Source organism: Kitasatospora sp. NBC_00070 (assembly GCF_045041205.1).
Lineage (GTDB): Bacteria > Actinomycetota > Actinomycetes > Streptomycetales > Streptomycetaceae > Kitasatospora.
In genome coordinates, this window is the sequence record NZ_CP108248.1 from 576715 (window position 1) to 634385 (window position 57671).

General features: G+C 69.2%; 55 protein-coding genes and 5 pseudogenes. 40 read left to right on the forward strand and 20 right to left on the reverse strand.

The window, feature by feature from the left end; all coding sequences use genetic code 11:
* Positions 1-509: 509 nt before the first annotated feature.
* The 3 genes from OHV05_RS37490 to OHV05_RS37500 all read left to right on the forward strand — a co-directional run bounded on the left by OHV05_RS37490 (position 510) and on the right by OHV05_RS37500 (position 1652).
* On the forward strand, positions 510-671 hold the full coding sequence (locus OHV05_RS37490) for a helix-turn-helix domain-containing protein (protein WP_331730834.1): 162 nt from the start codon (positions 510-512) through the stop codon (positions 669-671).
* A gap of 239 nt (positions 672-910) precedes the next feature.
* A complete protein-coding gene (locus OHV05_RS37495) occupies positions 911-1237 on the forward strand; it encodes a transposase (RefSeq protein ID WP_331730837.1) in 327 nt (108 codons plus the stop codon).
* A gap of 43 nt (positions 1238-1280) precedes the next feature.
* Positions 1281-1652 (forward strand): IS3 family transposase, encoded by a 372-nt coding sequence (locus OHV05_RS37500; protein WP_405021705.1) that lies wholly within the window; start codon positions 1281-1283, stop codon positions 1650-1652.
* Between the two features lie 251 nt (positions 1653-1903).
* Here the strand turns inward: OHV05_RS37500 and OHV05_RS37505 are convergent.
* A pseudogene (locus OHV05_RS37505) lies at positions 1904-4072 on the reverse strand (RNA degradosome polyphosphate kinase); the annotation flags it as partial.
* A gap of 993 nt (positions 4073-5065) precedes the next feature.
* Between OHV05_RS37505 and OHV05_RS37510 the strand changes: the two are divergent.
* The gene (locus OHV05_RS37510; RefSeq protein ID WP_331730840.1) at positions 5066-6676 is read left to right on the forward strand and encodes an FMN-binding glutamate synthase family protein; all 1611 of its coding nucleotides are present in this window, start codon (positions 5066-5068) and stop codon (positions 6674-6676) included.
* Positions 6677-7143: 467 nt separating this feature from the next.
* Here the strand turns inward: OHV05_RS37510 and OHV05_RS37515 are convergent, their stop codons facing one another.
* Entirely contained in the window at positions 7144-8412 is a 1269-nt protein-coding gene (locus tag OHV05_RS37515) for a bifunctional 3,4-dihydroxy-2-butanone-4-phosphate synthase/GTP cyclohydrolase II (RefSeq protein WP_331730843.1), read from the reverse strand.
* A 425-nt stretch (positions 8413-8837) separates the two neighbouring features.
* Between OHV05_RS37515 and OHV05_RS37520 the strand changes: the two genes are divergently transcribed.
* Complete coding sequence (locus OHV05_RS37520; protein ID WP_331730846.1) at positions 8838-10361, forward strand: MFS transporter; 1524 nt, start codon at positions 8838-8840, stop codon at positions 10359-10361.
* A gap of 246 nt (positions 10362-10607) precedes the next feature.
* On the opposite strand, the pseudogene OHV05_RS37525 reads toward OHV05_RS37520, so the two are convergent.
* Positions 10608-10877 (reverse strand): annotated as a pseudogene (locus OHV05_RS37525) (IS5/IS1182 family transposase); the annotation flags it as partial.
* Positions 10878-11187: 310 nt separating this feature from the next.
* Between OHV05_RS37525 and OHV05_RS37530 the strand changes: the two are divergent.
* The 7 genes and pseudogenes from OHV05_RS37530 to OHV05_RS37560 form a co-directional block, all read left to right on the forward strand.
* Positions 11188-12564: an IS1380 family transposase gene (locus OHV05_RS37530; protein WP_331730156.1), complete on the forward strand. Its 1377-nt coding sequence runs from the start codon at positions 11188-11190 to the stop codon at positions 12562-12564.
* Between the two features lie 264 nt (positions 12565-12828).
* A complete protein-coding gene (locus OHV05_RS37535; RefSeq protein ID WP_331730644.1) occupies positions 12829-13368 on the forward strand; it encodes a winged helix-turn-helix domain-containing protein in 540 nt (179 codons plus the stop codon).
* Positions 13365-13892, forward strand: a complete 528-nt coding sequence (locus OHV05_RS37540) for a transposase (RefSeq protein WP_405021680.1) — start codon at positions 13365-13367, stop codon at positions 13890-13892. The genes OHV05_RS37535 and OHV05_RS37540 overlap by 4 nt, the downstream gene beginning before the upstream one ends.
* 478 nt (positions 13893-14370) lie before the next feature.
* On the forward strand, positions 14371-15633 hold the full coding sequence (locus OHV05_RS37545; protein WP_331730849.1) for an ice-binding family protein: 1263 nt from the start codon (positions 14371-14373) through the stop codon (positions 15631-15633).
* 111 nt (positions 15634-15744) lie between these two features.
* Positions 15745-16458 (forward strand): DUF5819 family protein, encoded by a 714-nt coding sequence (locus OHV05_RS37550; RefSeq protein ID WP_331730852.1) that lies wholly within the window; start codon positions 15745-15747, stop codon positions 16456-16458.
* A complete protein-coding gene (locus OHV05_RS37555) occupies positions 16448-17632 on the forward strand; it encodes an HTTM domain-containing protein (RefSeq protein ID WP_405021706.1) in 1185 nt (394 codons plus the stop codon). Before OHV05_RS37550 ends, OHV05_RS37555 begins: the two co-directional genes overlap by 11 nt.
* A gap of 545 nt (positions 17633-18177) precedes the next feature.
* Positions 18178-18326: pseudogene (locus OHV05_RS37560) on the forward strand (transcriptional regulator); the annotation flags it as partial.
* A gap of 453 nt (positions 18327-18779) precedes the next feature.
* Here the strand turns inward: OHV05_RS37560 and OHV05_RS37565 are convergent.
* The 6 genes from OHV05_RS37565 to OHV05_RS37590 form a co-directional block, all read right to left on the reverse strand.
* Positions 18780-19049, reverse strand: coding sequence for a hypothetical protein (locus tag OHV05_RS37565; protein WP_331731194.1), 270 nt, complete (start codon positions 19047-19049; stop codon positions 18780-18782).
* A complete protein-coding gene (locus tag OHV05_RS37570; RefSeq protein WP_331731197.1) occupies positions 19046-19285 on the reverse strand; it encodes a hypothetical protein in 240 nt (79 codons plus the stop codon). Before OHV05_RS37570 ends, OHV05_RS37565 begins: the two co-directional genes overlap by 4 nt.
* A gap of 88 nt (positions 19286-19373) precedes the next feature.
* The gene (locus tag OHV05_RS37575; RefSeq protein WP_405021707.1) at positions 19374-19496 is read right to left on the reverse strand and encodes a hypothetical protein; all 123 of its coding nucleotides are present in this window, start codon (positions 19494-19496) and stop codon (positions 19374-19376) included.
* Positions 19497-19681: 185 nt separating this feature from the next.
* Entirely contained in the window at positions 19682-20026 is a 345-nt protein-coding gene (locus tag OHV05_RS37580) for a fic family toxin-antitoxin system, toxin component (protein WP_405021708.1), read from the reverse strand.
* 23 nt (positions 20027-20049) lie between these two features.
* Entirely contained in the window at positions 20050-20301 is a 252-nt protein-coding gene (locus OHV05_RS37585) for a plasmid mobilization protein (RefSeq protein ID WP_405021709.1), read from the reverse strand.
* Positions 20302-20577: 276 nt separating this feature from the next.
* A complete protein-coding gene (locus tag OHV05_RS37590) occupies positions 20578-21219 on the reverse strand; it encodes a restriction endonuclease (RefSeq protein WP_331730861.1) in 642 nt (213 codons plus the stop codon).
* A gap of 229 nt (positions 21220-21448) precedes the next feature.
* On the opposite strand from OHV05_RS37590, the gene OHV05_RS37595 reads away from it, so the two are divergent.
* Positions 21449-21649 (forward strand): hypothetical protein, encoded by a 201-nt coding sequence (locus tag OHV05_RS37595; protein ID WP_331730864.1) that lies wholly within the window; start codon positions 21449-21451, stop codon positions 21647-21649.
* A 430-nt stretch (positions 21650-22079) separates the two neighbouring features.
* Here OHV05_RS37595 and OHV05_RS37600 read toward each other — a convergent pair whose 3' ends face one another.
* From OHV05_RS37600 to OHV05_RS37615, 4 genes are all read right to left on the reverse strand, one after another.
* The gene (locus OHV05_RS37600) at positions 22080-22298 is read right to left on the reverse strand and encodes a hypothetical protein (protein WP_331730866.1); all 219 of its coding nucleotides are present in this window, start codon (positions 22296-22298) and stop codon (positions 22080-22082) included.
* Positions 22299-23173: 875 nt separating this feature from the next.
* Complete coding sequence (locus OHV05_RS37605; RefSeq protein ID WP_331730869.1) at positions 23174-23395, reverse strand: hypothetical protein; 222 nt, start codon at positions 23393-23395, stop codon at positions 23174-23176.
* Positions 23392-23727 carry a hypothetical protein gene (locus OHV05_RS37610; protein ID WP_331730870.1) on the reverse strand — a complete coding sequence of 112 codons (336 nt, stop codon included), beginning with the start codon at positions 23725-23727 and terminating at the stop codon, positions 23392-23394. The genes OHV05_RS37605 and OHV05_RS37610 overlap by 4 nt, the downstream gene beginning before the upstream one ends.
* Positions 23724-24185: a hypothetical protein gene (locus OHV05_RS37615; protein WP_331730872.1), complete on the reverse strand. Its 462-nt coding sequence runs from the start codon at positions 24183-24185 to the stop codon at positions 23724-23726. Before OHV05_RS37615 ends, OHV05_RS37610 begins: the two co-directional genes overlap by 4 nt.
* A gap of 262 nt (positions 24186-24447) precedes the next feature.
* Between OHV05_RS37615 and OHV05_RS37620 the strand changes: the two genes are divergently transcribed.
* The 4 genes and pseudogenes from OHV05_RS37620 to OHV05_RS37635 all read left to right on the forward strand — a co-directional run.
* Entirely contained in the window at positions 24448-25305 is an 858-nt protein-coding gene (locus OHV05_RS37620) for a helix-turn-helix transcriptional regulator (RefSeq protein ID WP_331730874.1), read from the forward strand.
* A gap of 5 nt (positions 25306-25310) precedes the next feature.
* Positions 25311-25682 carry a DUF397 domain-containing protein gene (locus OHV05_RS37625; RefSeq protein WP_331730876.1) on the forward strand — a complete coding sequence of 124 codons (372 nt, stop codon included), beginning with the start codon at positions 25311-25313 and terminating at the stop codon, positions 25680-25682.
* Positions 25683-25704: 22 nt separating this feature from the next.
* The gene (locus tag OHV05_RS37630) at positions 25705-26127 is read left to right on the forward strand and encodes a GNAT family N-acetyltransferase (RefSeq protein ID WP_331731174.1); all 423 of its coding nucleotides are present in this window, start codon (positions 25705-25707) and stop codon (positions 26125-26127) included.
* Positions 26128-26222: 95 nt separating this feature from the next.
* Positions 26223-26345, forward strand: a pseudogene (locus OHV05_RS37635) (NUDIX hydrolase); the annotation flags it as partial.
* A 259-nt stretch (positions 26346-26604) separates the two neighbouring features.
* Here OHV05_RS37635 and OHV05_RS37640 read toward each other — a convergent pair.
* From OHV05_RS37640 to OHV05_RS37655, 4 genes are all read right to left on the reverse strand, one after another.
* Complete coding sequence (locus OHV05_RS37640) at positions 26605-27846, reverse strand: MarR family winged helix-turn-helix transcriptional regulator (protein WP_331730878.1); 1242 nt, start codon at positions 27844-27846, stop codon at positions 26605-26607.
* Positions 27847-28952: 1106 nt separating this feature from the next.
* Complete coding sequence (locus OHV05_RS37645) at positions 28953-30107, reverse strand: damage-control phosphatase ARMT1 family protein (RefSeq protein ID WP_331730880.1); 1155 nt, start codon at positions 30105-30107, stop codon at positions 28953-28955.
* Between the two features lie 15 nt (positions 30108-30122).
* Entirely contained in the window at positions 30123-33635 is a 3513-nt protein-coding gene (locus OHV05_RS37650; RefSeq protein WP_405021710.1) for an NB-ARC domain-containing protein, read from the reverse strand.
* Positions 33636-33904: 269 nt separating this feature from the next.
* Positions 33905-34261, reverse strand: coding sequence for a GntR family transcriptional regulator (locus OHV05_RS37655; protein WP_405021711.1), 357 nt, complete (start codon positions 34259-34261; stop codon positions 33905-33907).
* A 359-nt stretch (positions 34262-34620) separates the two neighbouring features.
* On the opposite strand from OHV05_RS37655, the gene OHV05_RS37660 reads away from it, so the two are divergent.
* The 21 genes from OHV05_RS37660 (at position 34621) to OHV05_RS37760 (ending at position 50955) form a co-directional block, all read left to right on the forward strand.
* On the forward strand, positions 34621-35172 hold the full coding sequence (locus OHV05_RS37660) for a hypothetical protein (protein ID WP_331730886.1): 552 nt from the start codon (positions 34621-34623) through the stop codon (positions 35170-35172).
* Between the two features lie 164 nt (positions 35173-35336).
* A complete protein-coding gene (locus OHV05_RS37665; protein WP_331730888.1) occupies positions 35337-35732 on the forward strand; it encodes a hypothetical protein in 396 nt (131 codons plus the stop codon).
* Between the two features lie 5 nt (positions 35733-35737).
* Positions 35738-36067, forward strand: coding sequence for a WhiB family transcriptional regulator (locus OHV05_RS37670; protein WP_331730890.1), 330 nt, complete (start codon positions 35738-35740; stop codon positions 36065-36067).
* A 658-nt stretch (positions 36068-36725) separates the two neighbouring features.
* Positions 36726-36848 (forward strand): hypothetical protein, encoded by a 123-nt coding sequence (locus OHV05_RS37675; protein ID WP_331730896.1) that lies wholly within the window; start codon positions 36726-36728, stop codon positions 36846-36848.
* A gap of 110 nt (positions 36849-36958) precedes the next feature.
* Positions 36959-37486, forward strand: a complete 528-nt coding sequence (locus OHV05_RS37680) for a peptidoglycan-binding domain-containing protein (protein ID WP_331730898.1) — start codon at positions 36959-36961, stop codon at positions 37484-37486.
* A gap of 66 nt (positions 37487-37552) precedes the next feature.
* On the forward strand, positions 37553-37687 hold the full coding sequence (locus OHV05_RS37685; RefSeq protein ID WP_331730901.1) for a hypothetical protein: 135 nt from the start codon (positions 37553-37555) through the stop codon (positions 37685-37687).
* 304 nt (positions 37688-37991) lie between these two features.
* On the forward strand, positions 37992-38324 hold the full coding sequence (locus tag OHV05_RS37690) for a hypothetical protein (protein WP_405021712.1): 333 nt from the start codon (positions 37992-37994) through the stop codon (positions 38322-38324).
* Entirely contained in the window at positions 38321-38812 is a 492-nt protein-coding gene (locus OHV05_RS37695; protein ID WP_331730906.1) for a hypothetical protein, read from the forward strand. The genes OHV05_RS37690 and OHV05_RS37695 overlap by 4 nt, the downstream gene beginning before the upstream one ends.
* 17 nt (positions 38813-38829) lie before the next feature.
* Complete coding sequence (locus OHV05_RS37700; protein ID WP_331730909.1) at positions 38830-39021, forward strand: hypothetical protein; 192 nt, start codon at positions 38830-38832, stop codon at positions 39019-39021.
* 112 nt (positions 39022-39133) lie between these two features.
* On the forward strand, positions 39134-39463 hold the full coding sequence (locus OHV05_RS37705) for a hypothetical protein (RefSeq protein ID WP_405021713.1): 330 nt from the start codon (positions 39134-39136) through the stop codon (positions 39461-39463).
* A 14-nt stretch (positions 39464-39477) separates the two neighbouring features.
* Entirely contained in the window at positions 39478-39996 is a 519-nt protein-coding gene (locus OHV05_RS37710; protein WP_331730914.1) for a hypothetical protein, read from the forward strand.
* A 221-nt stretch (positions 39997-40217) separates the two neighbouring features.
* Positions 40218-42485 (forward strand): hypothetical protein, encoded by a 2268-nt coding sequence (locus OHV05_RS37715; RefSeq protein ID WP_331730916.1) that lies wholly within the window; start codon positions 40218-40220, stop codon positions 42483-42485.
* A 300-nt stretch (positions 42486-42785) separates the two neighbouring features.
* Positions 42786-45128 carry a hypothetical protein gene (locus tag OHV05_RS37720; RefSeq protein WP_331730919.1) on the forward strand — a complete coding sequence of 781 codons (2343 nt, stop codon included), beginning with the start codon at positions 42786-42788 and terminating at the stop codon, positions 45126-45128.
* A gap of 293 nt (positions 45129-45421) precedes the next feature.
* Positions 45422-45658 (forward strand): hypothetical protein, encoded by a 237-nt coding sequence (locus OHV05_RS37725; protein WP_405021714.1) that lies wholly within the window; start codon positions 45422-45424, stop codon positions 45656-45658.
* Between the two features lie 725 nt (positions 45659-46383).
* Positions 46384-46509, forward strand: coding sequence for a hypothetical protein (locus OHV05_RS37730; protein WP_405021715.1), 126 nt, complete (start codon positions 46384-46386; stop codon positions 46507-46509).
* Positions 46510-46725: a hypothetical protein gene (locus tag OHV05_RS37735; RefSeq protein WP_331730927.1), complete on the forward strand. Its 216-nt coding sequence runs from the start codon at positions 46510-46512 to the stop codon at positions 46723-46725.
* Between the two features lie 253 nt (positions 46726-46978).
* Complete coding sequence (locus OHV05_RS37740; RefSeq protein WP_331730930.1) at positions 46979-47692, forward strand: hypothetical protein; 714 nt, start codon at positions 46979-46981, stop codon at positions 47690-47692.
* A gap of 258 nt (positions 47693-47950) precedes the next feature.
* Positions 47951-48502 carry a hypothetical protein gene (locus OHV05_RS37745; RefSeq protein ID WP_331730933.1) on the forward strand — a complete coding sequence of 184 codons (552 nt, stop codon included), beginning with the start codon at positions 47951-47953 and terminating at the stop codon, positions 48500-48502.
* A 38-nt stretch (positions 48503-48540) separates the two neighbouring features.
* The gene (locus OHV05_RS37750) at positions 48541-48849 is read left to right on the forward strand and encodes a transposase (RefSeq protein ID WP_331730085.1); all 309 of its coding nucleotides are present in this window, start codon (positions 48541-48543) and stop codon (positions 48847-48849) included.
* Complete coding sequence (locus OHV05_RS37755) at positions 48846-49763, forward strand: IS3 family transposase (RefSeq protein WP_331730083.1); 918 nt, start codon at positions 48846-48848, stop codon at positions 49761-49763. The genes OHV05_RS37750 and OHV05_RS37755 overlap by 4 nt, the downstream gene beginning before the upstream one ends.
* A 256-nt stretch (positions 49764-50019) precedes the next feature.
* Positions 50020-50955: an aminoglycoside phosphotransferase family protein gene (locus tag OHV05_RS37760; protein ID WP_331730936.1), complete on the forward strand. Its 936-nt coding sequence runs from the start codon at positions 50020-50022 to the stop codon at positions 50953-50955.
* A 326-nt stretch (positions 50956-51281) separates the two neighbouring features.
* Here OHV05_RS37760 and OHV05_RS37765 read toward each other — a convergent pair whose 3' ends face one another.
* Positions 51282-53351, reverse strand: coding sequence for a hypothetical protein (locus OHV05_RS37765; RefSeq protein ID WP_405021716.1), 2070 nt, complete (start codon positions 53349-53351; stop codon positions 51282-51284).
* Positions 53352-53687: 336 nt separating this feature from the next.
* Here OHV05_RS37765 and OHV05_RS37770 point away from each other — a divergent pair.
* Positions 53688-54251: pseudogene (locus OHV05_RS37770) on the forward strand (transposase); the annotation flags it as partial.
* A gap of 408 nt (positions 54252-54659) precedes the next feature.
* Positions 54660-55151, forward strand: coding sequence for a hypothetical protein (locus OHV05_RS37775; protein WP_331730943.1), 492 nt, complete (start codon positions 54660-54662; stop codon positions 55149-55151).
* A gap of 698 nt (positions 55152-55849) precedes the next feature.
* Here the strand turns inward: OHV05_RS37775 and OHV05_RS37780 are convergent.
* Both OHV05_RS37780 and OHV05_RS37785 read right to left on the reverse strand, forming a co-directional pair.
* Positions 55850-56899: a BMP family ABC transporter substrate-binding protein gene (locus OHV05_RS37780; RefSeq protein ID WP_331730946.1), complete on the reverse strand. Its 1050-nt coding sequence runs from the start codon at positions 56897-56899 to the stop codon at positions 55850-55852.
* A 489-nt stretch (positions 56900-57388) separates the two neighbouring features.
* Positions 57389-57559, reverse strand: a complete 171-nt coding sequence (locus OHV05_RS37785; protein ID WP_405021752.1) for a transposase — start codon at positions 57557-57559, stop codon at positions 57389-57391.
* Between the last annotated feature and the right edge of the window lie 112 nt (positions 57560-57671).

Consider the following 57671-nt stretch of genomic DNA (forward strand, 5'->3'; position numbering starts at 1 on the left):
CCTTTGAGGTAGGCATGGGTGCCCGTCCGGGCATGTGGAGGACACCGTCGTCGTCCTTGACGGTGTCCTCCACATGCCCGGAGCGGGCCCGAAAGCGCGTCACGCGACCGGATGTGTCCTCCGCCTGGGCAGACGGTGTGACGGGCCGCGCCACACGGGTCGCAGCGTGCACAGGAGCTATCGGTCATCGCCTCGGTCTCCCGGGTGCGATCAGGGGCAGAACGCGGCATGGGAACTCCAGGAACGTGTGTCGACGCGCGGAGCAGGGCCTGGACACGTGCCGGCCCGGACAGTTCCCCTTCAGTCTCACCACGGCATCGCCACCTGGTCAGGGCCCTCTGGTCCCACCGGACAGGCACACAACCCTGCACTGAGCGTTTCGAGCGGCTGCCGATCGGTCGAGACGGGCTCGGGTGGAGCTGCTGAAGTTGAATTCGTGATGTCGCTCGGATGGGTGAAGCAGTAGCGTTCGCCGGCCGGCGGAGGGCCGACGCCGGTAGTCGTGTGCTGTGAGGTATGCACAGGGCGGCGGTTTGACCGACGCGGAGAGAGCCGCGCGGGAGCGTATCCGGCAGCAGGCCGTGGAATGCTTCGAGGCGGGAGAGAAGAGCCGGGACATCGCGGCCGCGCTGCGAGTGAGCGTGCGTTCGGTGGAGCGCGGTTCAGTGTGACCGACCACGCTCTCGCTGGTCCGGGTAGCTGCCAACGTCAGACGACGCCTCACCCTGCCGAGCAAGTGCTGAAAAGGCTCACTGAGGCATGGCCAGTCGGGGGTCCTGCGACGCCGACACGAGTCTGGGCGACACCTGGCGCTCCTCAGGCCACGCCGGCCGGGTCCGCTGGCCAGGAGCTCCAAGATCATCTCAATGGGCCGTTCCGGTTCTCGTGGAGTCCCTGATGTCTGGGTTTGTTGCGATCCAGGCGTAAGGAGAACCACGCACAATGCCCGCACCCCGATGAACCCCGCGAGCGCGCGGTACGCGGGGTCCGCTCGACCGGCCGCCCCGTCGCCTATGTGGCCCGCGACCTGGGCATTCACAAGGAAGCCCTTCGCTCCTGGGTCCGTCAGGTGGAGGCCCACGCCGGTGAGCGAGACGACCGGCGCACCACCGTCGAGTGCGACGAGCTGAAGGAACTCCGCAAGGAGAACGCCGAGTTGAGGCGGGCCAACGAGATCCTCAAGGCCGCTTCGGTGTCTTTGCCCAGGAAATCCCCCCGGACGAGCCCGAGCAGGTGATCGACCTCCTGTGAGACGGCTCGGGGTCGATCCCGTAAGCCGGGTGCTGGACCTGTCTCCCTCAACGCACTCCGCACGCAAGACGCGTCCGAAGCCGCCCCGGCAACTCCGGGACGAGGAGCTGATTGCGCTGGTCACCGCGGTCTGGGAGGAATCCGGCCGCACCTACGGCGCCCGCCGCATCACCCGCGCCCTGGTCCGCGACGGCCGCGCGGTGGCACGCTGCACGGTCGAGCGGCTGATGCACGAGCTCGGCATCGAAGGTACCGGGCGAGCCCGGAGCCAGTCCCGCAGGCCGCTTGATCACACGATCGCGGACTCCACGAAACCCGGAAGGGTTCAGGGTGCTCAGCCACTACAGCGGCGGGGTCCGAAGAGGTCCAGGTCGGTGAACGCACTCCATCAGCTGCCATGAAGGTCTCCGGGGCCGGTTCCTGGGCGCAGTCATCACGTCTGGTCAGGAGTGGCGTGCGGGCCGGCCGGCTCGGACAGAGCTCGGCTGCGTACCTCGCTGCCGCTTGGCCGTGGGTGCTTCGGACCCATGGCGGTTTCGGCGATGATGGTCATCTTCACTCCTCAAGCCCGTTACGCAGGCGGCTACCTGCGGGCGTCCCCGGGTGCGGCTACGAGAGGCGGGGCCGGGGTACGCGGCGTGCAGCCAGGACCAGGCAGCTTGCGTCGGCGCTGCCTGGAGTCGATCAGCAGGTCCTGCACGTGCCGACGCGGCCGCCCTTCGGCGTCCTGCGCGTGCCTGGTCCAGCGGCCGTCCGGCCCCAGGTGCCAGGACTCGGTCTCGTCCGACATCCCGAGGTCGATCAGGCCCGACAGCTCCGCACGGGCCGCCGGGTCGGTCACCTTCACCAGCGCCTCGATCCGGCGGTCCAGGTTCCGGTGCATCATGTCGGCGCTGCCGAACCACACCTCGGGCTCACCGCCGTTGCCGAACACGAAGATCCGGGAGTGCTCCAGGAACCGGCCCAGGATGCTGCGCACCCGGATGTTGTCGCTCAGCCCGGCCACCCCGGGGCGGACCGCGCAGATCCCGCGCACCCAGACGTCGACCGGCACGCCGGCCTGCGAGGCGCGGTACAGCGCGTCGATCACGGACTCGTCCACGATCGAGTTGACCTTGATCTTCACGAAGGCCGGCCGCCCCGCCCGGTGGTGCGCGATCTCCTGCTGGATCCGCGCCACCAACCCGTCCCGCAGCCCGCGCGGCGCGGTCAGCAGCCGGCGGTAGGACTCCCGGCGCGAGTAGCCCGACAGCCGGTTGAACAGGTCCGACAGGTCCGCACCGACCTGCGGGTCCGCGGTGAGCAGCCCCAGGTCCTCGTACAGCCGCGCGGTCTTCGGGTGGTAGTTGCCCGTCCCGACGTGGGCGTACCGCCGCAGCGTGTCGCCCTCCTGACGGACCACCAGCGAGAGCTTGCAGTGCGTCTTCAGCCCGACCAGGCCGTAGACCACGTGGCAGCCCGCCTCCTCCAGCTTGCGGGCCCACTTGATGTTGGCCTGCTCGTCGAAGCGCGCCTTGATCTCGACCAGCACCAGCACCTGCTTGCCGGACTCGGCCGCGTCGATCAGCGCGTCCACGATCGGCGAGTCGCCCGAGGTGCGGTACAGCGTCTGCTTGATCGCCAGCACGTCCGGGTCGCCTGCCGCCTGCTCCAGGAAGGCCAGCACCGAGGTGGAGAAGCTGTCGTACGGGTGGTGCAGCAACACGTCCCGCTCGCGCATCGCGGCGAAGATGTCCGGCTGCGAGGCCGACTCCACCTCGATCAGCCCACGGGCCGTGCCCGCCACGAACTTCGGGTAGCGCAGCTCCGGCCGGTCCAGGTCGGCGATGCCGAACAGCCCGGTCAGGTCCAGCGGGCCCGGCAGCGGGAAGACCTCGGCGTCGGTGATGTTCAGCTCGCGCACCAGCAGGTCGAGGATGTAGGGGTCGATCGACTCCTCCACCTCCAGCCGCACCGGCGGGCCGAACCGACGCCGCATCAGCTCCTTCTCCAGCGCCTTGAGGATGTTCTCGGTGTCGTCCTCCTCCACCTCGAGATCCTCGTTCCGGGTCACCCGGAACGCGTGGTGGGCCAACACCTCCATCCCCGGGAAGAGCTCCTCCAGGTGCGCCCCCATCACGTCCTCCAGCGGGACGTAACGCTGGTCACCCGCCGCCAGGAAGCGCGCCAGCGACTGCGGCACCTTCACCCGGGCGAAGTGCTTGTGCCCGGAGACCGGGTTGCGCACCACCACGGCCAGGTTCAGGCTCAGACCCGATATGTACGGGAACGGGTGCGCCGGGTCGACCGCCAGCGGGGTCAGCACCGGGAAGATCTTCTGCCGGAACAGCGTGTGCAGGCGGGCCTGCTCCTTCTCCGCCAGCTCGGCCCAGCGGACCAGCTCGATGCCCTCCGTCGCGAGGTCCGGCAGCACCTCCTGCTGGAAGGTCGCGGCATGACGGGCCATCAACTCGCGGGACCTGGTCCAGATCTGGTCCAGCACCTCGCGCGGCTGCAGCCCGGAGGCCGACCGCTGGGCCACCCCGGTGGCGATCCGGCGCTTCAGCCCGGCCACCCGGACCATGAAGAACTCGTCCAGGTTGCTGGCGAAGATAGCCAGGAACTTGGCCCGCTCCAGCAACGGGATCTGCGGGTCCTCGGCGAGCTCGAGCACCCGCTCGTTGAACGCCAGCCAACTGCGCTCACGGTCAAGGAACCGGCCCTGCGGCAGCTCGGGCTCGGCAGTTCCGGCCAGGGAAGGCGTGAGGTCTCCGGGTGCAACAAGGGTGAGTCTTCCGCCGGGGTGTCCGTCTCTGGCCGCCTCCTGCCCGGTCAGGCTCATCCGGTCGCTGTCCTATTCTTCACCGACACCCAGTAACATCCGCCACGGCGATCATAATCAGGCGCGGGGGCGTCGTTGCGCGCCCGAAGTTCGAGGGCGGGTTACGAATGCGGGGGGAAATTCTTGCCGTCGGCGGTATGCGTCATCCACCGGCACTGGGCGCACATCACGGTGACGTGCGGTGAAGCGGCGAGAGGCGCCCGGCCACGGTCACCAGCGGCGGCGATTCGCGCTTTCCCCAGATCAGTGGCCTGCACAGCGAATTGGCCGAATAGCGCGGACTGTAACGGCTGTGACTGCAAGAAGGATGCTCACACGCCTGAGCGATGGCGCCGGTGCCCTGCCCTGCGCCCGGGCGCTGGTCATGGACCCGCAAGGGTGCCGAAGCCCAGGTGACGACAGGTCAGCTCTGTTCGCGATGAGGCCGCCGCTGTCATGGGCGTCGGGCTGGTCGTGCCGGCCGCCGGAGGGCCGGTCGCGGCGACGACCGTCGGCGGGGTCGATGACGTGGGTCTCGGCGAGCCCGGTCCGGGCGCAGATGCGCTGACCGGGCGTCAGGAAGTGCGGCTCTGGCGGGCAGCGGCGAGTTCGGCCACGCAGGGGCTCGGATGATCTCCCAGGGGTGCAGTCCTCTGCCCCGGGCAGGCCGTTCGCCGCGATGCCCTCCAGCCGCGGTCCTGCTCGCCGGCTCACAGGGTGGAGCTTTGTGGTGAGTGGTTGTCAGGCTCCTGCGGCTGCCGCGTAGGGCTGTGCGCGGTGCTCGGCCTGCTCGAGCGTCGCCGTGCCGGACGGCGGGGCGGCTCCTGCTGGTGCGAGGCCGAATCCCTGGCCGACCCCCTGGCCGCATGCCCGTCCACGTGGCCTCCTAATATCGTTTCACATTCTTCGACGGACGCTGATGCCCATTTGGCTGTGTGCCTGCCGTCCAGCGCCCAACGCGACACAACGGCTCCACCGCATGGCGGTGGAGCCGTTCACCGAGGAGGAACGTTCATGCACGCCCGGAAGATCGGTGCGGCCGCCGCAACAGCGGTGGCGCTCCTGGCCGCCCGTGATCTCATCCAGAAGAGGCACGCATTGCTCCGGAACTTCCCGGTGATCGGGCACGCCCGGTACCTGTTGGAGGCGATCGGGCCGGAGCTGCGCCAGTACATCGTGACCTCCAATGAGGAGGAGCGCCCGTTCAGCCGTGACCAGCGCAGCTGGATCTATGCGTCGGCGAAGGAGGAGAACAACTATTTCGGGTTCGGAACCGAAGTCGACGTCGAGCACGTGCAGGGGCACGCTTACCTGAAGCAGCGCACGTTCGCCGGCACTCTGTCCGACAGGCACGACCCGCAGGCCCTGCTGCCTTCGGCCAAGGTGCTGGGCGGACCGCGGGGGCGCGCCAGGGCGTTCCGGCCGGCGAGCGTGGTGAACATCTCCGCGATGAGCTTCGGGTCCCTGTCCGGCGCGGCCATCACGGCGCTCAACAAGGGGGCGGCGCTGGCGGGCACGATGCACAACACGGGTGAGGGCGGCCTGTCGCCGTACCACCGCAACGGCGGTGACCTCGTCCTCCAGATCGGTACGGCATATTTCGGCTGCCGCAACAAGGACGGCAGCTTCAGCCTCGACAAGCTCAAGGAGGTGGTGGCCGGCGCCCCGGTCAAGGCGATAGAGATCAAGCTCTCTCAGGGAGCCAAGCCGGGGCTGGGCGGGATGCTGCCGGGTGCGAAGGTGACTGAGGAGATCGCCGCGATCCGGGGCATCCCGGTCGGCGAGGACTGCGCTTCCCCCTCGCGGCATACCGCGTTCAGTGACGTCGATTCGATGCTCGACTTCGTCGAGCTGCTGGCCGCCGAGACCGGTCTGCCGGTCGGGGTCAAGAGCGCGGTGGGAGAGCTGGGCTTCTGGCAGGAGCTGGCCACGCTGATGGCGGGTGGCGACCGTGGTGTCGACTTCGTGACGGTTGACGGCGGTGAGGGCGGCACCGGGGCGGCACCACGGATGTTCGCCGACTCGGTGTCGCTGCCGTTCCGGATGGGTTTCTCCCGGGTCTACGGCACCTTCGCCGAGCTGGGGCTGACCGACGACCTGACTTTCATCGCCTCGGGCAAACTCGGCTTGCCCGAGAACGCCGCGGTCGCGTTCGCCCTGGGCGCCGACATGATCAACGTGGCACGTGAGGCGATGCTGTCGATCGGCTGCATCCAGGCGCAGAAGTGCCATACCGACAAGTGCCCCACGGGTATCGCCACACAGAACCCGTGGCTGGCCCGCGGCCTTGACCCGGCCTCGAAGTCCACCCGGGCCGCGGTCTACCTGCGCACTCTGCGCGCGGAGCTGATCAAGGTCTCCTCCGCCCTCGGGGTTGCCCACCCGGCACTCATCACGGCCAACGACATCGAGATCATGAACGGTGATTACGAGGCCCGCACCCTGGCCGGCGTGTACGGCTACAAGGAAGGCTGGGGTGAGCTCGGCCCGCACCTCGCCGATGAGATCACGCTGCTCGTCGCCGGCAACCCGGCCCAGGCCAGAAACCGGTCCGCTGACGCATCGGCAGCGGCAGGCATTGTGCTCCCTCTTCGCAGAGCGCGGGAACGGGATGACGTCTCATAGAGCGGTAGCAGGGATATTGGAGTGACCCCGGGTCACGGGGCCGGCATCGCGCAACTCTCTTTATGAGATGGCAAGTTCACCAGGAGTGTGCGTGATGGCATTGTCCGGGCCTGCGCCCCTCGTGGAGTCGCTGCGTTCAGGGGGTTGAGTCCCCCGCTGCCTCTGTAGGCGACGGGGGCGGCCCTCGGTGATCCCGTCTGGATGGCGCTGACGATGCCGTGTTGGGCCCGGCCGACGATGTCGGACAGCACAGCGTGCTGCAGCTCAGTCGTCTCGCCGGATATGAGGCCGCAGGGAGGCCCGAGAGAGAACGTAGCGGGCCAAGTGGCGGCTGAGCAGGGCATATCCGTCCACCCAAGGACTTCCTGCGGAGCTCTGCGATAGAAGCGGCCCGGCCTCGTCAACGCCGTGGGGAACCGGCCTGACCTTCCCTCACGGCGTGGAGTCGAGGTCAGAGCCGTTTCCTTTCACAGAACCTCGGGCCCCTCCAGCCAGGGCAGCTCGTGTCCCATGCGGTCGCGCTTGGTGCGCAGGTAGGTGAGGTTGTGCTCGGAGGCCTTGACGGCCACCGGCATGCGGTGGCTCACCTTGAGCCCGTACTCGGTGACGGCGGAGACCTTCTCCGGGTTGTTGGTGAGCAGGATGAGGGAACGCACTCCCAGGTCGGCGAGCATCTGCGCGCCGATCGAGTAGTCGCGCGCGTCGGCGGGCAGGCCGAGGTCGAGGTTGGCGTCGACGGTGTCGCGCCCCTGTTCCTGGAGTTGGTAGGCGCGCAGCTTGTGGGACAGCCCGATGCCGCGGCCCTCGTGGCCGCGCATGTAGAGGACGATGCCGTTGCCCGATTCGGCAACCTGCCGCATCGAGGCCTGGAGTTGGGGCCCGCAGTCGCAGCGCAGTGAGCCGAAGGCGTCGCCGGTGAGGCACTCGGAGTGGAGGCGGACGAGCACGTCCTCGCCGTCGGTCAGCCGGCCGGCCGTGTCGAGGTGCCCTGCGAGCAGGGCGATGTGCTCGACCTTGTCGATGGTGCCGGTGTAGCCGACTGCGGTGAAGTCCCCGAACTCGGTCGGCAGGCTGGTGACTGCGGCCCGTTCCACGTGCAGCTCGGTGCGCCGCCGGAAGGCGATGAGGTCGGCGATCGAGACAGCGGCGAGGCCGTGCCGACGGGCGAAGGCCAGCAGGTCGGGCAGGCGTGCGATCTCACCGTCCTCGTCGAGGATCTGGGCGATGGCACCGGCGGGGGTGAGTGCGGCGAGGCGGCTCAGGTCGACGGCGGCCTCGGCGGGACCGGGGTGGGCGAGGACGCCGTCCTGGGCGGCTCGCAGTGGGAAGACGTGCCCGGGCCTGGCGAGATCGGAGGCTTGCGTGTCGGGGGCGGCGAGCAGCCTGACGGTCCGGGCCCGGTCGGAGGCGGAGATGCCGGTCGTCACGTTCTCCCGGGCGTCCACCGAGACGGCGAAGGCGGTGCTGTGGGGGCTCCTGCCGCCCAGTGCCATGGGTGGCAGCCCCAGGCGGTCGAGTTCGCTGCCCGGCATGGGCGCGCACACCATGCCGGAGCCGTGGCGGATGGCGAAGGCCACCAGTTCGGCGGTGGCGAACTGGGCGGCGAAGGCGATGTGGCCCGCGCTGCTCTCGGGGTGGTCGTCGACGATGACCACGGGGCGTCCGAGGGCGGTGTCGGTGATCGCGCGCTCGACGTTGTCGAGATGGTTCTCGTCGTGTTCCTGAAGGGAGGTCATGCCATCGCTCCTCAACGGGTCATGGAGCAACGGGGCTAGGGCCGAGTCGGTGGCGATCGGTCCGCTGTGGCGGGCCGAGGCCGGCGGCTGGTGTGCAGACCTCCGGATCGGTGGTGACTGAGCAGAACCGGCCCTGTTGCGGGCTCCGGGCGTAAGTGGATTCTGCTCCTTCCCGCTGATCGGAGGGAAGGAGGGATCGTGCGCCCGGCGGGAGTCTGCCCCGAACGCTGCCCCGGGGAGCAGGCCGGTTGTGGTCGGGCCGTACCTGGGGCAGTTCTGTCGGCCCGGTGACCGACCCGGCAGCTCGTTGCCGGGCGCTGTTGGGGGGACGACAGTCGGTGGTCTGCACCGCGTTCGGCCATCGGCTCGAAGGGCCTGGCCGCAGGCCGCCCCGGCCGGACCGACGGGAGGAGACGGACCCTCATATGGCGCGCAAATGGTGGACCTTGCTCACCGTCTCCGTCGCGACCTTCATGCTGCTGATCGACATCACCGCCGTGAACGTCGCCGTACCTGCCATCCGGGCCGACCTGAACACGGACTTCCACGGGATCCAGTGGGTGTTCGATGCCTATACCCTCACTCTCGCCGCCTTCGTTCTGACCGCCGGATCGATCGCCGACCGGATCGGTCGGCGGCGCACACTCGTCGTGGGCTTGGCCGTGTTCACCTTCGCCTCCCTTGTCTGCGCCCTGGCCATGAGTACGCTCATGCTGAACCTGGCCCGCGCGGTCCAGGGTGTCGGTGCGGCCGTCATGTTCGCCGTCTCGCTTGCGTTCGTCGCCCTGGAGTTCCCCGCAGGGCGAGAACGCGGTACTGCCATGGGAATCTTCGGCGCGACCGTCGGTGCCGCCGTCGCGATCGGGCCGCTCGTCGGCGGAGCCCTTACCCACTGGTTCGGCTGGGAGGCCGTCTTCTACGTCAACGTGCCGATCGGCGTTGCGACCATCGCCGTCACCCGCCTCAAACTCGCCGAGAGCCGGGACCCGGTGGCCGCCCGTATCGACGTCCCGGGCGTGGCCACCTTCAGCGCCGCGCTGTTCCTCCTGGTCCTTGCCCTGATCCGGGGCAACGAACAGGGCTGGACCAGTGCCCCCATCCTTCTGCTCCTGGCCGCCTCGGCTGTTGCCATGACCGCTTTCGTCGTCATCGAACGGCGTGTCGGCGATCCCATGCTGCCGCTCGAACTGTTCAGGAGCCCCGCCTTCACCGGGGTGCAGCTCGCTGCGGCAGCCTTGTCCGGCTCCATCTTCGCCCTCTACCCGTACATCACCCTCTACCTGCAGAACTACCTCGGCCTGAGTCCTTTCGAAGCCGGGGTGCGCTATCTTCCCACCACCTTCCTCAACTTCGCCGTCGCCCCGCTCGCCGGCATCCTGCTCTCGCGCCTGCATGCGCGTTTCATGCTCTGCGCCGGTCTGACCGCCGTGGGGACCGGCCTCGTGCTGATGGCGGGGATCACCGCCGACGACCCGTGGACGACCCTCCTTCCGGGCTTCGTTGTCGCCGGGGTCGGCGTCGGCCTTCTCAACCCCGTCATCGCCGACGTGGCCGTCAGCGTCGTACCCACCGAACGCAGCGGCATGGCCGCAGGTGTCAACGACACCTTCCGCCAGGTGGGTATCGCCATCGGCATCGCCGTATGGGGCGCGGTGACCATCCGCCAGGGGACCGACCATGTGCGCCAGGCAGCCGCCGGCACGCCCCTCTCCGGTGACACCACGGCGCGGCAGCTCGTCGAGGCAGCCTCGTCCGGGTCTCTGGACACCGTTCTGCCCCATCTCCCGGACGCCCTGCGGCAGAGCGCTGCCGATGCCGCCCGCCAGGGGTTCCTCACCGGGCTCAACACCGTTCTGCTGGCCGGTGCCCTGGTGAGCTTTTTCGGGGCGGCCCTCGCTCTGTGGCTTGTCCGTGAGCACGACATCGAGCGTCTGCGGCGCCCTTCCTGACCTGAGGGTCTCGGTTTCGGCCGCAGCGTCCGGTTGTCTGGGGCCTGGGGCAGTGAGAACACCGCCGATGGCGATGAAGGATTGCTCGGTTGAGTTCAGGGCCGATGCCGTGGCCTTGTACGAGTCCACGCCCGGGGCAGCGTACAAGGACCTTGCCGCTGACGTGGTCGTTGACAGGGCGACGCTGCGTGAGTGGGTGCTGTGGGATCGGAACACCGGGAATCGCGCCTGCCGTCCGGGCAGGCGGCCGCGTTCGTCCAGGACCAGGCGGTACAGCTTTGCCCCGGGCCGCGCCCGGGTCCACTCGGCGAACGGCCGGTGCGCGGTCGGTCCGGACGGACCGGGACAGGGCGGCGACTGTGCCCATGTACAGCCCGAGGTGACCACGAACATGATCGTGGCCGACGGCCAGCCTGGTCTCCGGGCCGGCCGTCGGCCACCGCCCTGCGGACGAGCCGGCGCCACCCGCTGGAGCTCCCACGACTCGTCCGGCACCAGCTGCTCCCCCGTGCGCAATCGGAACCTGGCCGAGGCGGTAGCTCCGCGCCACTTGCGAGTGCCGCTGTATACCGCCGAATGCCACACCACGCACTCGGAGCCGCGGGTGCTTGCCCTGCTCAGGGGCCTGTGCGGCGTGGTTGTCCGCCGGACAGGTCCATCGCAGGGTGGAACTATTGTGTCTTTCAGTGACGTCGGCGCATTAGCCTCGGGCTTTCATGAGGCCAGCTGTCCGACGAGTGGTCAGGAAAGCAGAAAGGGCCTCTGACCAGCGAGAATGAGGATTGTCTAGGTCCCTGTTCCCGCCCCGGTCGGAGGCACTTTCCAGGTGAGTAAGCGTAGCGGGTCGTATCCGCGTGTCCGCGTCGAGGGCGGTGGTCGCGGGGTGGTCTCGCAGTCCGGTGCCGTTCTGCTGGTCGAGACGGCCCGCAAGGTGGGGCTGGACGCGGCGATATCGGCGGCACTGGCGCCGTGGCGCAAAGCGCGCGCGGTCCATGACCCGGGCAAGATCCTGCTGGACGTCGCGCTCGCGGTGGCCCTGGGCGGGGACTGCCTGGCCGATGTCGCGATGCTGCGGGCCGAGCCCGCGGTGTTCGGACCGGTCGCTTCCGATCCGACCGTCTCGCGCCTGGTCGACACCCTCGCCGCGGCCGGACCCCGTGCCCTTGCGGCGATCCGCCGGGCACGGGCCGAAGTCCGCGGGCGGGTCTGGCGGTTGGCCGGCGAGGCGGCCCCGGACGCGGGCGGCGAGGTGGTCGTGGACATCGACGGAGTGCTGGTCCTGTCGCACTCCGAGAAGCAGGACGCGGCCAAGACCTGGAAGAAGACGTTCGGCCACCATCCGCTGTTCGCGTTCGTCGACCACGGCCCGGACGGGTCCGGGGAGCCGGTCGCCGGGCTGCTGCGGCCGGGGAACGCCGGCAGCAACACGGCCGCAGACCACATCGAAGCGGCCCGGACGGCACTGGCCCAGCTACCGAAGAAGTACCGGCGCGGACGCCGCACCCTGATCCGAACCGACTCCGCCGGCGGCACCCACGACTTCCTCAACTGGCTCACCGCACGCGGCCGATGGCTGTCCTACTCGGTCGGGATGACCATCACCGACGCCATCCACCAGGCGGTACTGAAGATCCCGGCCCCGGCCTGGACCCCGGCCCTCGAACCGGACGGGCAGGTCCGCGACGGCGCCTGGGTCGCCGAACTCGCCGGCGACGTCCTCAAGGGCTGGCCGAAGGGGATGCGGCTGATCGTCCGCAAGGAACGGCCGCACCCCGGAGCGCAGTTGCGCTTCACCGACGCCGACGGAATGCGGCTGACCTGCTTCGCCACCAACACCACCCACGCCCCGATCGCCCGCCTGGAGCTGCGGCACCGTCAGCGGGCCCGCGCCGAGGACCGCATCCGCGCCGCCCGCGACACCGGCCTGCGCAACCTGCCCCTCCACCGGTTCGCGCAGAACCAGGTCTGGCTGGAGATCGTCCAGCTCGCACTCGACCTGCTCGCCTGGATGCCCATGCTCGCCCTGACCGGCACCGCCCGCCGCTGGGAACCCAAACGCCTACGGCTGCGGCTGTTCTCCGCCGCCGCCCAGCTCGTCACCACCGGCCGCCGCCGCTACCTCCGCCTCGCCCGCCACTGGCCCTGGACCGACGTGATCACAGGCGCGTTCGCCCGCCTGCACGCCCTGCCAGACCCCGACTGACCAGCAACAACGCCCCACCCCAACGAACACCAGACAACATCCGGAACCGTGGAACCCGGCGCCCACCCGACGCGACAGCCGGGTCACAAGCCTGCCCACCGGCGGAAACACCCCGCCCGGACAAGCAGAAACGGCCCGCCAGCCAAGCTGACGAACCGTCATGCAAGATCGAGGTTACTGAAGTTGAATGCGTGATGTCGCTCGGATGGGTGAAGCAGTAGCGTTCGCCTGCCGGCGGAGGGACGGTCCCGGTAGTCATGTGCTGTGAGGTATGCACAGGGCGGCGGTCTGACCGACGCGGAGAGGGCCGCGCGGGAGCGGATCCGGCAGCAGGCCGTGGAACGCTTCGAGGGCGGCGAGAAGAACCGGGAGATCGCGGCCGGTCTGCGGGTGAGCGTGCGTTCGGTGGAGCGCTGGCGCCGGCAGTGGCGCGAGGGCGGTGCGGCAGGTGTGGCTTCGAAGGGCTCACCCGGTCGTTCGAAGCTGTCCGACGCCCAGATCGCGCGACTGGAGCGGGAGTTGGAGCGTGGGCCGCTGGCCCACGGCTGGGAGGACCAGCGGTGGACCCTGGCACGGGTGAAGACGCTGATCGGCCGACTGTTCCACGTCTCCTACACCGTGGAGGGCACCTGGGTCCTGCTCAAGCGCCACGGCTGGTCCTGGCAGCAGCCGGCCCGCCGGGCCATCGAACGCGACGATGCGGCAGTGGAGTTGTGGAAGAAGGACATGTGGCCGCGGGTAAAAGCGCGGCGGCGGCCCGCGGGGCCTGGCTCGTCTTCGAGGACGAAGCCGGGCAGTCGATGAGGCCGCCGCGTGCCAGGACCTGGGGCAGGCTCGGCTGCACGCCGGTGGTGCGGGTGCGGGGCCGGGGAGCCGGCCGGGTCTCGATGGCGGGGCTGAGCTGCTACAAGCCCGGCAGGCGCTCCCGGATGTTCTACAGCTTCCACGTCTACCGAGGCCGCAAGGGCGAGAAGAAGGGCCTGACCTGGCAGGACTATCGGGACCTGCTCATCCGCGCGCACATCCGGCTCGGCGGCCCGATCGTTCTCGTGTGGGACAACCTGCGCGCCCACCTGATGCCGCCGATGCAGGAGTTCATCCAGGCGAACCAGGACTGGCTGACCGTCTTCCAGCTCCCCTCGTACGCACCTGACCTCAACCCGCAAGAGGGCATCTGGTCGCTGGTCAAGCGCACCATCGGCAACCTCGCCGCCGCCGACCTCGACCAGCTCGCCCGAGCCGTCAGACGCGGCCTGAAGAAGATCCAGTACCGCCCTCACCTCATCGACGCCTGCCTCACCACCACCGGCCTGATCATGGACGGCTGACCATCCTCAGACCGACATCACGAATTCAAATTCAGTAGCGTGCAATCCTGTCCTGGATCGCAAGTACTTCGTAGCCAAATGATCAAGCGGAACCCTGTGCGATCGCCAGCTCCCGCCATTCGCGCGGTAGCACCGACCGGCCCTGCCCGCCCGACCGCCGACTCCGACTCATGTCTCGGCGTACGAAAATCGCACCCCGGACCCGGCGCCCACGCGGCGCAAACTGGAGAGCCGCCGATCCACAGGCTCGTCCATGTGCGCATCTGACATTTTTGACGAACTGAGCAACAGTCAGACTGGGGCTCACCCCCAGTGGATCGTATACATATCTTTAATGTCAGTTAACGTGGCGCCGAATCCCTTCCTTTCGGAAGACTTCGAGCCAATGCCACCTGTCGACGGGAGGGGCATAGCACTCGTCGCAAATCGACGAAAATCTCCGACCTGTCATATTTCCCCACAGAAATTAGGTCCCTAGATGACACTGAACATCTCTGATGCGCTTCGCTGGCGCACGATTTCCACGTGGACCGCGACGATGGTGTTCGTCGCAGCGGCGGCGATCACGATGGTGACGTCGCCGGCCCATGCCGTCGCCACCGCCCCCAGTCTTGGCGCAGCCGACAGCTTCGCGGTCCTGGGCGGCCAGTCGGTCACCAACACCGGTCCTACCGTGATCACCGGAGACGTCGGCGTGAGTCCTGGCACGTCGATCACCGGGCTGCTCCCGGTCCAGGTGACCGGTGCCATTCACCAGACGGATGCGGTTGCAGCCCAGGCCCAGACCGACCTGACTGCGGCGTACAACAACGCCGCGGGCCAGGCCTCGGATGTCACCCTCACTTCTCCCGGAAACCTCGGTGGTCTGACGCTCGCTCCCGGCGTCTACACCGCCGCTTCCTCTATCAATCTCACCGGCACCCTCACACTTGACGCGCTGGGCAATCCCAACGCCGTCTGGGTGTTCCAGATCGGCTCGACTCTGATCACGGCATCCGACAGCAACGTGCTCCTGGTCAACGGCGCGTCGCCGTGCAATGTCTACTGGCAGGTCGGTAGCTCCGCCACTCTCGGCACCGGCACCGACTTCGTGGGCACCATCATGGCCCTGGCCTCGGTTGGCCTGGACACTGGAGCGGCCCTCGAAGGCCGGGCGCTGGCGCAGACCGCTGGCTCCGTGACGCTGGACACCAACGTGATCACCCGGCCGAACTGCGCGGGCGGCACCACCGGCGGTACCACGACAGGTGGCGTGGTCGCCGGCACCACCACAGGCGGCCTTATCGCCGGCACCACCACCGGGGGAACCACCGGTGGCGCGGTCGCCGGCACCACCACAGGCGGCGGGACCGGCGGGGCCCTCGGTGGTCTGCTTGGCGGCGTCCTGACCACGGGTGGCACAACGGGCGGCATTCTCGGTGGGCTTATCGCCGGCAGCACCGGCGGTACCGGCGGCAGCACCACCGGGGGCGCCACCGGCGGCGGCGAGCACGGTGGTGACCACGGCGGTGACCACGGCGGTGGCGAGCACGGCGGTGGTGAGCACGGCGGCGACCACGGCGGCGGTGAGCACGGCGGCGACCACGGCGGTGGTGAGCACGGCGGCGGTGAGCACGGCGGCGACCACGGCGGTGGTGAGCACGGCGGCGGTGAGCACGGCGGCGGTGAGCACGGCGGCGGTGAGCACGGCGGCGGTGAGCACGGCGGCGACTGCGGGTGCGACGAGCCCGTGAGCTGGTAGCCGAGTCGCAAGAGCCGGACACGGACCTGGCGGCGCGCGGCGGATCGTCCCAGATTCCGTCGCGCGCTCCCAAGGACGCTCAGGGGAATCAAAGCCGAGGGAGCAGGGAAGATGGAAGGGACCGGGCCCGGCCACGTGCTGAGCGGCACAGAGTCCATGAATACGATGGAGTCGAGCCTTCAACGACCCAACGACACCGTCACCACCCCCGAACCACCGCGCCCGCTGGCGGCGGCCCTGGTCATGGCCGTGGCGTTGTGCCTGGCAACATCCCTCGTCCACGTGCTTCTGGTATTTCTGCACGTAGCCCCACCGAACCAGATTTCGCAGTACTACAGCAGGCAGATCAACGCGTGGATCTACCCGTTGTTCGAACAGAACTGGCAGCTTTTCGCTCCGGATCCGGAGTCGGTCACCAGGCAGATTTCTGCCAGGACCACAAGGACCTCCCCAGACGGCACGACTCAGATCGGCGAATGGTTCGACCTGACCGCCGTGGACGATTCCGATGTCAAGCACAACATCTTTCCGAGCCACACCACGCAGAACATGCTGCGCCGGGCCTGGACCTCCTACCTCGAACTGCACGGCACCGACGACAAGCCGCACTCCGCGCGGGCTCTGATGCTACAGAGGTACCTACGCAACCTTGCGACAGAGCGAATCACCGCCCACCAGAGCGGCACCTTCCAGGCCGTCCAGCTGCGGGTGATCACCCGGCCGATTGCCGCGCCCACCACACCCGGAGCCCCGCACCCGGCAACACCGACCGCAGTCGACACCCGGTACCTGCCCTGGTGGAAGGTGACACCCCATGGGAACTGAGCAGACCTCACTTCCTGCGCCCGCTCCACACCAACCAGCCCTGCGGACCGGCGACACCAGCACCCAGCCGATGCTCCGCCACACCGGCGCGCTGGGCAGCGCCATCACCGACCGACCGGTCTCCCTCCACGCGGCCGCGGTGCTGCGCATCGGGTACGGCCTGCTCTACCTCGCCTTCCTGCTGCGGGAGTTCCCGCACCGCGACGAGATCTGGGGCCCCGGTTCACCCTGGACGCCCGCCCTGGCGAGACAACTCTTCGACCAGACCGGCTGGTTCAGCATCCTCATCCTGTCCGACAGCCAGGGGTACTTCGAGCTCTGCTATGCGACGGCCCTCATCACGTCCGTACTGTTCGTGATCGGCTGGCGGACCAGAGCCGTGTCGATCCTGTTCGCGGTCCTGGTGGCCTCGTTCCACGCGCGGGCCATCTTCATGACGGACGGAGGAGACAACCTCATCCTCCTCATGGCCGTGTACCTCTGCTGCACAGCATGCGGCCGGCGCTGGTCCCTCGACGCGCGCAGGGCCCGCCTGCGCGCCTCCCCGGACCGGGCCGACAGCCCGTCACCCATCGCAGGACCGTCCAACCTCCGGAATCAACTCCTGGCGGCCCAACGAGTCTTGAGTACGGCACTGCACAACTGCGCCATGTTCGTCATCGCAGCCCAGGTCTGCATCGTCTACGGCTCCGCAGGCCTGTACAAGGTGCAGGGCGGCTCATGGGAGAACGGGACTGCCCTCCACTACGTCGTGAACCTCGATCTCTTCCGGCCATGGCCCGCATTGTCACTCATGGTGGACAGCCACCCCATGCTGATCGGTGTCGCCACGTACATGACCGTGCTCCTGCAGGTGGCCTTCCCGTTCGTCCTGTTCAGCAGACTGAAGTACATCGTCCTGACGATGCTGTTCGGCATGCACCTGGGCATCGCCATTCTCATGGGGCTTCCACTCTTCTCCGGGGCCATGATCGTCGCAGACGCCGTATTCCTTCCCGACCGCTTCTACAAGTTCCTGGGAGAACTGTGGCGCCGCGCGTTCCGGCCCCCGGTTACCAGGGGCGTAGCGCACTCGCGCCACACCGGAAGCCCGGCCGTACCCGCGCAGCCGGGCTCGCCGGCTGCGGCCACAGTGCGCGAGGAGCCGTCTCAGCAGCGGGCGGACGAACGATGAGCGGCGTACGCCGGCACCCCAGAACGGGGTGCCGGCGTACGCCGGGGACCACGGCCTCTGCCAGGCCACGATCGACGGACACCGGTCACTTTGACCCCGACGTTGCTGCAGGCCGGGGCGTCGATCTGCCCGGCCTCATGGCCGGCGAGGGCCTGGAACCAGCGGATCCGGTCGTAGTACTGACCTTCGGTCACCTCGTAGCCCTCGTAGTCGACGTAGTGGCAGCGGAGGCTGCTCAGCGTAGGTAAGGACGAATCCGGACGCACGGACCCTGCACCCCTCATCCCAGCCGGGCACCTGGTGCGGGAACACCGCGCACGAGGCGAACAGCTTGGCCAACTTGGCTGGCTGCGGCCGGTACCGGACCGCCTACTCAGCTTCGGCCACTTCCGTGCCCCTTCTCGCCAGGCCGGTCGGCAGCGGCGGGCGGCCCGCTGCTGCGCCGCGGCGTAGCGCAGCAGCACGTACCGGGCCGGTGCCACATGGTCCGCCTCACTCGGTCAAGTGAACCAGGCAGTTCGGTACACCCGATCGGGTGGGCGTGCAGGACCCGTGTGCCTGTTGAAGGCTTCTGGATCTTCGATGCTGAGAAGGTGAACGTGGAGCTGGTGTCCGACCACCTGACGATCACTCAACGGATGGCCAAGTACGCCGGGGCCTCGCCGAGCTGGCCGAGCTGACGGTTTATGGGGCCGCCGTGCTGCCGGAGGCGTTGGTACCCTCGCCGTGCTGCTCGACCCCACGTTCCACGTCGAGTCGACGGACAAGAATTGCAGCTACCGCCCGATGCCGACCGTGCTGGTCGGCACCGAGTGCTGGATCTGCACCGACGGCGGCACACCCTCGCCCCACTGCGGGCCGCCCCGGGCCGGGGCTGGAGGGTGCGCCTGGCCGCAGGCCACTTCGAGATCGCCCGGCCCGGCAAGGTGCTGTGCCGCCTCCCCTGCATCTCCCCGCCGTGTGGTTGACGGGTACGCCCGGCTCACTGGTTGTCATCGCCTCCGAGCACGAGACCAACCCGACCACCCCTGGCGACACCATCAAGTCCATGCTCACCGCAGGCGCGCCTTCGCCGTACTCCCCTATGGGCAGCACCCGTTGGCCAGGAACCCGGCGCCGGGATACGGCACCCCGAACAACGCCCGGGTCAGAGGACGGTGATGGCGAAGACCCACAGGTGCGGGCTGGTGGGGACGAGTGCGTAATGCACCACCAGGGTCCTGGTGGTGACGACCCGGACGGTGTCGTCCAGGTCGTAGCGGTCGGCCTGCGGCCAGCTCAGCGGGTCGGCCTGGGCGCGCATCAGCGCGGCGCGCAGTTCGTCGCGGGCTGCGGCGGGCAGGTCGCGGATGCTCTCGGCGACCGGCTTGGAGATGCGCAATTCGTACGGGTGGTGCGGGTGGTGCGGGTGGTTCACGGGCCGAAGACCTCGTCCAGGGTGAGGCCGTCGACCGGACGTCCGTCGGTCACCCACTCGCGGTGGGCGGCGGCGGCGAGCCGATGCGCACGGTCCAGTCCGCTGCTACGCCGGTCGGCGGCGACCAGGCCGGCCAAGTACTCGGTGGTGCTCAGCCCGGCCTTGGCGGCGGCAGCCTCGACCCAGTCGGCAAGGCCGGACTCCAGGACCAACGGATCCAGTTGACGTAGCGTCATGCGATGAGTCTACCGATGTGGCCGGTGGCAGGGCAGTACCTCGCGGTACCGGCGCGATGCCAGGACGGGCAGGCTGCGGCTTCTCTGCCTATGCGCCGTGGCCGCTCGCGTACGTCGCCTCGATCGCCCCGATGGTGTCTAGGGCGGCGCGGCGCCTGGCCAGCCGCTCCGTGTGGCCCTCGTCCCGGGAGAGGTGGGCGGCGATGATCACCCCGCACGCTCCGTTGGCGAACGGCTCGCCGGCCTCAACTGCGGCGGCGGTGCCGCATGGTGCAGGCCCCGCGTGCGGGGCAGACTCCAGTCCGAGCAGCCGACACCGGGACTCATCGGGACCATCCTTGCGGCGCGGGGCCGCCAGCGGAAGACCACCTCCCGCGTACGCGGGACCGGTAAGGGTCAGCGGTACCAGGTGCGGATAACGGTGGCGGTGTCGCGGATGTCTGCCTGGCCGTCACGGATACGCGACGCGAGCTCGACCGCCTGCTTGGGCTCCGCAGTGACGATCACACCCGCGGCACTCAGATAGGACGCGGCGACGACAGAGGCGAACTGCTCGTTCGCGAACTCGAGCGCCGGCACCCGCACCAGCTGGTGCATCAGCGCGGCCGCCCGTTGGTTGACCGCACCGTACACCGGCACGTCCATCACCTCATCGACATGCCGCGCCACCGCTGCAGCCAGCGTCCCGTAGTCCGTGACATCCGGATCAGCTGGCAAGAACTGGTGCGCGATGTCCAGCAACCACCCTCGGTCCACACGCAACATCACGCCGCGTCCGCCTTCCCGGACCGACCCGGCCTACCCGTCGACGGGTACGGGCCGAACTCCTCCTCGAACGCCGGCCCCCACGCCTGCGAAAAATGCGCAGCCGCCGTCAGGAACCGCTCCCGCCGCTCATCGGCCTCCTCCACCAACACCTTGCGGGCATAGTCCGTCAGACTCATCCCCGCAGCCTCCGCCCGCTGCTCGAGAACCTCATGAGCGGTGTCATCAAGACGCACGTTCAACTGCTTCATACCCCCAACGTAGCGTGCCGTATCAGGCGCTACAAGAGCAGCAGCCAGACACCACCCTGCCCCGCACCCGGGACCATCCCCGCGAGCGCGGGGCCGACCCCCTTCCGACTCGGAGAGCGCCCGATGACCGATGGCTGGCCCCGTTCGAACGGGGGCAGCCGCCTACCAATGCGGCGCGCCGCCATCCTCGCTGAGCAGCCCGTTACGGCGTGAGACTTGCGGCCCGGCTGACCGCCAGGCTTGCGGCGACTGAAGCGACGGGCTCCGGCACACAAGTCAGCCCCAGGGCGGCTTACCGGTTCCCGCCGCCCACAGGGCGAGGGCTCGCTGGTCGACGGTGCGGATGCCGACCTTCCGGCAAAACGCTGCGGCGGCTTTGGTGAAGGTGCTTGTGGTGACGACGACGGCCAGGTCGCAGCGGTGGACGTCGCGGTAGGTGCCGTTGACTTTCTGGACGTCCTGGGAGCCGACGAAGGTGCGCGGTTCGTAGCGCTTGGCCTGGATGAGGATGCGCTGTCCGGCCGGGGTGGTGGAGAGGACGTCAGCGGCCAGGTCGCCAGACCCGCCGACGACGGTGACCTTCGTGCAGCCGTCACGGCGGCACAGCACCGCCAGGGCGTGCTCGAAGTCCTTCGGGCTCATGCTGAGGAACGGGCCGATGTGCCGCAGCTGCGCGACGTGTGCCTCGAACGCCCTCCGGTCGGCCAGCTGCCTTCGGCGGATCACGGTCCCGATGACGGCCAGGGCGATGGCCAACAGGGTGAGCAGGAGCAGCAAGTGGTGGAAGAGCCAGGTGATGGCGAGAACCGCCAGGATGCCGCCGCCGATCACAAGGCCGAGGAGCAGCATCTTGTCGTCGCGGGCCTGTTGGGCCCGGCGCGTGGTGCTTTGGCGTCGTCGTGCGGGCCTGCGCGCCACGGTGTTCCCCCTTGATGCACGGTGTGCCTGTGACCGTAGGAGTCGTGGGCGGCTGGCCGCCGGGGAACTGGGTGTTCTGCTGCGCTTCGGAGGTGGAGTTGACCGGATCGCGCTGCTGGGAGGCCGACCGGAACACCTCTGTCTGACGGAGTTGTGGAACCTTGCCCCCACCGCCTCGGTCCTCTGGCATTCTCACCCAGAGCCATCAAATTGTTACCAGAGGTGGCGAATGCAGTACACGATCAGCGCGTCCGTTCTGCTCGGCGTCATCATCGTCATCCGCTTGATGCGCAACACCGCGCCGGGCACACGCATCGACGAGAAGATGAGCGCTCTCAGCTGCGTCGTCTTCGGAGTCCTGATCGCTGCCACCCCGGCGGGCCGAGCCATTCTCGATCTCGTCGCGTCGGCGACCCAGGCCACCCACTGACGTCGTGAGCGGTTCGGCGTCACCGGGGTCCTGTCCTGACTCGGCGGTCGGGTGCGCCCAGGCCGAGGCGAGGCGGTAGAAGTTGGTGTAGATCTGCACGCCGTCCTCGGTCCCCCCACGGGCTTGCTTAAAGCCACAGCCGGATATTCTTCTCCGGCCAGAACCCACCCTTGCGCAACCAGTCCTCGGCGAGGGCCAGTTCCTTCGCCAGCATGCGGCCGACGCCAGCCGACTAGTGTGCTGCGTCTGAAGGCGGCGGCACTGCTGGTGTCGTTCGGCGCTGCCGTCCCGATCTCGAATTCCTCGGTGACTTCGGTGTGGCCGAACTGGCCGCCCGTCAGGACGCGGGCGACGGCGTCCAGTTCGGTGCCGTAGAGGTAGGGGCTGGCGTTGCGGCACACGCCGGGCCGCCCGCCTGTGGTGCTGGTGGTCATAGCTGCTCCCTCAGTGCGGTGATCGCGGAAGCGTCTCCGCTGGTCAGGGTCTCGGTGTACTTGGTGAGGAACACGCCGGGCCGGTACGCCAGCCAGTCGTGGTCGACGGGCCGGCCGAAGAGTCTGTTCACGGTCTGCGCGATGAGGTCGGCGCCAGCTGCCTCCGAGAGGGCGAACGCGCCCGCGACGCGCATGTTCAGTTCGGTGATCAGCACCCGTTCCGGCAGGTCGGTGATGAAGCCCTGTACGCAGCACAGTCCCGCCGCGCCGACCGCGGCAACTTCCGCACCGACGTCGACAGGCCATCGCGAAGCTCGCCGCTGACCACGACGTCACCACGACCGTGGGCTGGAGCACCGGCGATCCTCGGTACGTCGGCGGCATCCCCCTCGTTGACGAGAACGACGTCCCCGTCGCAGTCCTCGACCCGGAACCGGCGCGGGTACGGGCGGTGCCTTCCTGCTGCTCGCGGGTCTACTCCTGCTGTTCGCCGGACAGTCCAGCCAGGAGCGCTTCGGGAAGTCCATGAATCTGACCAAGTACAAGCCGGTCCCCGGGTCGGCCCCGCACACGCAGGATGTTCCCAGCTACAGCGTGGCGCCGAACGGCAGCGGTAAGTCGGCCCCGCAGGCGCGGGGATGCTCCCGCGCCTTGTCTCAGGAGCTGCTGGCCGAGCGGGCTGAGCTCGCGTGGCACACCGTCTACCGCACGAAGCTCGGCACCACCCCGGCCACGCTGGACGCGCTTCTGCAGATCGCGCACGCCCTTGGCGTACCCCCCGGGCCGCCTGCTCCGCGACGCCGAGAACGGCTGAGTGTACGGCCGAGCACTCAGTGGACCTACTCGGCGGGTGGCTGCGTAGGAGGTGTCGGCTGGGCCGGACCCGGCGGCGGAACCGAGGGGCTGCCGTCGGGACGGAGTTGGTCGGATGGGTCACGCTGACCATCCATCGACACGGTGTCCTCCTCCTGCTGGTGGGCCTGCGGTTCGCATGGGTGCCGGCTCAGTCGCGGGTGTGCGCGGGTCGGGCCTCGGGTGCCGCGCCGGGGTTCGTGCCAGCCTCTGGATTCTCCGGCGGGGACGGTTCCGCTCACGCTCTGCTCCTGCTCGCGGTGATCTGCTGGGTGGCCCAGGTGCGGACCCGGTCCTCGGAGGTGAACGGCTCCGGCTCGCCGGCCCAGGCCCCGGTCCCGAGGCGGCGGACCCAGTCGCGGTGCCGACGGTCCCACGCGCCCCACAGCGGAAGCGCGTTGCCGACCGGCGGCAGCTGACGGGCCTCGTAGCGGTCGCCCGCCATGGCGGCACGGGTCATGCGCTTTCCCTCCATGTGGTGGCGCCCCGCACCCAGATGGCCTCCGGGGGTTCGGCCCTGGGCCGCCGGTCGGGTCGTGGGCCCAGTTGGCCTTCGCGACGGTGCGCGGCGTCGGCCACGAACTGCTCGATGTGGGCTGCGACAGCGAGGCGTTGGGCATGGTACCAGTGGCTCTGGATGTGCATCCGAGCTGTGTCGGGGGTGCCGTACCGATCTGTCTCGCCGCCCGCGAGGACCAGGTCGCCGGTCACCTGGTCGCGCAGGCCCCAGCCAGGTCGGCCGTCCTTGTCCGGCTCCAGCTCCTCAACCAGGAAGCGCTCCTCCGGGGTCACGGCTTGACCGCCAGGCAGGGCGTGCAGCGAACGACGGGGGTATCCCGGACAACACCTTGTCCAGCGGGCACGGGGATCGTGCCGTCCCTGTGCAAAGGGCCAGTACTGGCGCCACAGCGGATGCATGCCTCCCCTGCGAGCTGCGCGATGGTCCACCGGCCTGACAGTCGGGTCTTGCCGAGCCAGAGCTGACGGGGCAGCAAACCGTCCATCAGATAACGGCCGACGGTCTCCCGGTTCGCCTCCTGCTCGATCGGCAGCGCACCAGCGAGGATGACGACCGTGCCGCCCTGCTGAGCGGGTGCGTGGCCGTGGTCGGCGCGGGAGAGGCGGAGCCGGGCCGGGGGCGGCGGGTTTTCCCGCATGGACGTGTCCGGGCAGTGGTGCTGTCCGGGGCGTAGCAGGGGCTGCGCGGCGCGGTGTCCGGCGGGGGTGGGCGCTGGGGCCTCGATGTCCATGGTGGTACCTCCTGGGTCCCCGCTGGCGGGGCTGGAGCTGTGCCAGGCATCTGTGTGCGTTGGCGTCGGGCTCTACAGTGGACCCTCGCGCAAGTTCGCCGCAAGTGCGCCACGAAATTTCGTGGCGCACTGGTATATGCGCTCACCCCGCACCACAGGGACCCAGCTGGAGGACCCCATGGCACGCCGCGCTACCCGTCAGGCACACTTGCGTCACGAACTTGCGTCGCGCAAGAACCAGCCCTTCCGAGGAGTCCGCCGAGTGAGCCTGAGCAACCCGCTGGACTCCCGCCTGCAACTGGGCGCCGAGCTCCGCCGACTGCGCAAGGCCAAGGGCATGACCATGCGCGAAGTCGCGGACTTCCTCGACTGCTCCGAACCGCGCATCTCCCGCCTGGAGACCGGCAAGCTCACCGGCGCGACCCTCAAGGCCGGCGAGCTACGACGTCTGGCCACCCTCTTCGACGTCCAGGGCCAGGGCGCCGTCGACGAACTGCTCCACCTGCTCAGCGAAACCGAGCAGACCGCCTGGTGGGAACCCTACGAGGACGTCCTGCCCAGCGGCATGGACTCCCTCCTCGGACTGCAGACCGCGGCCACTCACGAGCGCGCGCTGGAGACCGTCCTCGTCCACGGACTCCTCCAGACCTCCGCATACGCCCGCGCCGTCCTCGAGGAGGTCGGCATCCACAGCCCCAGCGCCATCGACCGCCTGGTCGCCCTGCGCGCCCGCCGCCCCGAGGTACTCCACCGCACCCCGAACCCGCTGGAACTCGAAGTCCTCCTCGACGAAGCCGTACTGCGCCGCCCGGTCGGCGGCCGGGACGTCATGCGCGCACAGCTCGAGGCCATCGCCCGCGCCACCGAACTGCCCAACGTCACGGTGCTCGTCGTCCCGAGCGAGCGCGGAGCCCACGCCGGCCTCTCCGGAGCTTTCTCCCTGATCGCGGCTGGCGACCAGAACCCGGTCGCCTACGTAGACTCCCCCGCCGGGAACCTGCTTCTGCACAAGGACCGCGACGTCGAACAGCTCACCGGGATCTACAACCGCGTCCGTGCCAAGGCACTGGACGAGGACGGGACCCTCCGCTTCATCACCCGAGTCATCGAGGAGACGTAAGCACCATGCCGACCCAGATCCCCGCCCCCGGCACCGACCGCGCCACCTGGCACAAAGCCCGCGCCAGCTCCGGCACCGGCGGCTGCGTGGAGGTCGCCGACTTCGGGGACCTGGTCGCCGTCCGCGACAGCAAAGACCTCCAGCGGCCCCCCCACCTCTACCCGCGCAACGCCTGGCGCGACTTCACCTCACGGCTGCGCGCGCTCGGCGCCGTCCCCTTCACGACCGGGCAGATCCAGGTCACCATCACCGCAGACGGCACCATCGCCCTGCACGATCTCATCCACCACATGGCGCCGCACCACTACACCGCCTTCGAGTGGGACTGCTTCCTCGACGGCGTACGCAGCCTCGAGCCCGAACTCGCCTGCGCGTAGGGTCCAGGCCTGGCGGCTGCACATCGGTGATGTCGGGGTCAACTTGGACGACAACCTCGTGGACGCGATGCTGGGCTTCACAATCAGGGTCGAGCGCCAAGGCAACGAGTACGCGACCGAGGCGGAGCGCGGGGTCCTGACCGGCTACTTCGAGCACCGAGGCCTGCACCAGATGTCCGATGAGGCGGACGTCCGCCACCTGAACTCCATCCGGCTCCTGGAAAAGAACGGCTTCCAGCTGAAGGAACGCCAGCAGGCCGAGGTCGGCGACGTCGACCGGGCAGCCGGCCACGCGGTCGACGCGCTCACCCTGGCAGCGGGGATGGAGTCGCAGCGGCTGAGGGACCGCTTCGAGGCACTCCGGCAGAAACTCCTCGGAACCGGCTCGGCGGCAGCGTCGGACGCCGTCGAGCAGATCGACGCGTCGCTGGCCGTGCCGATCTGAAAGGCTGACCCCTGATCAGGTCAGCGCTGGACAAGAAGCACGACGTGTCGGTGCGGAAGAACCTCGGCGAGCACACGGTCTACGAGAACCCGTAACTGCGGGTCAACTTGGCCGATGTCGAGCTGCCTGACGGCCGCCACCTCGACCACTACGTTCTCCGCCAGCGGCCCGTCGCCCTGGCCACCGCCGTCAACGAACGGGGGGAGGCGCTCCTCCTCTCACCGCGAGGAGCAGAGACGCCGCCACGTTGGCCAGCTGAGCCACGTCGGCCCCGCACTCGCGGGGATGGTTCCGGATGGGCCCCTGCGATCCGACCGCGCGTCAGTCGGCCCCACTTTGGATGCTGTGGTTCAGGTGGGCTGCCGCACCGGCGCAGGCTGGTCGGGCTCCGCGGCTGCCGCCACCTTGGCCACCTCGATCACCCGGCAGTCGAGTTGAGTTGATGCTGATCTGCTCCGCTGGTGAGGGGCTGGCTCATCAGGCGCTCACCATCCGGTCGGCATCCTCGAAGTCGGAGCTCCAGGAGTTCAGGAACGCCTGGTCCTGGTCGGTGAGCTCAGTGGTCGGCCGGGCCGGCCAGGCGTGTTCTCGTACCCGGCGGTATACCTCGTCCGCCGCAATCCGGTCAAAGGCGTAGAGGCACCACTGCCGGTAGCCCGTTCCGAGAACGCCCAGGTCGGCGGCTACCTCGTCCCAGCGGTCGATGACCTGCCAGGACGCCAGGCGGCTACCCTGTGGGCGCTTGGCGGGGGTCTTGAGGAGCCCGTCGGCGAGGTAGTACAGCTCGCCGACCTTCACGACCAGGCCTAGCTCAATCAGCGGGACCAAGCGGGCGTGGACGGTGGCACGGTGCCGGCGAGTGCTGGCTGCCAGCTCCGCCGCGCTCTGCCCGTCCCGGTGCGCGAGGGCCGCCACCACCTCCGCGGCCGTCTTGCCCAGACCACGGGCCCGGAACGCGTCCCTGGCTACCAGGTCCGCAAGGAGGCGAAAGTCCAGCTCAGCAGGGCGAACTGACGGATCCACAGTGCGGGTAGTGGGTGTGTGTCGCTGGTTGACCCCATCCAGGTACCCGGGGGCCTTGTGCCCTCCCTGACGGGTGGGGTCAACCGGCGACATGCCGATCGGCGAGCCCTTGCCAAGTACCCACTTCGAGGACTTCCCGGCACCCCCGACCTCGGCCCGCCACAGCCACCCAGCAGCCGCCAGGCGGGAGTCGGAGCGCTTCACCGTGGACTCACTTGCCCCGATTCCCAGAGCCAGCTGACGCTGCGACACCTCGTGATCTGCGCCCCCAGCCCTCTCGCACAGCTCCAGCCGGTGCAGCAGGTTCGCCCGGTCCGTCTGCCCAGCCTGCCCCCGCCACACCGCCCTCTCGACCGCCACCCGCAGCTCGGCCAGCCGCACCAGGGCGTCCCGCCGGTCCACGATCGGAGTGGACTCCCCCGTCACCCGCGCAGCCCGCTGCCACACCCGGTCCAGGTACCGCACCGCGTGATCGTGCCCCTTGGCCCGGGCCAAGTCTCGCAGCAGCGCGCCACCGGGGGCCGGGGAGATCAGGAGGACATCCTGGAGGGCGATCCTGTCCGCACCGGCCCGGGCGAAGGAGAAGGCGATTGCGGACGTGATGCGGTGGGTGTCCCGGCCGGCCCCGGAGCCGCCGTCGGATCCGCCCTCCCGGTACCGCTCCATCCCGACGCCCTCGACCACCAGCGCCCGCATCCGAGGCGACACCTCAGAAGGGATCTTGGACTGCCAATCCGCCGACCGACGCTGGCCAGGTAGCGTGAAAACGGTGGCCCCTTCAGGTGTCCTCATCGGACATCACCGGTACCAGGCGCATCGGTTGAGAGCACGTAGCACGTAGCGCCGTACATCGACGGCCCACCCAGGGCGACACGAACACCCTCACCCGAGCGAGTGATTTGCATCACAGTTCCGGGATAGTGAAACGCGCTGCCGGCAACCGGTCCGTGAACCCATCCACCGTATCGAGCCAGGTAGGACACGGGCTCCAGGCCCACAGAGATCGAGAAGGGGACACCAGCAACACCGAGACCTCGCATGCCAGTGACGGCACGACGAGCACGGACAGGCTGGCCAGCCCCCCAGGGCTGCTGCAAAATGGCAGAGCCTTCCTAGTAAGCGCTCAATTGAGCAACGACAAGGGCCCGGCCCGCGTTTACGGGTCAGGCAGCTTCCTCGGGAGCTTTGGTTCGTGTGGAACCTGTAAATCGCTCGACGTCGGCTGCCAAGCCGTCGAAGAGCCCTCGTAGCCGGCCGCCAAGCCGAATACGGATCGATGGCCGCAGTACCTGATCCAGTGCGCCAACACCAGATCGAGGAGCGGCCGGGGCTGCCTGCCTTGCCACGGGCAGGGGCCCTAGTTGGTTAGATCACCTCACCAACTCCCTTCGGGGAGAGGTGCGTCCAGAATCAACGACGGCACCCAGCCGGAGGACCCACTCGGTCGACTCCACGGCGGGGTGCCGTACGCATGCCAGGGAACGGATGCGGGTATCCTTCATCACGTCACCACCCTTCGTGTGGTTGACCGGGACGGGCCCCCGGCTAGGGGCGCCGATCCAACTCACCGCCGTCCGGGCTCCTACACCCGGGCGGCGAAGTCTTTTCTGCTGACTGCTGGAAGTCAGCCTACCCCTGTGGATAACACCGCGTGCAGCCACGTGTACACGGTGTCGATCTGACGTGCTGTAGGACCTGATGGGCCGACAAGTCCACCATCTAACCCTGCAGCTGGCCCGATAGTGCGCACGTGGCTCGAGGCAGCAATGGCTGACGGCCTGCCAGGCAGTCCTCCTGGTACGTCATGAACGCACCTGAATGAGAGCGTGTGTTCCAGCGGTCCGCCAGTTAGCCCCGGACCCCGCCAGTTCATCCAGGCAATCATCCCTCAGCCCAACCACTACGTCGGACTTCAGGGTCCGGAGCGCTGCGACTCGTCCAGGGAAGTACGAGGTGGTCTGCTCGAACGAGGAGGTCGGTTCCCACCAGCGATCGCCGATCAGCCGGCGGTAGTTCAGGTCTCCTTTCAGGATCGTCACTGTGGTGCCCGCGAGTTCCTTCCGCAGCGTCTCCGGCATGGCGGTGAAGTCGAAGGGTGTGCACCAGAACGAATCGGTGCGCAGCTGCAGCCGGCCGACTGTCGCAGCGTTGTGCAGCCGCTCGCCAACCTCACGGGCCACGCCCTTTCCGAGCACGAGCGCCCGAAGGCAGTCAGCGACATCGGAGAGGGTTGCATCGGAGACGTAGTACGGCTGCGGCTTCACGTGCAGTACTACCTGGCGGGCCAGGTTGCTCGTCAGGAGGTGGTCGATGAGAGCCAGGTCCGCGACCATCTCGCTACCGGCATTGTCAGCAACCAAGGCGACCGTTCCGCCGGAGGCTGACCTGAGCAGCTCCCACAGGACCGTGCTGTCGTCGGCCACCAACCCGGAAGCCTCGATGCCGCGGCCGTTCGTGATCTGGAGCGCCAGATCGGCGCGGTTACCCCACAGGCTGGACAGGAGTAGCACCTGCCCACGCTCGTCGTCGGCCAGGCCGGCGACTCCGTCGAGCGCTGCGATCTCCGCCAACACCACCTCACCCATGAGCTCGGCCCGCTTGAACGGCGCGAACAGATCGACGCCCTGCCAGAGCCCGCGCTCGAAGAAGCCGACGGCCTCGAGCAGGCGCCGGTAGAAGAAGCTCTCCGCCCACATGAACGGCGCATCCACCCACCGGCGGCTGTAGAACTCGATCCCCGACTCGCGCCAGAGCCGAGCGTCGATGGCACCGTCGGGCAGTGGACGGATCACCCCGCCGACGTTCTCCTCTGCGAGCTCAGACAGCGCTTGGCGCTGATCGGGGCCAAAGGGCCAGGCCCCAGTGAGCCGTTCGATCAGCGCTGGATGCCGCTTGGCGAACACGTCGCTGGCGAAGGGCGACTCGCTGGAAATGATCACCGGGGCCTGCTGAGACATGAACGTGGATCCCTCTCAGATCGGGTTCAGGTTGAGGTCCAGCGCCACGACGCCGGCGGCACTGCCGACGAGGACGCGGCCCTGGACCGGGTCGTAGGAGGCACAGTTGAGGCTGCCGTCGACCCGGACTTCGGCCAACTGCTGCTGCTCAGCCAGCGACCAGAGCCGGACGGTCCCGTCGGCGGCAGCAGAGACGAGCCGGTCCGGGATGTTGGTGAATCCGACCATGAGGATGCGGCCGGAGTGCCCGCTCAACTGGGCGGTGAAACGGTCGCTCGCCAGGTCGCGCACCGCGATGTCGCCGGTGCCGGCGCCGACGGCTGCCCGGGCGCCTTGGTCGTCGAGGGTGATGGCCCGGGCCCAGCCAGTGGGGCAGGTGAACCGGGAGACGAACTCGCCGTCAGTGGCCCTCCATACGCGGACGGACCCGTCACCACCGCAGGCCGCGAGGACCTGGCCGTCGACATTGAAGGCGATCGAGCGCAGACGCCCGGCGTGAACATCCTGCGACCACAACAGATCGCCGCCAGGGAGGTCCCAGCAGCGGATGTGCCCGTCTCCAGTGCTCGCCGCAAGCCTCGGGGCGCTGCGGGCCATGGCCACCGCCCAGGTGCGGGTCGTGTCCTGGTTGAGGGTCAGCTCCCAGGCCTCGTCCGTGAGCGACCAGGCCCGTACGGCGCCGTCGCCGCACGCCGCCGCCACCAGGTTCGTACCAGAGGCGAGGGACCAGACCCGTCCGTGCCCTGCCGAAAGCTGGCGCAGCAGGGTCGAGTCGGTAGCGTTGACCAGGTCGACCTGCCCCGTGCCGTCGCCGATGAGTGCGACCGTGCCTGTGCTCGAGTACGCCGTCGACCAAGTCGTGTTCGACCCAGGAGCCAGCATCCGCAGCGGACCGCCGTGTGCTGGCCACAGCCGTACGGCGCCGTCCTCACAGCCAGCCACGACCGTGCCGTCACCGCTTCGTGCGAGGGAGCGGACCCAGTCGACGCCTGGCGGCAGCACGGTCTTCACAGCCTCGCCATCAACGGTCAACGCGTGGATTGTCGGCTCTTCCGTCGCTGCGAGCACGAGGCCGCCGTCCGGGGACGCGACGACGGACCGTACTCGGCCCGGCAAGTCTGTCGTGCGCCGGACCGGGGTTAGTGTGCCGCCCTTCGTCGTCCACACCACCATTGATCGGTCGCCGGAACCGGAGGCGAGCAGGCCCGAATCTGCAGCGAAGGCCACCGAGCGCACCCAGTTGCGGTGCTGAGCCTTCTCGTCCAGCAGCCGACCAGTCGCCAGGTCGAAGAGCCGGACGAACTCATCCTCACCGGCGACGGCAATCGCTGGCTCGTCCCCGCCGCCGACCGAGACCGACCACACGGGTGTGCCGGTGGTCTGCATCCGGCGGACCAACAGCAGCCGTTCGGTATCCCATACGCACACGGCCCCGTCCTCGGAGCCCGAGACCAGCAGTGGCTGGCCCGGTACGAAGGCCAGGGTCCGGATTCGGCGGGAGTGCCCGGCCAGCACACCCATGGGAGTGCCGGAGTCGGTGCGATACAGGCGGACCAGGCCGTCATCCCCAGCGGAGGCGACCACCGCCCCGTCCGGAGAAAGCGCAGTGGCGAAGACCCAGCCGGTGTGCACGCGGAACGTGCGCACCGGCTGATGGGTGTCGAGATCCCACAGCCGCACGGTGCCGTCCTCTCCTCCGGAGACGACGAGCCTCGCCACGGTGGAGACGTCGATGACTGCCCCCACATGTCCGGTGTCCTTGGACTCCGACACTGCGCTGCGCCGCAGCCACCCAGTGGTGAACGCTGCCCCGAGCGAGGCGGCCTCGACGATCGCCTCCTGCACGACTGGTGAAGGCGAGCGGTGAAGGGCAATTGAGAGCGTCGCCGCCACATCGGCTGGCTCCACCAGCCCGGTCAGCAGGTACCCGGAGCCCGCCATTACCCGCGCTGTGGTCCACCTGGCTGAGTGCCTCCCCGCTGGTACGGCGTCAAGGATCGCCGCGTCGGCGACCAGTGGCTGCTCCCCCACCAGCGCGACCTTCCGTACCACGTAGGACGGAGAGGAGAGCAGAGTGGCGAGTTCGTCCTCCAAGCCTGCCTCGCACAGGTGGTAAGGCAGGTGCCGCCACAGGTACCCGTGTTCAGCATCCAGATTCTTCCAGCGGCCGCCGGTCGACTCGCGGAACGCATCCAGCAGCGAGCTGTGAAGCTGGGCCCAGTCGTCCGTGACCGAGTGCCGAAGGTAGGACCGAAACACGTCGTGCAGAGTGATTGTCTCCGTGTCAGCCCGGTAACTGCTCACCAGCGACCTGTCTGCCAGAACACGGCAGAACTGCCGAGCGGCGTGCGGTGACCAGCCGAACGCGACCTTCCACCAGTGCGACAGCACCCGGACCGGAATCGCCGTCGCTGGCGGAAACACCGCCAGCGACAGGTAACGCATCCTCAGATCCGACGCGCCGTTGAGTACGACGCTGTCCTCCAGACCATCGAGGCTGGACGCAATCGCCTGGCCGATCGCGCTGCGTCGTTGGTCGGCATCGAGGACGTCGAACGCCTGCGGTCCGTAGTCGCGGATTGTCTCCGATGTCTCCGCAATGACGTGACTCGACGACGCCCCGGACGCCACATCCTGTCCGACAGTCGACCCGACGATCTGCGCCAACAGCGGCCATCCACCGAGCAGTTCGGCGAGTTGCTCGGCCTCCGGGCGCTCCAGCGAAGCAACGTTGCGGGTCAGCATCTCGCTGATCTCGACCGCCGTCATGGGCCCGAGCCGCACGACCTGTGCGGTCGAGGGACACACCCGCACGTTCCGTGTCGTGACCAGGCGCACGCACTCTTCACCGCCCAGGAGAAATGGGGACAGGTCTGCGGCGGACCATACGTTGTCGATGACCAACAGTGCACGCCGGTCCTGCAACAGCCGCGCGAGATGGAAGCCAGCCTGCCCAGGATCTGCCAGGGCAGGTCGGAAGCCGCTGAGATGGACGCAGAGATCGGAGACGAGTTCCACGACGCGGGCCGGGGTGCAGTCCTCGCCAGTCTCAACCCAGAGGATCTCCGGATAGAGCTCTTGGATCAACTCACTGTTGACCAGCTGCGTCGCGATGGTCGTCTTACCAAATCCCCCGGGGCCCACGACGGCGACCGTCGCAACTCCCTCGGCGTTGCGTGCCTCCTCCAAGACGGAGATGAGGCCATCAAAGTCAGTGTTTCTGCGCACCAGACTGGGCTCCGCATTCGGAATAGGGAGGAAGCTGTCCGATGGCGCGACGGAAGCTCCTGACGTTTCGCCGATCGCTTCCCAGAACCGCGCCTGCTCTGCCGGGCTGCATCGCTCCAGGGTTGAGTCCAGCGCCTCCTGGAGGACCTTGCTGATCGTCTTCGGGTTGGAAGGCGACTCCCAGTCAGACACTGTTCGGCTTCCGACTCCCAGGAAGGCCGCGAACCCCCGCACCGACAGACGCTTGGATTCCCGCAATGCGCGCGATTCCCTTCCAGTCCAGCGCTGCACTGTGCCCACCGAGACCCCCTCGACCGACTCTCCGACGCTAACAACGGGTTGTGCCCAAATCGCGGTCGCGGGCCCACTCCGCAGCAGACCCGCAGCGCCACCGCCACGTCTGCCTGCAGGGTGGTGTGGATCATGAATTAGATCTTCGTCAACGCGTACCCAGTTCGCAGCGCCGCCGCAGCACCGCACCAGCCACAGCGTCGGGAAGTCCCGGCACGCTTCTGGATATTGGAGCTGGACATCCCCACTCCGCTCGGCCAGCCGGAGGTGAGTGATTCCTACGTATCTGGGGAGACTCGAAGCCCAGTTTGCTGAGCTTGTTCTAGCTCCTCGACCCGCTCGCGAAGCTCGGCAAGCTCGCGCGCCAGATCCTCCACCGTCGGAACAGCCAGCTCCTTGGCTTCCGGGGAGCTCACGAAACTGCCGCGCCCTGCCTGAGAGTAGACGGCTCCGCGGGCACGCAGCTCGGCCAGGGCCCGTTGCACCGTTCCGCTTGCCAGGCCGTGCTCGGCGGCCAGCTGGCTGGTGCTTGGGAGCTTGTCACCTGGGCGAAGTTCTCCACGTCGGATCTGCGCAAGGACAACCTGCACCAGCTGTTGATAGGGCACCTGCTGCCGGCTCGGGTCACTACTCATGGGCGCATCGTACATCTGGCGCCCCGCCATAGATAGCCATGCCATGCATGTTGACATAGTTGCCAAGGATGATTACCTTGATTGAGCAGGGTCGGCGCTGACAATGCCGGAGTAGAACACGCGGTTGTCACCCGCCTTCGGGCGGTGGCGGTCACTTCGGTGACAAGGGGTTGATGCTCTAGCTCCCCCGACGTCGGACACCTGTACCTCATATCGGGCAACACCAGAACTAACTCTTTGAGCAGCGTGCTGCGCTGCCTGTCCGCCAGGGCCACCCGATATTGGGCCGGGCCCTGACGGGCGGAGTGAGCAGCAAACTCTCGCCCCTTCTCCCCTCGACCCGCCTCGGGAGGCACCCGATGTCGACCAACCGCACCCGCTCCCGCCGCACCTACGGCCGGGCGCCGCTCCAGCTCAGCAAGCTCAACGTGGCCGACATCAGCATGCTCCCAGGCGTGCAGATCGCCATCGTCTGCCGTGAGTGCCGCACCTGGCGCCGCATCGTGGGCTCAACCGACTGCAGGGTGATCGGCCACGAGCGCGACAACGAGCGTGGCGAGCAGACGGGCCGCTGCCCTGGTGGTAACCAGCAGGTCGAGGTTGACATCGCCCCAGAGCGCTGGGCCGCCCGCCTGCGGCGTCAGCAGCTGGACGCATTGCCGGCCCCGACGCGCCGCGCAGCGACCCAGCACTACAAGCCGCTGCCCGCTCAGCCCGGCCCGGTGCACCTGATGCCCACCCCACGGCCAGAGGTCGAGTACACGTCGAGCGAGCGCATCCAGCAGTGGGCGGACGTGCTGGGCGCAGCCGAGGACATGAACCAGCGGCGGGCGGAGCCGCTCCTCGGCGACATCATCGGCCCGATCCGCGGCCTCGAGGTTCCGACGGATAGGCCGAGCCGGGCCGCCTGACCTCCTGCCCACACGAACGACCACGGTCGCCGCCGACCCCGATCTCTACCGGGTCGGCGGCGACCGTAGCTGCTCGTACAGCAGCCAGAACACAGGAACGGCCCCGGGATAGCGCCCCGGGGCCGTCATTGGTCGCGCCACCATCGCAGAGAGGCACCACAACCGTGGACATCATCTCGCAGAGGACCACCGTTCTCGACGACCTCTACACCCGCTACTCCTGCCGGCTCCTGGCGGCGGTGACCGAGCGGCTCGTCGCCGTCGGCCCGACTGCCATCGTCCTGGACGAGGACGTCACCCAGGACGTCTGGACGTACCTGGCCGAGCATGGCCTGCCCTGGGCCCGCACCTCGCTTGAGGCCCTGCTCGAGATCGCCGACCGCATGGTCGGCCGCGTCCGCCGCGACCAGGCCCGCCAGCAGGAGTTCCCCGCCGGTCTCACCCGCACGATCCCGACCAGCCCTACCGATCGGACCTCGAACGGTCGGGCCGCCATCGTGCTGCCGGCCCGGGTGTCCGACGCCGTCACGGCCCTCGCCGCTCTCCCCCTGGCCGGGTGATCGCGATGCCCATCGTCACCTACCGAGCCCGGCCGATGACCGGCGTGGCCCGCACCGCCACCAGCACCACCTCAACCCCGGCCTCGCCCGTCCGGCCGTGCCGCCAGGTGGACCCGGAGCTGTTCTTCCCCGTCCCCGAGTCCCGCACCGCGCAGACCCCGACCGACCGCGAGCTGATCGCCCTCGCGGTCTGCGCCCGCTGCCCCCTCCCCCGGCGCCAGACCTGCCTCACCCAGCAGCTCGCCTACGGCCCCACCGCTCAGTGGGGCGTCGTCGGCGGTACCACCGCCGCGCAGCGCCGTGAGCTACTTCGTGCCGACCGTCGGGTCGGGTGATCGCGGTGGTGGATCAGCAGACCCCGGAGCAGGTCAGGGCGGTCGCGCAGCGGGCGGCTGACCTCCACCGGGCGCTTCACTCGGCGCGGACGGTGGAGGAGATGCGGGCGGTGTGCCAGGCCGCCGACCCCGATCGTGCCGTTCATGGCGGCCGCGAATCCGGAGAGGGGGAGTCCTTGTGAGCCATCAGCACCAGGGTGAGGCCGAGCTGGCTCGCCGCTTGGAGTCGATTCGCCAGGCCGCCGCGGCGGCGGAGGCCGCGCGTCAGCAGGCCGAGCAGCTCCGCCAGCAGCAGGCCGCCAGTCAGGGAGGCACTACGTGACTGTCAGGCAGCTGGCGGTCTGCCGCTCGTACATCGGCGGTGGCACTCCCGTTTCTCAGCCCGTGCCGCCGGTCCCGCCGGCTCCGAAGGGTGGTGCCGAGTGAGCTTCCGCAGCTTCTTCGGGTTCGGCTCTGGTGAGTCCTCCGGCTCTTCCGGTACGGCGACTCGCATCAGCGGCGGTAGCTCGTCCGGTGGTTGGCACAGCCCGGATGTCACGCTGCCCACGGTCCGCGAGGTTCACCCGGCCCCCGCCGAGACCGACAAGTGGGGGCGCAGGAAGTGCAGCCCGAAGCCCGACCCGCAGTACGTGGGTCGCAGTTTCTGGAGGGACTGGCCATGACCACGATCACTGTTCAGCTCGGCGCCTCGCAGGCTGATGAGGTCCTCCGCCGGATGCGGGAGGACCAGATTCGCCGCGACGCTGCGAAGGCCGGGGGCGCCTCCGGCTCCGGCCAGTAACACTCCCCCTCTCCCCTGCAGTTGTGCGACTCCGAGGCCTGCCTTCTCCAGTTCAATGACATGTCCATGCCACGATTGGCGGGGGAAGCAGGCCCGGGCCCCACCAGCAGGTGGACCGCACCGAGAGGCCCGGCACCTCAGGCCTCGCTGACCTCCCGCACAGCAAGCACTCCTGCGTCCGGAGAGCACCGCCGACCCGGACCCCACGCACAACGGGACCTGACCAGCCGGGCCGGGCAGCAAGCCCTGCCGCCCGGCCCGGGACCGCCCTGGCCGCCGCCATCGCACTCAGTGCGACCACCCCGGCCGCCGCCACGGCACGCACCACCGCGCTACTCGCCGTCGGCTCCCAATCGGCGGCCGTCACCGACCTGCAGCGCCAGCTGAACACCGCGATCACCCAGCTGACCCCGCTGGAGGCCGACGGAGACTTCGGGCCGCTGACCCGCGACGCCGTCACCCTCCTCCAGACCTGCGCCGGCCTTCAGATCGACGGTGTCGACCGGCCCGCTCACCTGCAAGGCCCTCGCCACCGTGACCGGGCCGGTCGCCACCGTCTGCCTGCGCACCGCCAACTGACCCGGGCCGACTGGCCGGGTTGGTCGGGCCAGGCGGCAGCACCAACACCCACTACCTGAACCCGCCGCTCCGCCCGGGGCCACGACCACCGCGGCCCCGGGCGCGGCCCGACCAAGGAGAGAGTCGTGAGCTTCGAGCTGATCTACCTGCTGTTCTTCGCGTCCAGCGCCATCACCTCCGGGCTGGTGCTGCTCGCCATGGCGCTGGACCGCGCCATATTCACCCCCTACCAGCAGCGACTGGAGCGACGCGATGTCTGAACCGATCGAACCCACTGGCATCCAGCTCTCCGGGGAGCGCACCGACGGCGTCACCATCCCGCCGAAGCCGCCCACTCCACCATCTGCCACCGCACCGGACTTCGTCCCGCCTCCGCGCCGCGAAACCCCGCCGCCCCCGGCGCAGCCGCCCGCCGCACTGCCGGGGTCTCCGGTCTCTGGTGCACCGGGGCTGCCGGAGCCGCGGGAGTGGTGGCGTGGGAGCAGCCGCCGAGGGAGTGGTAGCGGTGGTGGGCTGGTGACTGCCTCGGCGCCCATGTACGGGGCTCCCGCACCGGTCATCTATGTGAGCAATCACTACTACCCGGTGGCCTCGCAGGAGCCGGCCGCGGAGGCCAGGTTCTCGGTGCAGCGGCTGCGGCCGGTACCCAACGGGTTGGCCCTGCTGGCCGGGGTGTTCGTCGCCCGCATCGTCCTGAACCCGGTGTTCCACGTGTTCGGTGACGAGTACGCCGTGCCGCTGTTCGGCCTGGTCGGCTCCATGTTCCTGGAGCTCGTCCACCGTGAGCGGCGGATCTGGCTGCTGCGGGTGCTGACCTTCGCGATGGTCACCTCCCTGGTGGTCACCCCCGCCGGGTTGTACCTGGTCGGCTATCTCGTCTCGGGGGCCTGGCAGTGACCATCCCGGGACAGCTCTCCCTGGGCGGTCTGGTCCTGGCCGTCGCCGTCCTCGTTTTCACCGGCGTCCGGTGGTGGCGGACCGGGCGCCAGCTGCCGGGTGCGGCCGCTGTGACCGGCGGGCTGGCGGTCGGCCTGTTGTCCGCGCTGTGCTCGGGCGGCCTGGCGGGGTTCGCGGCCCGACGCGTGACCACCGAGGTCACCAATCCGCTCGGCAACAAGGTAAGCGGTGCGGGGATGGAACAGCTCCTCCCCCAGGCCGGCCCGGCCGGCATGACCGCCGAAGGTGGAGTCACCACCGCCGTCCTGGTCCTGGCCGCCGTCCTCGCCTGGCAGTGCTGCGACGCGCAGCTACGCCGTCAGCTCGCTGCGGGGGCGTTCGCCGGATCCGGCCTCGGCCTCGCCGGGGGTATCTCCGGGTTGGCTGCCGTCACCCTCATCCCCGCCGCTAACACCGCGGGCGGCCTGCTCCTCGCCTTCCTCAGCTGACCCGAACCGGGAGCCCCGTGACTGTGCTGACCGCCTTGGGCGCGCTTCCACTGTGGGCCCGGGTGTTGCTGCCCGCCTTGGTGTATCTCGCTGTGCTGTTCACAGCTGGTCTGCTCGCTGAGCGGTCCGGCAGTCCGCTGCCCGGTGTTGTTGTCCTTCAGCTGATCGCCCCGGTGTGCTGGGCCGTCGGCGGGCTGGTTGTCCTGTAGGGCCTGGGTGCCTCGCGGACCTGGCTGTCGTGCCTCTCCGGGGCGCCGCAGGCGCCCCGCCCTGTCCCCCGAGCCCGGACGGCCCCGGCCGCCCGCCGTCGGAGGCCAGGTTGTGTCCGTCCGTGACCTGGGGCCGCCGCGGTCGGCCTCCTCTGCCTGCCGGCCCGGCGCTGTTTCGGCGCGGCGGGGCGGCCGCCCCGCCGCCGTGATCGCCGACGTGGCCGGCTTCACGCTCGCTTTGCCCTGGTGGCCAGCCCACACCGCGGCGGTCGCCGTCTACCTGCTGGCCACCGTCCGGTTCTGGCGCCCGGCCCGGCACGGCTCCGCCCGCTCCCGCAGCGCGGCCCGTGACCTGCTCACTCTCCTCGCACCGCCCGCCGTCACCGTCCTGACCGGCATCCACCTCATCCCGGTTGCCCTGTGCCTGTTCACCACCATCTGACCCGGAGGTCGCTCATGAACGTCCCCGCCACCACCCTCACTGTCGGCGGCCTGTTCGTCGGCATGGCCCTGCCCCTGTGGCACATCAGCCGCTTCGCCATCGCCCAGGTCAAGCGCCGCGACCCCAAGAAGGCGCTGGACCTGGTGCCGCTCGGCGCCGGCATGCTCTACGGCGGCCTCGCGACCGCCACCACCAGCGGTCTCATCGGCTTCACCACCGGCGCCATCACGTTCCTCGGCAACGGCGCCGGCAGCCTGGCCATGTGGGGTGCCACCGGTGGCACCACCACCCTCAGCACCCGCAGCAACCTGGCCGAGCTCAGCGGCCTGGGCAACCTGGTCCTGCTGCTGATCACCGTCGCGGTCCTCGGCGCCTGGAAGGGCATCCCCGGCAAGGCCAAGCCCCGTATGCGCCTGGGCATCATCTCCGGCGTCCTGCTCGGCCTCTCCGCCACCCTCGGCGGCTGGTTCGCCGCGTACGTCATCCCGCTCATCAACGACGCGGGCGCGGCTCTGGTCGGCACCATCGCCTGACCCCGTGCCCGGCCGCCACCGGTCGCCCGCACACCCCGCACACCAGGCACCCGGGGGTCGCGGTGCGCGGGCGACCGCAACCGTCCGGACCTCACTTCAGCCCCGTGAACTGCCCCGTCCTGCCTGGAGGCGCATCCACGTGACAGCCATACCCGGGCCCCCTGGGCCCTCTGATCGTACGAGTGACCAGATCAAGACCCACGCCAAGAAAGTAGGGCCTCGTGACCACCCACCCGCCCGAGCGGATCATCATCGACCTCGCTGACGGCGAGTTCATCACCGATGAGCAGCCCGTCCCCGGCCACAAGCGGGACCAGACCAAGGGCCGCGACCGTGACACGGCGCTGGACGGGCCCAGCCTGGCCGCCCGGATCGCCCACCGCCTCGCCACCGCCGCCGTCACCCAGGGCCGCCGCGAGTGCACCGCCCTGCGCAGCGGCCTCACCGTGCTGAAGACCGAGCGCGGCGCCTGGCTCAACGCCTCCGAGGAGACCGCCGCGCACCTGCGCGCCGACCTGCTGAACCGCCGCTACAACACCTGGGTGTCCAAGCAGCAGAGCGAGGTGGAGGAGCTGGAGGAGAAGGCCGGCGAGCTGGAGAAGAAGGCCCGCCGCGCGGCCTCCGCCGGGCAGGGCGACGATGTCACCGCGGCCGAGCACAAGCAGGCCGCCGATGCGGCCGCCACGCTGCGGTTGGAGGCCGCGGCCTGGCGTGAGCGGGTCCGCGAGATCCACCAGCAGACCTACACCGGCCACATCGACCCCAGCGATGCCGAGCTGGAGCGCCACCGCCGCCGCACCGCCAACAAGCGCAGGGTCGGCCTCGCCACCCTGCTCCTGGCCGTCGGCGGCTTCGAGCTCGCCATCGGCAGCCTGGTCCTCCCGGCGCTCACCGCCACCGGCCTCACCCTCACCGCCTGGGCCAAGGGCCGCTTCCCCGGCTGGCGCCGCGAGCTTCCCGACGTCCCCGCGCTCGCGTACGAGATCGAGACCGGCAAAGAGAAGAAAGACAAGAAGAAGAACAAGCAGGAGGCGCAGCCGACGGCCGCGACCGCCGGCGCCGCCGCCCCGCCCCCGCGGATCGGCCAAGCCACCACCGAGGAGCAGGCCGGCACGGCCATCCTGCGGGCCCTGGCCGGCGAGGGCCTGGCCGTCGGATCGGTCACCGACGTCACCCGCGAGCGGTGGGGCTGGAAGGCCACCGCCCATCTCACCAAGGGCAAGCCCGCCGCTCTCGTCCTGCGCCTGCCCGAGCTCGACGTCGCCCTCGGCGTGCGCAGTGGCGGCGTGATGGCCCAGCCGCAGGCCGCTGCCGCAGGTTCGGTGGTGATGCGGGTGCTCCTGGCCGACCCGTTCGACCCGATGCCGCCGCACCCGGTGCACCCGCCGCGCTCCAACAGCATCCTGCGGCCGGTCAACCTCGGCCCGTCCCTGGACGGCACACCCACCGAGGTCACCCTGGCCGGGCAGAACATCATGGTGATCGCGGTCTCCGGCGGGGGTAAGTCGCAGATCGTCCGCAACCTCGTCGACTACATCACCAGCTGCACCGACGCCATGGCCCTGGACATCGACCCCACCGGCCGCGGCTTCGGCCCGATGCGCCGGCTGGCCGCGATGCGCGCCTACGACGAGCAGCGGATCGACGACGTCCTGGACTGGGCGATCCGCGAAGCCGAGCTGCGCACGGAGCAGATGGGCGACGACGTCGACAACTGGCAGATCACCGCCGACGACCCGGCCGTGTTCGCCGTCGTGGACGAGCACCCGCAGCTGACGGCGCAGCAGAAGCAGAAGGTGATCAAGCTGAGCCGGATCGGCCGCAAGGCCCGCGTCACGGCGGTCCTGCTCTCCCAGGACGCGACCAGCGATGTCGTCGGCGACGCCATCGCCGACACCTTCGGCATCCGGATCATGCTGCCCTCCCGGAAGGCGGACGTCCCGCTCGTGGTCGGCTCCGACACCGCGATCTCCGAAGGCTGGATGCCGCACCGGCTCACCCCCAGCCCCGGCGACTGGGACCCCGCCGACGCCGGCTGCTTCTACATCGTCGCCCCCGGCCTGCGCGACCCGATCCTGCGCAAGTCCACCCACCTCGACGCCGCGACCGCCACCCTCCGTACACAGGAACGGCTCGCCGCAGGCACCGTCACCATCACCCCCGAGCCCGCCGGCAAAGCCAACGAGGATCTCCCGCAGATCCTGCTGGCGATCCGGGAGGCGTTCGAGCGCGCCGCCGACCCGGACTTCCTGGTCACCGACCAGGTCCTGGACCACCTCGCCAGCACCGGACCCGAGTGGCGCAAGTGGGATGGGCAGGACCCCGTCGACCGCCGCCGCGAGGGCGTCAAGGCGATCGGCCGAGAGCTCAAGAAAGCCGGCATCAGCACCCTCAGGACGGACCGCCGAAGTGATCTGGACAAGGCCAACCCGCCCTCCGGCTACTGGCTGCGCGACGTCGAAGCCGCCTTCGGCAGCCTGCCGGACTGATACCCAGCGTCACTGGCAGCGGTTACCCGCGATCCGTCCCCTGATCCGCTTTCGATCCGTTTCCGACCCGTCCTGATCCGTCCCCGGGACAGATCAGCGACAGATCGGCGACAGATCAGACAACAGATCGCTACCTGCGAAAACGGATCAGACGGATCAGATCCGCACACCCCCCGGAAACGGCCCCGCCGCCCCCGCCCGGGGCCGTTTCCACACCCGCACCGCCCCCAGGACGCCGGGACCCACTCCGGCCGCCCCGGCCACCACACACCGTCACCACACGAGACAGGAGTCTCCGCCATGACCCCGGCCCGCACCACCAGCCGCCACACCCGAACACCCGCCAGGAAAACCACCGCCAACACCCCCGCAAAGGCACCCATGCCCCGCCCGCAGACCCCCGCCACCACCCAGTCGAAGACCCTCACCAAAGCCCTCGCCACCACCTTGCTCAGTCCGTCGGCCGACCCGCTCCTGGCCGACGCCGCCGACCGCGCCGCCGACATCGTCAGCCTCGCCGAGGACCAGGCACTCACCCTGACCCGGTACTCGACCGAGGCGGCCAGCCACGACCTGGCCACCGCCGAGCAGTGGACGGCCGAGGCCGAGCAGCTGCGCGCGGAGGCCGCCACTGACGCCGACACCGAACAGAAGGCGGCCAACCTCACCCAGGCCGCTGAACGTCACGCCGAGGCCGTACGCCACGAGGCAGCCGGGCAGGCCCGGCTCACCGGCACGCAGGCCAACCAACTGCTAGCCGACGCCGAGCAGCAGGCCAACGCCCCCACCCGGACCACCGAGCATCAGGCCGCGCAGCTCCGCGCCCAGGTGCACCGCGACATCACCGAGCTGCGCACCAAGGCCGAGCAGTACGCGGCCAAGGTCCGCACAGATGCGACCGCGCAGGCCGACCAGGTGCTCGCCGCTGCCCGCGCCCAGGCGGACGGTCTGCTGGCCAGGGCCAGGGAGCAGGCCGAGGAGCTGCACGGGACCGCACAGGCCGACGCCGACCGGGTGCGCGGTGAGGTACGCCGGCTGCGGGAGGAGGCAGACCGGGAGATCGACCAGGCCACCGACGCGGCCCGGGAGGTGCGGGCGAAGGCGGCGGCCGAGGCCGACCAGATCCAGGCGCAGACGGCGGCGGAGGTACGGCAGGAGCGGACCCGGACCACGGCCGAAGCGGCCCGTCTGCTGGAGGCGGCGACCAAGGACGCCGAGCGGATGCTTCGGGAGGCCGGGAAGGGCACCGCCGGGGTCCGGGCTGAGGCGGATAAGGCCCTGGAGCGGGCTCAGAGGCTGGAGACGGCGGCGCAGGAGGCCAACGACCGCGCCGAGGTCGCCAGGTTCGCCGCACAGCGGGCTCTCCAGCAGGTCACCAGCCGCACCGTCCGCAAGCTGGAGCGCCGTCGGTTGAAGCGGGAGGCGAGGGCAGCCGAGCGGGCGGGCAAGACCACGCTCACCGCCAAGGCGAAGGCGTTCGTCAAAGCCAACTCGCGGCGGCTGCTGGCGATCGTGCCGATCACCGCCCCGATGGCCGTGGCCTGGACGGGGCAGGCCGGCTTCGCCCACGACATCCTCGGCTGGATCGCCCCGTTCACCATCCTGTTCGCCGCCGCGTGGGAGCTGAGCACGGCGTTCGTCGCGTGGATGTACCACCAGGCCCGGCAGAGCGGCGACAGCGGCGCCCTGTACCGGATCAGCACCTGGGTGTTCGCGATCGGCGCGGCCGTCATGAACTACTGGCACGCCTCGGCCACCGTCGTCGGCCAGATGTGGGACCCGGCAACGCTCAAGCTGGTCGATCAGATCAGCTACTGGGACCCCACTCCCAAGGCGGTCGCGTTCTCGGTCATGAGCATCACCGGCATGGTGCTGTGGGAGCTGTACGCGAGCCTGCTGCACCGGCAGAAGCTGCGGGCGGACGGCAAGGTCGCCAAGTCGCGGCCCACCATCGGCCTGATCCGCTGGGCCCGCTACCCCGGCCACTCGTTCACCGCGTGGTCGCTGGCGATCACCGACGAGTCCCTCTCGACGGTCGAGCTCGCCTGGACCGCCGCCGCGAACCGGCGCGCGGAGGTTCGGCGAACCGACCTCGGCGTGGTTCGCCGGTTCGTCGCCTCGCTGATCGGGGTCGGCGACTGGGTGCCGGTTCGCTCACTGCCCCGCGTCTCGAACCACACGCTGGCCGTCGCGCTCGGTGGTTCGGCGAACCCGGCCACCGTCCCGCAGTTCGCGGTTCGCCCCACCCGCGCCAGTTCGGCGAACCGGGCCGCGAACCGGCTCGGTGGTTCGGCGAACCAGGCGCTGCCCTCGGCACGCTCCGGCGAACCGGGTGGACGGCGCGAACTGGAGGCCGCACACCACAGCCCCCGCTCCGCCGAACCGGCCGCCACCGACCCCGAGCCGCGAACCACCCCCGACCAGGCACAGCACGCCCCGGCCGGGTCCGGTTCGAACCGGCGCAGCGCCGCTCAGGGGGCCGCCGCCGCGCAGGTTCAGCAGATTCTCGAACTGATCGAGCAGCACGGCTCCGACGTGGTGGACCTCGAGTTCGTGATGACGGAGCTCGGCATGAAGAAGACCACCGCGCACCACCGCCTCGCGGAGGCACGCAAGGAGTTCGCGAACCGTGTCACGCTCTGAACCCGCCTGCCGCGAACCACGAACCGGGTTCGCCGCAGGGTTCACGAACCGTACGGCCCGGCCCCGGGCTGAACGAACCACCCCGGGGCCGGTTCGGGCACCACGTGCCCGGGAGGACCGGTCTCGTCACCAGCCCGCCCCTCATCCTCCCCCACCGCGAACACCGCTCCGCAGCCGGCCCCTCGCAGAACGGGAGAGGGCACCACCCGAACCGGTCGAAAGCCACCAACTCTCCCGCCCACCGCAGCACTGCTCCCGAAACTGACCGAACCACCCTCCGAAGGGATTCCCCGATGCACCACGTCGTCACACTGTCCGGCCTCGGCGCCCTCATCCTCGCCTTCTGGGCTGTCCAGCTGACCACGCTGGCCCTCCACGTCCGCTACTCCATCCGTCACGGCATTGCCCGCGGCCTCGGCGACAACACCGAGTTCGCCCTGATCACCGCATGCGTCATCGCCACGCTGGCCAGTGCCGTCGGCGAAGGCAACGCCATCAGCGCCAGCCTCAACGCCACCCAGTGGGGCTGAGCCCACGGGATCCGTCGGTGTCTCCGCGTCCTACCTGCTCCTGACCTACGCCACGGGCTGGGACGCGGAGAAGTGGTGGGAGAAGCGGAAGGTACGCAAGACCGACGCCGTCGAGGCCACGGAGCCCGCCGAAGCGACGGCCTGACAGCCCCTCACGCGGCCAGCGGGCTTCCGGCTCCATCCTGCCTGGAGCAGGGAGCCCTTCCCGCGCCCGGGGACGGGGCCAGCCGCCCGGCCACCGCCAACCAGCCGGGAGGAACCCGCGCAAGAAGCCGACGCCCCCGCCGGACGGGCCGGCGCGGGCGCTGATCCCGGCGAAAACCATGGCCGATGTCATCCGCAGCTTCGACGGGGACCGGCCGCTGACCCTGCAACCGACGGTGACCCTTCGGCTGGTCCCACTGCGGCGCCGAGCTCGTCACCCGGCTACTCGGCGCCGAGTTCCCCAACATCGCGCACATGACCCCCGCGACCACCGGCGCGATCAGCGTCCCGGGCGCCGCGCTCGCCTACGCCATCCGCCGCGTCACCCTGGTCGCCACCAACCACCCCGATCCGGCTCGCCCTGCAGACGGCCGGACAGCAGCATCGTCTGCGAGGCCGCCTACCTCGTCGGCACCTTCGCCGTCATCGCCGGACACCGTGAGACCAGCGGCCACGTCTTCTGGCCTCCGTCGTCCAGCTGCTCACCGCCACCCCCGCCCAGCCCCCGCACCGCCCCGCTCGTGCTCGTGTTCCTGCCCTTCGCCCCCGGCACGCTGACCGTGCTCGTCGGTGGCTCCGGCAAGACCGCCCTGGCCACCCGCCTCTGGCCCACCAGTTGGCGCCTCTCCCTGGACGACTACCGCTAGATGGCCACCGACTCGGCCGCAGAGCAGTCCGCCCCCGTCGACGACCAGATCCAGACCCTGCTCCTGGACGCCCGCCTCTCCCGGAACCTGACCACGGTCATCAACTCCACCGCACTCCTCCACGTCCTGGTCGACCAGGAGCGCCTGATGCCCATCGTCGACCGCGTCACCACCGCCAGTCCGCTCTACCTTGGACCGGCGCACCTCGGCCGCTGACCGGAGGAGCAGCCCCATGCGCGCGCGATGGACCTCGACCCGACCGGCGAGCACCGCGGCGGCCTGCCGATCTACCCCTGGCGTGGGGCCCTGACGACCGGATGCGTCACGGAGAGAGATGGTGTGACTACTTAAAGTATTTGGTGTTGGCGAGGTGCCTTCGCAGCCCCGGCTCTCCGGACCACCGGCGGCAGGCGCCCCATCGAGCCAGCCGCCGATTCCGCTCCCGAGCCCTGGAAGGAACCACCACCACATGCCGCTGAACGCCGTCTCTCTGAACGACGACATCAAAACCAACCTCGGCGACCAGGTCCTCAATGAAGTCCTGCGCAACCTCTGGCCCCAGGACTGCCAGACCTGCGACACGCCGCTGGGCAAGCAGCCGCCCTCGCTGTGCGTCGACATCGACCCCGTGATTCCCATGGCGACCCTCCATCACGCCGCGTGCAGGACCTCCTGCTGGAACGACAGAGGCGTGCTGCACATGGCCTCCGGCCTGTCCTGGCGCTCACGCATGATGAACTGGCCGATCGAGATGGGCGATGAAGGCAGCGGCCCCGACATCTGGCCGACTCTCGTCATCAACCCGCACCTGGAAGGCGTCCGCCTCCGCCAGAGCGCCGCCGGGGCCTGGACGGTCGGCACCATGGACTACGGCCGGGAACTCGGACTCGCCACCCTCGGCCCCGACTTCGTCATCGACAGGCCGGTCCGAGCCACCGCCGGCTACACCCCGAAGAGCCTTCTCATCGGCTCAACCGTGACGGTGACCATCGGCCTGGCCCAGCAATGGAGCTGGAGCGGCGCAAACGAACCGCAGTTCATCGCACACATCAAGAAGCGCGGCGGCATCGTGCTCGGCTACACCACCGCGGTCCACCCCGAGCACATGACGAGCTACGAGGACTTCATCCAACCCGTCGTACGCCGCGAGATCGCCTTCGGGTTCCTCCCCCTCGCCGCATAGCCCATCGCCGACCCGGCGGGTCGACAAGGCGCTCATCGGATCCAGTTCACAACGAAGGAGCGCAGCCACCCAAGCTCCATTCGCTGGAGGTGCGGGCTTCGTCGTTTCCGGGCCAACGCTGTTGCGGGCTCGTTCGCCGTGGCGAGTTCGGAGTCGAGCAGCTCGATGAGTGCGCGCGAACAGCGGCCTGCCGGACGCTGATGACGGACGGGACGTCTCTGGTGAAGCCCTCAGTGTCCGGTCGGGCCAGCCACCGGGGTGACCTCCCTACGGCAGATCACCCCAGAACAGGTCGACAACGCGCTCAAGGACCTGCTCGGCGGCACACGGCGCGCGCTTGCCATCGCCCTGCGCAGCCTCTTCCGCGCCCTGAAGTACAAGTGGCTGATCTTCCAAGACCCGGCCCGTCACCTGTTCGTCGGCGACATCTTCAGCATCCCCCGGCCCATCTCCTCCGACCTGCTCGACCAGGCGCACACCCCGCTCGCCCGACTCGCGATCACCCTGGCCGCCGTCCCCGCCGGCGAGATCCGCGCCACTCGCACCACCGACCTCGCCCACGCAGTCCTCACCCTGCGCCGCGGCCTACGGCGCCACGTCCTCCACCTGGGAGAGCGGACCCTGCGCCTGACCTCCGATTGGCTCACCTACCGCCACCAGCGCTGGCCCACCTCCACCAACCCCCACCTTCTGGTCACCCAGAAGACCCCCATCGACCCCGACCACCCACCCATTGCCAGAGCCACCCTGCAACTGATCCTCCCCGCGGGGGGCGACCCTGAGGTTCCCCCGAGATGCGGAAGGCGCTGACAGCGGGTCAGATGGGACTCATGAGAGGACCGCTGACCATGGCTGCACCCCGGAAATACTCGTTGGAGTTGCGTGAGCGTGCGGTGCGGATGTATCGCACCGCCGAGCCGAAGCCCCAGATCAAGAAGCTGGCTGTCGACCTCGGCGTGCATCCCGAGGCTCTGCGCGGCTGGATCCGTCAGGCTGAAGCGGACGCCGGCGAACGCGACGACCGGCTGACCACCGACGAGCGTGCCGAACTCGCCGCCCTGCGCAAGGAGAACGTGCAGCTCAAGCGGGCCAACGACGTCCTGCGGACGGCCTCGGCGTTTTTCGCGGCGCAACTCGACCCGACCCGGCCCAGGTGACGGCGCTCGTTGACGAGCACCCCCGCCTGGGAGTCGAGTGCGTACTTCGGGAACTGCACATCCCCTCCACCACCTACTACCGGTGGCGCCGCGCCGAGAAGGAGCCGTGCGAACGGCGGCGCCGCGATGTCGAGCTGACCGGGAGGATCAAGGAGATTCACGCGGAGTCCGGCGGCAACTACGGCTCGCCACGCGTGCACGCCACCCTCAGACGCGAGGGCACCCAGGTGGGCCGCAAGCGGGTCGAGCGCCTGATGCGCGAAGCCGACATCGCCGGCATGAGCCCACGCCGCAAGGGCTTCACGCGCCGCGATCCGAAGGCCACCCTGGCCCCGGACCTGGTGAACCGGGACTTCACAGCCCAGGCGCCGAACCGGTTGTGGGTCACCGACCTGACGATGATCTCGACCAGCGAGGGCCCGCTGTGGCTCTCAGCGATCCGCGACGCCTTCTCCCGCCGCGTCGTCGCCTGGGAGACCTCAGCCCGCGCGGATGCCGACCTGGTCCTGACGACGCTGGAGTACGCACTCGCCAGTCGCGAGATCGAGCCGGGCAAGCTCATTCATCATGCCGATCACGGCTGCCAATACACATCCATCAAGCTGACAACCCGTCTACTACGGGCAGGAGTTGATGCTTCCATGGGCTCCATCGGGGACTCCTACGATAACGCCCTCGCGGAAAATCTGTGGATGCTGATCAAGACCGAGTGCGTGCGCGGGCGCGTCTTCGCCACACGTGCCGAGGCGAACCTCGCGCTCTTCGAGTACCTCGACGGCTTCTACAACAGCCGGCGCATCCAGAAACGACTCGGCTACCTCAGCCCCATCGAGTTCGAAGAGAAGCACTACGCCGACCAGGCGACGGCCGAACAAGCGAACCTGAACACCCGTCACCCCATCCTGACCAGCTGATCAGCGACACCCGCACAACGGGGGAACCTCACCCTCGACCACCTGCGCCGAGACCGCATCCTCAACGAAGCCACCACCACCGGTGACCCGCTCCACATCATGAGCCTGTTCGGCGTCACCGACGAGACCGCCATGCGCTACCTCACCACGGCCTTCCCCGAGCGCACCGCGAAGCTGCCCCGATGATCACCAGGTATCGGCCGCGGGGTGGAACGATGTCCGGTATGGACCTCGACCCGGCCGAAAGGCCAGCGCGGTGACCGCCGAGTTGTTTCCCTCCACCCTTCCCGTCGTCGCCACCATCGGTAGTACCGAGGAGGGGCGAGCCTGGCTGTCGCGGCTGCCTGCGATCGTGGCGGAGCTGCGCGGCCGGTGGAGCCTGCGGCTGGAAGCCCCGTTCCGCACCGGGAGCTGTTCCTGGGTGGCGCCCGCCCGCCTGCCGGGCGGGACACCTGTCGTGTTGAAAGTCAGCTGGCCCCACCGCGAGGCCGCCGGCGAGGCCGAGGCGCTGCGGCTGTGGGACGGCAACGGCGCCGTGCACGTCCTGAACCACGATCGCGAACACCAGGCGCTTCTGCTGGAGCGATGCGAGCCGGGCCACCCGCTCGGAGCCGTTCACCACCTCAGTGCCCGCCACCGGCTGGAGATCGGCGCCAGGATCCTGCGGGAGCTATGGCGGGCACCGGTTCCCGGGCAGAGCGGGCTGGAGCACCTGGGTGATGTCGCCGCCGAGTGGGCCGACCTCGCCCAGGAACGCGTGGAGCACCTGCGGCCCGGCTTCGACCCCGCCATCGTGGCACACGGCATCCGGCTGTTGCGCGCACTCCCCTCGACGGCCGGTCGTGAGGTCGTCGTGCACGGGGACTTCAACTCCGGCAACATCGTCGCCGCCACGCGCCGGCCGTGGCTGGCGATCGACGCCAAACCCATGATCGGCGACCCCGGGTACGACCCCTGGCCGCTACTGGAGGAAATCGACGACCCGTTCACGCACGCCGATCCCCACCAGGTACTGACCGAGCGGTTCGCGATCATGGCCGACGCCCTCGGCGAAAGCGCCGAGCGGCTACAGGCATGGGGCCTGGCCCGCCGGGTGGAGACCGCGCTGTACGTCCTCGCACACGGCGACCCACCCGGCGCCGCAGGTGTGATGCGCGAGGCCCGAGTCCTGGCCGACCTGCTCGGCCCCTGAGCGTCCGCCGTCAGGCCAGCTTCGCCACCCAAACCATGAGTCAGCGCGTCATCGGGTCGCCGAGTCGGCCAGGACTCGCTCCTGGAAGCCCCCGGGCGCGGAGTGTCCGGCCAGCATGGTCAGTGCTTTCCCACAACGCCCAGCCTCGGGTGCGGTCCCAGGTGTCGTCGTCAAGGTCCACCGCCTGCCGGAGGGCCTGCCAGACCTGCCCCCAATAGCCGGCTTCGTTCCACCGGACGCGCAGTGCCATCCCCCAGGACCGGCCCGTCCACATATGGGCCGACCCGGCCGGCAGGGCGTCAGCGCAGCAGGCCGCGGTCACGACGCTATACCGGCGGTGAAGCCGGGGGCAGTGCTGCTATGACCTCGGCCTCGACGTCCACCCTTACCCAGCCCTGGGCGGCCTCCGGGAGGCCGCCCAGGGCTGGCATGACAGACGGGTCCGCCGGCCGGATGAAGGAGGGGGCGAGGACCAGGAGGCGGCCGTCGGCAGCCACGAACAACGCGTGCCCCGAGGGGAAGGGGTCGTACCACTCCCCGGCCGTCGGCACCCCGTCCAGGGTAAGGCCCTCCGCTGTCCGTTTCGCCCGGTCTGAGCGGAGCACCGTCGCGGGGGCCGGAGCCTGCCAGGCGATCCCGCGGACAGACCGGCGGGGACCGGTGGCCTCGAAGTCCCCGATCAGTTCGATTCCACGGAGCCCTGCGGAGATCCGGTACGTCCTGGGCAGCGCGCCGTCGGCCGAGGTGAGGACGGCCGAGCCGATCACCCAGTCGCCGAGCGCACTGCGGGCGGGGTGCCGGGCCCGCAGTGCGCTCGGCGACTGGGTGATCGGCTCCTCGACGACCGGGATGTCCACCGGAGGCTCCGGTTCCCGGCCGGTGGGTACGGGATCGACCGTCACCTCCAGATCGTGGGTGCCGACCCGCACCGGCACCGACTGGACGGTGAGCCCCTCGAGTGCGGCGGCGAGGGCGCTCCCCGAGAAAGGGTTCGACGGTGTGGCTCCATACATGGTGCTGCCGACCTCGGAGGAGAGTTTCTGCAGGGCCCGCTGCAAGATCCGGCCCTTCTGCTTCGCGGGGTCCTTCAGAAGTTCCGTGATACGGAGGGACGAGAACGCCTTCCCGACCTCCTTCTGGATCACCTTCTTGGTGATCTTCACCAGCTCCTCGGCATCCAGTTTTTCAGCCGACTCCTCGACGTTCTTCCGGACCCTCGTGGAGATCGTTTCGAGCGCTGCGCTGAGCACCGCCCTGGCGGCTGCGGAGTCTCCGACGTAGGGCGTGTTCCTGAGGAGTTGGCCCAGCATGTCCATGGTTTCCTTGACCCAACCGGAGACCGCCTTCGCCAGGATCTTCGGATCCCTGTCGAGGGCGGCGATCAGCTGGCTGTCCGTCAGGTCACTGCTGCCCATCGCGGCCTGCCAGGCTGTGTGGGCCCGGCGTCCCGCGTTGAGGGAGAACTTCACCGTGGAGGCGTACCCGGCGGCGCCGGGGATCAGAGCGACCGAACCGGTGAATTCTTGGAGCCCGCTGATCCGTTCGTCCAGGCTCCGGATCCGTTCCACAGAGGGTGGCAGGGGCGCCGAGGGCGCGCGGCCCCCGGCCTCGATGTCGCCGGGCTGGCTTTTCCGCTTCCGCTCACTGGACTCCGCAGCCGCGACCTTCAGGTAGGACTTAGCCGCCGTCGCCTTCAGCACCGTGCGGGCCGCTTCCGAGAGCTGTTCCAGCTCCCGCTGGGCACCCACGACCTTCCCCTGTACGTCCCTGACGATACCGACGTAGGCACCGAGACCTTGGGCCAGGCCGCCACCCGAAAGCGCCGGGACAGCACTGTCGACGTAGGCCTGGAAGGTCATGAGGCTCTGGTGGAGGTAGTCCGAGAGCTCAGTCAGGTACCTCTCGACGGATCCCATCCGTGCCAGTACGGTCTCGAAGTCGGAGGGCAGGAGGTCCTTCAGGGGCGCCGAGGAGGAGATCTCCGACGCCTCCTCGGCCAGGCGCCTGGCCGACTCCCGGGCGGACTCGCACTCACCGTACGCCCGTCGCATGATGTCCCGGACCCGTGCCTCCTCCGCCTCGTCCTGGAAGGTCAGCTGACCCTCGAGCCAAGTCAGCAGCCCCTCCTCATCGGCCGCACGTGTGGCCGATGCGGCGTCGACATCGTCGAGGAGCTGGACGAAGGAGAACCAGTCGGCCCCCCAGGCTTGTTCCCAGCGGTCGGCGGTCCTCCGGTAGAGGGGGTGCGAGTCCTGGTCCGCCCAGTTGGCCGTCCCCAGACGCCGGGTGATGCGGTTGCAGACTGCCTCCCGGGCCGCGTTGCCGGCTCCTCCGACCTGATCCCGCAGGACCAGGAGCTCCCAGAGCCTGGTCGCTTGCACGTCGTTGAGGGGCATCATCGACTCCTTCGTGGGGACACACCGCAAAAGCCGCCGGTCCCAGTCGAGCATCCGGCGGTGCGCCGGTGCCGCCTCATCGAGTGTCAGTGCGGACAGTCCTGCCTGCCCTGCCTGCCTTCCCGGCGCGTCCTGGCAGAGATGCCGAACGCACTGGAACCGTAAGGAATCAACCCGTCGGCGTGTCTTCTTCGCATCGCCCTGCGGCGAGGAGTTCGACGGCAGATCGGTATCGGGTGATTGCTGGAGGCGGGAAGAGGTTGGCTTCCGCCAGGAGGGGTCAGATCTCGCGGGTAACGTTGCCGATCAGGGACCTGCTGACGTCACCCAGCGCGTCGGCAAGAACATCCAGCTCCCAAGTCCGCCCAGCCCTGGGTTGCCATCCTGCTGCGGACCGTCTTCGAGCAGCCCGCCGCGAAAGCCGTGCGCCAGCAGGTGGCCACCGTCATCGCCACCCTCGACGAACAATTCCCCAAGGCCTCAGAACACTTGGAGCGCGCCCGCGAGGACCTGCTGGCCTTCGTCCCGTTCCCCCGCGCCATCTGGAAAGTCCATCTGGTCGAACAACGCGCAGGAACGGCTGAGCAAGGAGATCCGGCACCGCACCGATGTCGTCGGATCGGCCGCACCTCGGCCATCCCACGGATCGGCGCCGTCCTGGCCGAGCAGAGCAACGAACGGGCCAAACAGCGCCGCTACATCGGCCCCGAGATCCTCGACCGCTGCCGCCCCACCCGATCGAGGGAGACCTCGAAGAGACCACCGCGACCGCACTCACCACACACCCGGAAACCGGATCACCGAGTGGCCGTCGATACACCACCCAGCGGACGTGACCCGACCAGGGCTGGAGATTCGCCGAAGGAGCAGTCGCGTTCACGGGCACATCCAGCGTCATGATCGCTCGCTACCGATACCGCGGAGCGCGCATCCCGACTCCGTGGACCATCGAACCGGCAGCCCTCATTGGCTGACCCCCGGGCAAGACACGTGGAGAGCCGGATGCGGTGAGAGTCGCGTGTCCGGTTCGGGCTGGCGGCTCAGGGAGACGGAGCAGTGGTGACGCTGCCACCGCGCCCTGAGCCGACTGCACAAGGTCACAGGTGACCACCGGCGTCCCCGAGTCGGGGGGACACGGCAGCCAATGCCCGTCTCACTGTGGGCTGACCTCCAACCAATGTGAGCCGTGCTCAGTCGCTGAACCACGAAGCGGGCTTCGGGCGGTGCGCCGAAACGCGTTGCGGTGCCCACATCGTTCTTTCAGTGTTTATCACCGTCTGATGTAACGCTGGCTCTATGCTCTCAAGCGTGGAAATCACCATTACGGTCAGCGAGCCCAGTCCAGTCTTCCAGCGCCAGCTTCTCGAGCTGCTGGCCGAGCACCGCGCCGCCATCGTTACCGATGTTCCCGACAGCCGGTGGACTGTGGCGCGGGCCGGGCTGTACTTCGAGCGGCTGCCGCCCCGGGCGAAAGAGATCCTCCATGACCTCGCGACCGTCCACGGCGGTGCGACTCACCCGGATGAGCTCCGCCGGGCCGGCAAGAACCTGCGCGGCTCTACCAGTGCTTTCCGCCGCATCCTCAACGAAGGCGCGAAGCAGGGCCTGTGGCCAGATGGTCTCTTGGTACCAGTCCAGTCCCTCACCAAGGGAGGCAAGCTGATCCAGCTTTACATGCCCGGCTGGAACGATCCCGATGACGACACCCTCCAGCCGTTCTCCGGCTACTTCGAAGCCGAAACCCAACGACGCAAGGGCGCCAAGGCCCGTCCCAAGGGGCAACCCGGCCAAGGTAGCTGACACACCACCACCGGTGCCGTCCGACTCATTGGCGGGTTGGCTCTGAGATTGATCACCGCGCTGACGAACCATCCGCACCTCCGGCTTGGCTGGACGTGCTGCCCTCGTGGTGTGCTCGCCCTCCGCAAGGTGTGCAGCGCCCTCGTACGCTGCTGCCCGTCCACCGGTTCGCGGCCACCGGTTGGACGACCTGCTGGAGCTGGCCGCAGATCTGCTCCAAGAGTGGATCCGAAGGCGTTCGAGGTACGACCCACCGTCGTCAGTGCGCAGATGTTCCTGGCAGGCCATCCACGCAGGAGGCGCCGCAGCACTGGTGGACCGGCCCCAGCGACTTCGCCGCGACCCCAGCTGGCAAACGTGTGTTCTTCGAGTGCAACCCGGCCCGGACAGCGGCAGTTCATCGCCGCCGCCCATCTACCGACTGCCGAAGCCCACGTCTTGCTGCTGCAAGGCGCTGTCGCATGACTACTGCCGTCAGCGCCAAGGACGCCAGCATCCTGCGCAATGCACGTGCTGCCCAGCTCGCCGCCGTCGGCTCCTGCCGGAAGTGGACGTAAGCAGTGCGCGCATATCGCATCATCTGTTCGTGCCGTAGTTCTACGCGCCGGACGCAGCCGGTAACTGGCCCGTCGTCCGCGTTCGTTCCGCCGTCACGGTGACGGCGGAACGAACGGTTCTTGGCGTGGGCCGGACTGGGTTCAGGGGGTGGGCTGGTTGGGGGAGGTGATCGGGATGCTGCCGTTGATGATTCCCTGTCGGATCACGTCGAGCTCGCTCTGCAGGGTCGACGGGACGCTGGAGGCATAGTCGTGGAAGGGAGCCATTCCGGTGCCGTTGTTGGCGAGGTCACCGATGTAGGAAGCGGTGTTGTGGTGGCCGCCGGCTGCGGCGGCCACCACAGTGCCGACCGCGCTGGCGATGTTCCGGACCACCGAGGTCATGATCACCGAGCTGTAGTCGGGATTGGAGTGGTAGCCGTCGTTCTCGACCCAGATCGCCGAGAGAGTGCCGCCACTCTCCTTGGCCCGCATCAACGCCCCGAGCCCGGTCGTGCCAGCCACCGGTAGGACGATGTCGGCTCCCTGCGCCTGGAAGGCAGCCGTCAGCTGCCTGCCCGCAGCCGGGTCGGTGAAGGACTGCGGAGACGGGAAGGTCCCCGACTGAGTGGGCTCGTGCCAGCCGAGCACCTGCACGTCGGCCTGGTGTTCCTTGTTGTAGTACTGCACGCCTTCCCAGTAGCCGTCCATGAAGATCCGCACGCCTGGGATGTCGACGCCGCCGAACGTCGCCACCTTGCCCGTGCGGGTCATCGAGGCGGCGACATAGCCTGCCAGGAACGCGGACTGCGCCGCATTGAACTGGATGCCCTTGACCACCGGTGCGACGGACTTCCCGTCCACGATGGCGTAGTGCTGGGAGGGATGGGTGCGGGCGGACTGCTGGGTCGCCTCGGACATGGCGACCCCGACGGTCACGATCAACCCGCACCCCTGGGAGACGAAGGCGTCGATCAGGGGCGCGTAGTCGGCGGCTGCACCGGCCGTTTGCTCTCGCACCTCGATCGACGGGTCGACCCGGGCGGCCTGCTGCACGCCCGCGTAGGCCTCGGCGTTGAAGGACTTGTCGTCCAGCCCTCCGGTGTCGGCCACCATGCAGGCTGTGAATCGGCCACCTCGAACCTCGTCACCGCAGGCCCCCGTGAGCAGGACGGCCGCCACGAACACCGAGATCGCTGCCGGGCGGCGCATCAGCCCTCCCGGAGCGGGGCTATGGGTTTCGTCTGCATGCCGCCACGGTAGGGTCGCCCCTTACCGCTGGGACGACCGACCGAGCACGGCCAGGGACCGCAGTCACTGCCCGAACAAGCGACGCGGCGACAGAACAACGAGCGGCGGGAAAGGCCCGGTCGCGCGGCCTGCCCTGTAGTCACAACTGCGGTGCCAACCTGTCTGTCGATCCTGCGGGTCAGCAGCGTGATCGCGGCCCGGTGAGGTTGGCCTCGGAATGTGCCGGCAGTCGTTCGTAATCCTCACGGTGCGGTGGGCCTGGGGCGGCCAGGACAACGTGCGCTCAACCACGCACCTGCGGGCAGGATGCGGGAGCCGGCTTGGCCGGGCCGGCGTTTGACGGTCTTCGCGGTGAGCCGGAGTGGAGGCGCGCGCCCAGTCGATGAGGGTACCGGTGCAGGCGCCGTCACCCCAGGCGAGGGTGAGCTGGAGGTGCACGGCGCGCAGGCGTCAGAGCAGGGTGCGGGCTGCGTCGCGGGCGATGACGTCGGCGGGGGTGAGCAGCACCATGACGGGCACGCCGCAGGTGTCGACCGCGACCTGCCGCTTCCGTCCGCTGATCTTTTTCTCCGGGTCGTAGCCGCGGATGCCGTGGAGGCGGTCTCGGCGGCTCTGACGGATTGGGAGTTAATGGTCACCGTGACTTCATGGCGTGCCGCACCATCATCGCGACGCCCCGGTCCGGTGAGCTGAACGATGTGCCCGCAAGCCGGACCAGCATCGCCCTGGACGT

What these genes read in the sequence shown, in the direction of transcription:
- OHV05_RS37510 (WP_331730840.1), top strand. Translation starts at nt 5,066, where the DNA reads ATGCACGCCCGGAAGATCGGTGCGGCCGCCGCAACAGCGGTGGCGCTC.
- OHV05_RS37515 (WP_331730843.1), bottom strand. Translation starts at nt 8,412, where the DNA reads ATGACCTCCCTTCAGGAACACGACGAGAACCATCTCGACAACGTCGAG.
- OHV05_RS37520 (WP_331730846.1), top strand. Translation starts at nt 8,838, where the DNA reads ATGGCGCGCAAATGGTGGACCTTGCTCACCGTCTCCGTCGCGACCTTC.
- OHV05_RS37540 (WP_405021680.1), top strand. Translation starts at nt 13,365, where the DNA reads ATGAGGCCGCCGCGTGCCAGGACCTGGGGCAGGCTCGGCTGCACGCCG.
- OHV05_RS37545 (WP_331730849.1), top strand. Translation starts at nt 14,371, where the DNA reads ATGACACTGAACATCTCTGATGCGCTTCGCTGGCGCACGATTTCCACG.
- OHV05_RS37550 (WP_331730852.1), top strand. Translation starts at nt 15,745, where the DNA reads ATGGAAGGGACCGGGCCCGGCCACGTGCTGAGCGGCACAGAGTCCATG.
- OHV05_RS37555 (WP_405021706.1), top strand. Translation starts at nt 16,448, where the DNA reads ATGGGAACTGAGCAGACCTCACTTCCTGCGCCCGCTCCACACCAACCA.
- OHV05_RS37570 (WP_331731197.1), bottom strand. Translation starts at nt 19,285, where the DNA reads ATGACGCTACGTCAACTGGATCCGTTGGTCCTGGAGTCCGGCCTTGCC.
- OHV05_RS37585 (WP_405021709.1), bottom strand. Translation starts at nt 20,301, where the DNA reads ATGAAGCAGTTGAACGTGCGTCTTGATGACACCGCTCATGAGGTTCTC.
- OHV05_RS37595 (WP_331730864.1), top strand. Translation starts at nt 21,449, where the DNA reads ATGCAGTACACGATCAGCGCGTCCGTTCTGCTCGGCGTCATCATCGTC.
- OHV05_RS37605 (WP_331730869.1), bottom strand. Translation starts at nt 23,395, where the DNA reads ATGACCCGTGCCGCCATGGCGGGCGACCGCTACGAGGCCCGTCAGCTG.
- OHV05_RS37615 (WP_331730872.1), bottom strand. Translation starts at nt 24,185, where the DNA reads ATGGACATCGAGGCCCCAGCGCCCACCCCCGCCGGACACCGCGCCGCG.
- OHV05_RS37625 (WP_331730876.1), top strand. Translation starts at nt 25,311, where the DNA reads ATGCCGACCCAGATCCCCGCCCCCGGCACCGACCGCGCCACCTGGCAC.
- OHV05_RS37640 (WP_331730878.1), bottom strand. Translation starts at nt 27,846, where the DNA reads ATGCGGGCGCTGGTGGTCGAGGGCGTCGGGATGGAGCGGTACCGGGAG.
- OHV05_RS37645 (WP_331730880.1), bottom strand. Translation starts at nt 30,107, where the DNA reads ATGTCTCAGCAGGCCCCGGTGATCATTTCCAGCGAGTCGCCCTTCGCC.
- OHV05_RS37655 (WP_405021711.1), bottom strand. Translation starts at nt 34,261, where the DNA reads ATGAGTAGTGACCCGAGCCGGCAGCAGGTGCCCTATCAACAGCTGGTG.
- OHV05_RS37660 (WP_331730886.1), top strand. Translation starts at nt 34,621, where the DNA reads ATGTCGACCAACCGCACCCGCTCCCGCCGCACCTACGGCCGGGCGCCG.
- OHV05_RS37670 (WP_331730890.1), top strand. Translation starts at nt 35,738, where the DNA reads ATGCCCATCGTCACCTACCGAGCCCGGCCGATGACCGGCGTGGCCCGC.
- OHV05_RS37675 (WP_331730896.1), top strand. Translation starts at nt 36,726, where the DNA reads ATGACCACGATCACTGTTCAGCTCGGCGCCTCGCAGGCTGATGAGGTC.
- OHV05_RS37710 (WP_331730914.1), top strand. Translation starts at nt 39,478, where the DNA reads ATGAACGTCCCCGCCACCACCCTCACTGTCGGCGGCCTGTTCGTCGGC.
- OHV05_RS37720 (WP_331730919.1), top strand. Translation starts at nt 42,786, where the DNA reads ATGACCCCGGCCCGCACCACCAGCCGCCACACCCGAACACCCGCCAGG.
- OHV05_RS37725 (WP_405021714.1), top strand. Translation starts at nt 45,422, where the DNA reads ATGCACCACGTCGTCACACTGTCCGGCCTCGGCGCCCTCATCCTCGCC.
- OHV05_RS37735 (WP_331730927.1), top strand. Translation starts at nt 46,510, where the DNA reads ATGGCCACCGACTCGGCCGCAGAGCAGTCCGCCCCCGTCGACGACCAG.
- OHV05_RS37740 (WP_331730930.1), top strand. Translation starts at nt 46,979, where the DNA reads ATGCCGCTGAACGCCGTCTCTCTGAACGACGACATCAAAACCAACCTC.
- OHV05_RS37750 (WP_331730085.1), top strand. Translation starts at nt 48,541, where the DNA reads ATGGCTGCACCCCGGAAATACTCGTTGGAGTTGCGTGAGCGTGCGGTG.
- OHV05_RS37765 (WP_405021716.1), bottom strand. Translation starts at nt 53,351, where the DNA reads ATGCCCCTCAACGACGTGCAAGCGACCAGGCTCTGGGAGCTCCTGGTC.
- OHV05_RS37780 (WP_331730946.1), bottom strand. Translation starts at nt 56,899, where the DNA reads ATGCGCCGCCCGGCAGCGATCTCGGTGTTCGTGGCGGCCGTCCTGCTC.